53 protein-coding genes, 13 tRNA genes and 3 pseudogenes are annotated in these 54,562 nt (G+C 69.2%); 31 read left to right on the top strand and 38 right to left on the bottom strand.

Annotated features, from left to right (window positions below):
• Positions 1-254: 254 nt before the first annotated feature.
• Positions 255-2,246: an acyl-CoA dehydrogenase gene (locus tag ABZV00_RS29015; RefSeq protein ID WP_355611808.1), complete on the top strand. Its 1,992-nt coding sequence runs from the start codon at positions 255-257 to the stop codon at positions 2,244-2,246.
• Positions 2,247-2,407: 161 nt separating this feature from the next.
• Here the strand turns inward: ABZV00_RS29015 and ABZV00_RS29010 are convergent, their stop codons facing one another.
• Complete coding sequence (locus ABZV00_RS29010) at positions 2,408-2,830, bottom strand: MarR family transcriptional regulator (protein WP_328418258.1); 423 nt, start codon at positions 2,828-2,830, stop codon at positions 2,408-2,410.
• A 147-nt stretch (positions 2,831-2,977) separates the two neighbouring features.
• Between ABZV00_RS29010 and eno the strand changes: the two genes are divergently transcribed.
• On the top strand, positions 2,978-4,285 hold the full coding sequence (gene eno, locus ABZV00_RS29005; RefSeq protein ID WP_355611805.1) for a phosphopyruvate hydratase: 1,308 nt from the start codon (positions 2,978-2,980) through the stop codon (positions 4,283-4,285).
• A 258-nt stretch (positions 4,286-4,543) separates the two neighbouring features.
• On the opposite strand, the gene ABZV00_RS29000 is transcribed toward eno, so the two are convergent.
• Entirely contained in the window at positions 4,544-4,837 is a 294-nt protein-coding gene (locus tag ABZV00_RS29000; RefSeq protein WP_355611802.1) for a hypothetical protein, read from the bottom strand.
• A gap of 405 nt (positions 4,838-5,242) precedes the next feature.
• Between ABZV00_RS29000 and ABZV00_RS28995 the strand changes: the two genes are divergently transcribed.
• The 3 genes from ABZV00_RS28995 (at position 5,243) to ABZV00_RS28985 (ending at position 6,825) form a co-directional block, all read left to right on the top strand.
• Complete coding sequence (locus ABZV00_RS28995) at positions 5,243-5,614, top strand: hypothetical protein (RefSeq protein WP_355611799.1); 372 nt, start codon at positions 5,243-5,245, stop codon at positions 5,612-5,614.
• Positions 5,615-5,762: 148 nt separating this feature from the next.
• Positions 5,763-6,152 (top strand): hypothetical protein, encoded by a 390-nt coding sequence (locus ABZV00_RS28990; protein WP_355611796.1) that lies wholly within the window; start codon positions 5,763-5,765, stop codon positions 6,150-6,152.
• Between the two features lie 232 nt (positions 6,153-6,384).
• Positions 6,385-6,825, top strand: coding sequence for a hypothetical protein (locus ABZV00_RS28985; RefSeq protein WP_355611794.1), 441 nt, complete (start codon positions 6,385-6,387; stop codon positions 6,823-6,825).
• A gap of 195 nt (positions 6,826-7,020) precedes the next feature.
• Here the strand turns inward: ABZV00_RS28985 and ABZV00_RS28980 are convergent, their stop codons facing one another.
• Positions 7,021-7,683 carry a tetratricopeptide repeat protein gene (locus tag ABZV00_RS28980; protein WP_355611792.1) on the bottom strand — a complete coding sequence of 221 codons (663 nt, stop codon included), beginning with the start codon at positions 7,681-7,683 and terminating at the stop codon, positions 7,021-7,023.
• A 333-nt stretch (positions 7,684-8,016) separates the two neighbouring features.
• On the opposite strand from ABZV00_RS28980, the gene ABZV00_RS28975 reads away from it, so the two are divergent.
• The 5 genes and pseudogenes from ABZV00_RS28975 to ABZV00_RS28955 form a co-directional block, all read left to right on the top strand.
• Complete coding sequence (locus ABZV00_RS28975; protein WP_355611789.1) at positions 8,017-8,577, top strand: TetR family transcriptional regulator; 561 nt, start codon at positions 8,017-8,019, stop codon at positions 8,575-8,577.
• A 160-nt stretch (positions 8,578-8,737) separates the two neighbouring features.
• Complete coding sequence (locus ABZV00_RS28970; RefSeq protein WP_355611786.1) at positions 8,738-9,673, top strand: zinc-binding dehydrogenase; 936 nt, start codon at positions 8,738-8,740, stop codon at positions 9,671-9,673.
• A gap of 497 nt (positions 9,674-10,170) precedes the next feature.
• The gene (locus ABZV00_RS28965) at positions 10,171-10,551 is read left to right on the top strand and encodes a YciI family protein (protein ID WP_328418270.1); all 381 of its coding nucleotides are present in this window, start codon (positions 10,171-10,173) and stop codon (positions 10,549-10,551) included.
• Positions 10,552-10,631: 80 nt separating this feature from the next.
• Positions 10,632-10,853, top strand: a pseudogene (locus ABZV00_RS28960) (YciI family protein); the annotation flags it as partial.
• Between the two features lie 27 nt (positions 10,854-10,880).
• Positions 10,881-11,105, top strand: a pseudogene (locus ABZV00_RS28955) (RNA polymerase sigma factor); the annotation flags it as partial.
• Between the two features lie 176 nt (positions 11,106-11,281).
• Here ABZV00_RS28955 and ABZV00_RS28950 read toward each other — a convergent pair.
• From ABZV00_RS28950 to ABZV00_RS28930, 5 genes are all read right to left on the bottom strand, one after another.
• A complete protein-coding gene (locus ABZV00_RS28950) occupies positions 11,282-11,569 on the bottom strand; it encodes a hypothetical protein (protein ID WP_074310625.1) in 288 nt (95 codons plus the stop codon).
• Positions 11,570-11,720: 151 nt separating this feature from the next.
• Positions 11,721-12,368 (bottom strand): response regulator transcription factor, encoded by a 648-nt coding sequence (locus tag ABZV00_RS28945; protein WP_328418278.1) that lies wholly within the window; start codon positions 12,366-12,368, stop codon positions 11,721-11,723.
• Between the two features lie 14 nt (positions 12,369-12,382).
• Positions 12,383-13,729, bottom strand: coding sequence for a sensor domain-containing protein (locus ABZV00_RS28940; RefSeq protein WP_355611781.1), 1,347 nt, complete (start codon positions 13,727-13,729; stop codon positions 12,383-12,385).
• On the bottom strand, positions 13,726-14,496 hold the full coding sequence (locus ABZV00_RS28935; RefSeq protein ID WP_355611778.1) for an ABC transporter permease: 771 nt from the start codon (positions 14,494-14,496) through the stop codon (positions 13,726-13,728). The genes ABZV00_RS28940 and ABZV00_RS28935 overlap by 4 nt, the downstream gene beginning before the upstream one ends.
• The gene (locus ABZV00_RS28930) at positions 14,493-15,218 is read right to left on the bottom strand and encodes an ATP-binding cassette domain-containing protein (RefSeq protein ID WP_355611775.1); all 726 of its coding nucleotides are present in this window, start codon (positions 15,216-15,218) and stop codon (positions 14,493-14,495) included. Before ABZV00_RS28930 ends, ABZV00_RS28935 begins: the two co-directional genes overlap by 4 nt.
• Positions 15,219-15,470: 252 nt before the next feature.
• Between ABZV00_RS28930 and ABZV00_RS28925 the strand changes: the two genes are divergently transcribed.
• Complete coding sequence (locus tag ABZV00_RS28925; RefSeq protein WP_355611772.1) at positions 15,471-16,262, top strand: NAD-dependent deacylase; 792 nt, start codon at positions 15,471-15,473, stop codon at positions 16,260-16,262.
• Positions 16,263-16,451: 189 nt separating this feature from the next.
• Here ABZV00_RS28925 and ABZV00_RS28920 read toward each other — a convergent pair whose 3' ends face one another.
• Positions 16,452-16,964 carry a DUF1772 domain-containing protein gene (locus ABZV00_RS28920; protein WP_355611769.1) on the bottom strand — a complete coding sequence of 171 codons (513 nt, stop codon included), beginning with the start codon at positions 16,962-16,964 and terminating at the stop codon, positions 16,452-16,454.
• Between the two features lie 195 nt (positions 16,965-17,159).
• Between ABZV00_RS28920 and ABZV00_RS28915 the strand changes: the two genes are divergently transcribed.
• The 3 genes from ABZV00_RS28915 (at position 17,160) to ABZV00_RS28905 (ending at position 21,136) form a co-directional block, all read left to right on the top strand.
• Positions 17,160-18,311: a sensor histidine kinase gene (locus tag ABZV00_RS28915; protein ID WP_355611766.1), complete on the top strand. Its 1,152-nt coding sequence runs from the start codon at positions 17,160-17,162 to the stop codon at positions 18,309-18,311.
• Complete coding sequence (locus tag ABZV00_RS28910) at positions 18,308-18,970, top strand: response regulator transcription factor (protein ID WP_355611762.1); 663 nt, start codon at positions 18,308-18,310, stop codon at positions 18,968-18,970. Before ABZV00_RS28915 ends, ABZV00_RS28910 begins: the two co-directional genes overlap by 4 nt.
• Positions 18,971-19,246: 276 nt before the next feature.
• Entirely contained in the window at positions 19,247-21,136 is a 1,890-nt protein-coding gene (locus tag ABZV00_RS28905) for a hypothetical protein (protein WP_355611759.1), read from the top strand.
• Between the two features lie 48 nt (positions 21,137-21,184).
• On the opposite strand, the pseudogene ABZV00_RS28900 reads toward ABZV00_RS28905, so the two are convergent.
• Positions 21,185-21,496, bottom strand: a pseudogene (locus ABZV00_RS28900) (hypothetical protein); the annotation flags it as partial.
• Positions 21,497-21,706: 210 nt separating this feature from the next.
• On the opposite strand from ABZV00_RS28900, the gene ABZV00_RS28895 reads away from it, so the two are divergent.
• Entirely contained in the window at positions 21,707-22,855 is a 1,149-nt protein-coding gene (locus tag ABZV00_RS28895) for a hypothetical protein (RefSeq protein ID WP_355611756.1), read from the top strand.
• A gap of 95 nt (positions 22,856-22,950) precedes the next feature.
• On the opposite strand, the gene ABZV00_RS28890 is transcribed toward ABZV00_RS28895, so the two are convergent.
• The 5 genes from ABZV00_RS28890 to ABZV00_RS28870 form a co-directional block, all read right to left on the bottom strand.
• Positions 22,951-23,727 carry a sulfite exporter TauE/SafE family protein gene (locus ABZV00_RS28890; protein ID WP_355611753.1) on the bottom strand — a complete coding sequence of 259 codons (777 nt, stop codon included), beginning with the start codon at positions 23,725-23,727 and terminating at the stop codon, positions 22,951-22,953.
• Positions 23,724-24,305 (bottom strand): rhodanese-like domain-containing protein, encoded by a 582-nt coding sequence (locus tag ABZV00_RS28885; protein ID WP_355611750.1) that lies wholly within the window; start codon positions 24,303-24,305, stop codon positions 23,724-23,726. The genes ABZV00_RS28890 and ABZV00_RS28885 overlap by 4 nt, the downstream gene beginning before the upstream one ends.
• On the bottom strand, positions 24,302-25,705 hold the full coding sequence (locus tag ABZV00_RS28880; protein ID WP_355611747.1) for an MBL fold metallo-hydrolase: 1,404 nt from the start codon (positions 25,703-25,705) through the stop codon (positions 24,302-24,304). Before ABZV00_RS28880 ends, ABZV00_RS28885 begins: the two co-directional genes overlap by 4 nt.
• Before the next feature lie 43 nt (positions 25,706-25,748).
• On the bottom strand, positions 25,749-26,060 hold the full coding sequence (locus tag ABZV00_RS28875; RefSeq protein WP_355611744.1) for a rhodanese-like domain-containing protein: 312 nt from the start codon (positions 26,058-26,060) through the stop codon (positions 25,749-25,751).
• 104 nt (positions 26,061-26,164) lie between these two features.
• Positions 26,165-26,434 carry a metal-sensitive transcriptional regulator gene (locus tag ABZV00_RS28870; protein WP_328418303.1) on the bottom strand — a complete coding sequence of 90 codons (270 nt, stop codon included), beginning with the start codon at positions 26,432-26,434 and terminating at the stop codon, positions 26,165-26,167.
• Positions 26,435-26,883: 449 nt separating this feature from the next.
• Between ABZV00_RS28870 and ABZV00_RS28865 the strand changes: the two genes are divergently transcribed.
• Entirely contained in the window at positions 26,884-27,288 is a 405-nt protein-coding gene (locus ABZV00_RS28865) for a GNAT family N-acetyltransferase (RefSeq protein ID WP_355611741.1), read from the top strand.
• 76 nt (positions 27,289-27,364) lie between these two features.
• Here ABZV00_RS28865 and ABZV00_RS28860 read toward each other — a convergent pair whose 3' ends face one another.
• Positions 27,365-27,901: a TetR/AcrR family transcriptional regulator gene (locus ABZV00_RS28860; RefSeq protein WP_355611738.1), complete on the bottom strand. Its 537-nt coding sequence runs from the start codon at positions 27,899-27,901 to the stop codon at positions 27,365-27,367.
• Between the two features lie 145 nt (positions 27,902-28,046).
• Between ABZV00_RS28860 and ABZV00_RS28855 the strand changes: the two genes are divergently transcribed.
• The 4 genes from ABZV00_RS28855 (at position 28,047) to ABZV00_RS28840 (ending at position 36,616) form a co-directional block, all read left to right on the top strand.
• Positions 28,047-29,438, top strand: coding sequence for an MFS transporter (locus ABZV00_RS28855; protein WP_355611735.1), 1,392 nt, complete (start codon positions 28,047-28,049; stop codon positions 29,436-29,438).
• Positions 29,439-29,643: 205 nt separating this feature from the next.
• Entirely contained in the window at positions 29,644-32,865 is a 3,222-nt protein-coding gene (locus ABZV00_RS28850) for an efflux RND transporter permease subunit (RefSeq protein ID WP_355611732.1), read from the top strand.
• 43 nt (positions 32,866-32,908) lie between these two features.
• Positions 32,909-33,388 (top strand): hypothetical protein, encoded by a 480-nt coding sequence (locus tag ABZV00_RS28845; protein WP_355611729.1) that lies wholly within the window; start codon positions 32,909-32,911, stop codon positions 33,386-33,388.
• 36 nt (positions 33,389-33,424) lie between these two features.
• Positions 33,425-36,616, top strand: a complete 3,192-nt coding sequence (locus ABZV00_RS28840) for an efflux RND transporter permease subunit (RefSeq protein ID WP_355611726.1) — start codon at positions 33,425-33,427, stop codon at positions 36,614-36,616.
• A gap of 4 nt (positions 36,617-36,620) precedes the next feature.
• Here ABZV00_RS28840 and ABZV00_RS28835 read toward each other — a convergent pair whose 3' ends face one another.
• From ABZV00_RS28835 to ABZV00_RS28825, 3 genes are all read right to left on the bottom strand, one after another.
• On the bottom strand, positions 36,621-37,376 hold the full coding sequence (locus ABZV00_RS28835) for an AfsR/SARP family transcriptional regulator (protein ID WP_355611723.1): 756 nt from the start codon (positions 37,374-37,376) through the stop codon (positions 36,621-36,623).
• Between the two features lie 363 nt (positions 37,377-37,739).
• On the bottom strand, positions 37,740-39,068 hold the full coding sequence (locus ABZV00_RS28830; RefSeq protein WP_355611720.1) for a HAMP domain-containing sensor histidine kinase: 1,329 nt from the start codon (positions 39,066-39,068) through the stop codon (positions 37,740-37,742).
• Between the two features lie 31 nt (positions 39,069-39,099).
• Complete coding sequence (locus ABZV00_RS28825) at positions 39,100-39,777, bottom strand: response regulator transcription factor (protein ID WP_355611717.1); 678 nt, start codon at positions 39,775-39,777, stop codon at positions 39,100-39,102.
• A 176-nt stretch (positions 39,778-39,953) separates the two neighbouring features.
• Between ABZV00_RS28825 and ABZV00_RS28820 the strand changes: the two genes are divergently transcribed.
• The 4 genes from ABZV00_RS28820 (at position 39,954) to ABZV00_RS28805 (ending at position 43,478) form a co-directional block, all read left to right on the top strand.
• Positions 39,954-40,925: an ABC transporter ATP-binding protein gene (locus ABZV00_RS28820; RefSeq protein WP_355611714.1), complete on the top strand. Its 972-nt coding sequence runs from the start codon at positions 39,954-39,956 to the stop codon at positions 40,923-40,925.
• Positions 40,922-41,764, top strand: coding sequence for an ABC transporter permease subunit (locus ABZV00_RS28815; protein WP_355611711.1), 843 nt, complete (start codon positions 40,922-40,924; stop codon positions 41,762-41,764). Before ABZV00_RS28820 ends, ABZV00_RS28815 begins: the two co-directional genes overlap by 4 nt.
• A complete protein-coding gene (locus tag ABZV00_RS28810) occupies positions 41,761-42,318 on the top strand; it encodes a hypothetical protein (RefSeq protein ID WP_355611708.1) in 558 nt (185 codons plus the stop codon). The genes ABZV00_RS28815 and ABZV00_RS28810 overlap by 4 nt, the downstream gene beginning before the upstream one ends.
• Positions 42,319-42,422: 104 nt before the next feature.
• The gene (locus ABZV00_RS28805) at positions 42,423-43,478 is read left to right on the top strand and encodes a CapA family protein (protein ID WP_355611705.1); all 1,056 of its coding nucleotides are present in this window, start codon (positions 42,423-42,425) and stop codon (positions 43,476-43,478) included.
• Between the two features lie 200 nt (positions 43,479-43,678).
• Here ABZV00_RS28805 and ABZV00_RS28800 read toward each other — a convergent pair whose 3' ends face one another.
• The 5 genes from ABZV00_RS28800 to ABZV00_RS28780 all read right to left on the bottom strand — a co-directional run bounded on the left by ABZV00_RS28800 (position 43,679) and on the right by ABZV00_RS28780 (position 47,510).
• The gene (locus ABZV00_RS28800; RefSeq protein ID WP_355611702.1) at positions 43,679-45,097 is read right to left on the bottom strand and encodes an FAD-dependent oxidoreductase; all 1,419 of its coding nucleotides are present in this window, start codon (positions 45,095-45,097) and stop codon (positions 43,679-43,681) included.
• Between the two features lie 77 nt (positions 45,098-45,174).
• Positions 45,175-45,669 (bottom strand): N-acetyltransferase family protein, encoded by a 495-nt coding sequence (locus ABZV00_RS28795; protein WP_355611699.1) that lies wholly within the window; start codon positions 45,667-45,669, stop codon positions 45,175-45,177.
• Positions 45,669-45,986 (bottom strand): metalloregulator ArsR/SmtB family transcription factor, encoded by a 318-nt coding sequence (locus ABZV00_RS28790; RefSeq protein WP_355611850.1) that lies wholly within the window; start codon positions 45,984-45,986, stop codon positions 45,669-45,671. The genes ABZV00_RS28795 and ABZV00_RS28790 overlap by 1 nt, the downstream gene beginning before the upstream one ends.
• 22 nt (positions 45,987-46,008) lie before the next feature.
• Positions 46,009-47,262: a M28 family peptidase gene (locus ABZV00_RS28785; protein ID WP_355611696.1), complete on the bottom strand. Its 1,254-nt coding sequence runs from the start codon at positions 47,260-47,262 to the stop codon at positions 46,009-46,011.
• Positions 47,259-47,510: a hypothetical protein gene (locus ABZV00_RS28780; protein WP_355611693.1), complete on the bottom strand. Its 252-nt coding sequence runs from the start codon at positions 47,508-47,510 to the stop codon at positions 47,259-47,261. The genes ABZV00_RS28785 and ABZV00_RS28780 overlap by 4 nt, the downstream gene beginning before the upstream one ends.
• Before the next feature lie 82 nt (positions 47,511-47,592).
• Between ABZV00_RS28780 and ABZV00_RS28775 the strand changes: the two genes are divergently transcribed.
• The 6 genes from ABZV00_RS28775 (at position 47,593) to ABZV00_RS28750 (ending at position 51,551) form a co-directional block, all read left to right on the top strand.
• A complete protein-coding gene (locus tag ABZV00_RS28775) occupies positions 47,593-47,970 on the top strand; it encodes a metalloregulator ArsR/SmtB family transcription factor (protein ID WP_355611690.1) in 378 nt (125 codons plus the stop codon).
• Positions 47,971-48,096: 126 nt separating this feature from the next.
• A complete protein-coding gene (locus ABZV00_RS28770) occupies positions 48,097-48,798 on the top strand; it encodes a helix-turn-helix domain-containing protein (RefSeq protein WP_355611687.1) in 702 nt (233 codons plus the stop codon).
• A gap of 240 nt (positions 48,799-49,038) precedes the next feature.
• A complete protein-coding gene (locus tag ABZV00_RS28765; protein WP_355611684.1) occupies positions 49,039-49,446 on the top strand; it encodes an arsenate reductase ArsC in 408 nt (135 codons plus the stop codon).
• Between the two features lie 174 nt (positions 49,447-49,620).
• Positions 49,621-50,697: an ACR3 family arsenite efflux transporter gene (gene arsB / locus ABZV00_RS28760; RefSeq protein ID WP_355611681.1), complete on the top strand. Its 1,077-nt coding sequence runs from the start codon at positions 49,621-49,623 to the stop codon at positions 50,695-50,697.
• 84 nt (positions 50,698-50,781) lie between these two features.
• Entirely contained in the window at positions 50,782-51,090 is a 309-nt protein-coding gene (locus ABZV00_RS28755) for a hypothetical protein (protein WP_355611678.1), read from the top strand.
• Positions 51,015-51,551 (top strand): GNAT family N-acetyltransferase, encoded by a 537-nt coding sequence (locus tag ABZV00_RS28750; protein ID WP_355611675.1) that lies wholly within the window; start codon positions 51,015-51,017, stop codon positions 51,549-51,551. The genes ABZV00_RS28755 and ABZV00_RS28750 overlap by 76 nt, the downstream gene beginning before the upstream one ends.
• A gap of 624 nt (positions 51,552-52,175) precedes the next feature.
• Here the strand turns inward: ABZV00_RS28750 and ABZV00_RS28745 are convergent.
• The 12 genes from ABZV00_RS28745 to ABZV00_RS28690 all read right to left on the bottom strand — a co-directional run bounded on the left by ABZV00_RS28745 (position 52,176) and on the right by ABZV00_RS28690 (position 53,805).
• A tRNA-Cys gene (locus tag ABZV00_RS28745) sits at positions 52,176-52,246 on the bottom strand.
• 5 nt (positions 52,247-52,251) lie between these two features.
• Positions 52,252-52,324 (bottom strand) — tRNA-Arg (locus ABZV00_RS28740).
• Positions 52,325-52,411: 87 nt separating this feature from the next.
• Positions 52,412-52,487, bottom strand: a tRNA-His gene (locus ABZV00_RS28735).
• Between the two features lie 7 nt (positions 52,488-52,494).
• Positions 52,495-53,115 (bottom strand): group I intron-associated PD-(D/E)XK endonuclease, encoded by a 621-nt coding sequence (locus ABZV00_RS28730; protein WP_355611672.1) that lies wholly within the window; start codon positions 53,113-53,115, stop codon positions 52,495-52,497.
• Positions 53,116-53,183: 68 nt separating this feature from the next.
• Positions 53,184-53,256: transfer RNA gene (locus ABZV00_RS28725), tRNA-Val, on the bottom strand.
• Position 53,257: 1 nt separating this feature from the next.
• A tRNA-Asn gene (locus ABZV00_RS28720) sits at positions 53,258-53,331 on the bottom strand.
• 1 nt (position 53,332) lies between these two features.
• Positions 53,333-53,409 (bottom strand) — tRNA-Glu (locus tag ABZV00_RS28715).
• Between the two features lie 11 nt (positions 53,410-53,420).
• Positions 53,421-53,492 (bottom strand) — tRNA-Val (locus tag ABZV00_RS28710).
• Between the two features lie 2 nt (positions 53,493-53,494).
• A tRNA-Met gene (locus ABZV00_RS28705) sits at positions 53,495-53,570 on the bottom strand.
• 2 nt (positions 53,571-53,572) lie between these two features.
• Positions 53,573-53,644: transfer RNA gene (locus tag ABZV00_RS28700), tRNA-Lys, on the bottom strand.
• Positions 53,645-53,649: 5 nt separating this feature from the next.
• Positions 53,650-53,725 (bottom strand) — tRNA-Arg (locus tag ABZV00_RS28695).
• 4 nt (positions 53,726-53,729) lie between these two features.
• Positions 53,730-53,805, bottom strand: a tRNA-Lys gene (locus ABZV00_RS28690).
• A 41-nt stretch (positions 53,806-53,846) separates the two neighbouring features.
• Between ABZV00_RS28690 and ABZV00_RS28685 the strand changes: the two genes are divergently transcribed.
• Positions 53,847-54,338, top strand: a complete 492-nt coding sequence (locus ABZV00_RS28685; protein WP_355611669.1) for a hypothetical protein — start codon at positions 53,847-53,849, stop codon at positions 54,336-54,338.
• Here the strand turns inward: ABZV00_RS28685 and ABZV00_RS28680 are convergent.
• Positions 54,301-54,391 (bottom strand) — tRNA-Ser (locus tag ABZV00_RS28680). The genes ABZV00_RS28685 and ABZV00_RS28680 overlap by 38 nt on opposite strands.
• Positions 54,392-54,396: 5 nt before the next feature.
• Positions 54,397-54,470: transfer RNA gene (locus tag ABZV00_RS28675), tRNA-Pro, on the bottom strand.
• Positions 54,471-54,562 lie beyond the last annotated feature (92 nt).

Below are 54,562 nucleotides of genomic sequence, written 5' to 3'. Positions count from 1 at the left end.
GACGCCGCGCTCTCGAGTCCAACCCGGTCCGCCACCACGCTCAGGCCGTGTCGTGCCGGATTCCTCGATGGCGCGGACCGCCGCTTGCACGATCAGTTGACGCCGACGGGCGCGCTCATTCGGGGCGCCGTCGGCACGACGCACGGCGATGGTGTCGGGTCTCACCGCTGTCTCTCACCGGACCGATGTAGGGGGCCGGCACTCTTGATCAGGTACAGACTGTACCCATATGTCCACCATCCCGAGGGGTGACCATGCCCGATCACGCGTCTGGCCGCATCGACCTCGCCCGCCTGCAGGAAGTGCTCGACGGACCGTGGGCCGAGGTTCGCAACGCGCACCGGGATCACCTCGACGAGCGCTTCCTCCCGGTGTACGGCGAGACCGGTGACCAGGCACGTGAGCGGATCAGCCGGCTGCTCACCGAACTTCCTGTCGAGCTGGGCATCGCGTCGGGCTTCCCCACCGAGTACGGCGGCAGATCCGACGTCGGCGGCTCGATCGTCGCCACCGAGATGCTGGCGCAGGTCGACCTGTCGCTGATGGTCAAGGCGGGCGTGCAGTGGGGCCTGTTCGGCGGCGCGGTCGCGGCCCTCGGCACGCAGCGGCACCACGACGCGTACCTACGGGACATCATCTCGGGCAAGATCTTCGGCTGCTTCGCGATGACCGAGACCGGCCACGGCTCCGACGTCCAGCAGCTGCGCACCACCTGCACGTACGACCCGCAGACGCAGACCTTCGATCTGCACACCCCGCACGAGGCGGCCCGGAAGGACTACATCGGCAACGCGGCCCGGGACGGGCGGATGGCGGTGGTCTTCGCGCAGCTGATCACCAACGGGCGACGGCACGGCGTACACGCGTGGCTGGTCCCGATCCGCGACGCGCAGGGCAACCCGCTGCCCGGCGTGACCATCGGTGACGCCGGGCCCAAGGCCGGCCTGCTCGGCGTTGACAACGGGCGGCTCAGCTTCGACCACGTACGAGTGCCGCAGGACATGTTGCTGGACCGGCACGGTCAGGTGGCGGAGGACGGGACGTACTCCAGCCCGATTGAGAACGACTCCCGGCGCTTCTTCACCATGCTCGGCACCCTGGTCCGCGGCCGGGTGAGCGTGGGCGGCGCCGCGTCGGCGGCCACCAAATCGGCGCTGACCATCGCGGTGCGCTACGGCGACATCCGCCGCCAGTTCGGCACGCCCGACGCCGACCGGGAGGTGCTGCTCAACGACTACCTGGCCCACCAACGCAAGCTGCTGCCCGCCCTGGCCACCACGTACGCGCTGAACTTCGCCCAGGCCGAGCTGGTCGCCGCGCTCAGTGAGGTGCAGGGCGGCGACGGGCCGGTCGACGAGCACCGGCAAAGGGAGCTGGAGTCCCGGGCCGCCGGTCTCAAGGCCGCGCAGACCTGGCACGCGACGCGCACCATCCAAATGTGCCGCGAGGCATGCGGCGGCGCCGGCTACCTGGCCGAGAACCGGCTACCCAGTCTCAAGGCCGACACCGATGTCTTCACCACGTTCGAGGGCGACAACACGGTGCTGCTGCAGCTGGTTGCCAAGGGGCTGCTCACCGGCCACCGGGACGAGTTCGGCTCGTTGGACGGCTGGGGGCGCGCCTCCTTCGTCGCCGAACAGGTCCGCGAGATGGTGCTCGAGCGCACCGCCGCGCGGTCGCTCATCGAGCGGCTGATCAGCGCCGTGCCCGGCCGTGACGAGGAAGTCGCCGTCACCGACCGCGGCTGGCAGCTCAAGGTTTTCGAGGACCGCGAAAGGCACCTCCTCGACGGCGCGGTCCGCCGCCTCCGCAACGGCGCGGCCATGAAGAAGGACCATCCCTTCGACATCTTCAACGACGTTCAGGACCACGTCCTCGCCGTTGCCACCGCGCACATCGACCGAGTCACCCTGGAGGCGTTCGTCGCCGGCATCGAAGACACCGCAGACCCGGCGGTCCAGGCGCTGCTCTCCCGAATCTGTGACCTGTACGCGCTCAGCGTCATCGAGACCAACAAGGGATGGTTCCTGGAGCATGGCCGTCTCACGCCGGCCCGCGCCAAGGCGATCACCGCCGTGGTGAACGGTCTACTCAAAGAGCTGCGCCCGCACATGCGGACGCTCGTGGACGGTTTCGCCATCCCGGACACGTGGCTGCACTGCGCCGTCCTGCGCGAGGAACCCCGCCGGCAGGAGACCATGGTCGCCCATGACGCCGCCGGTGATCCGCAGGCAGTCCCGGCGTAGGCAGAAGGTTCGTCCGGCGTGCCGGCCGGAAGTCCTCGTACTGGATGTGCTTGGGCTTTCAGCCGGTGCGGCGAAGGGGGTACCTCCCTGCTCGAGCGAAGCCGAGAGCATGGGGGCGCGTGCCAGGCGTCGCGACGGGGCGAACGTTGCCTGTCGGGGCACTAGCGTGTGGCGAGCCGCTCCAGCAGGGCGGCGCTCCGTGCCAGCAACGCCCGCTCCTCATCCGTGAGTTCGGCCTCGATGGCCTGCGCGAGCCAACCGGCCCTGCGGCCGCGCTCCGCTTCGAGCGCGGCCCGGCCCGCGTCCGACAGCTCGACCAGCGACTTGCGGCCGTCCGTGGGGTGCGCCCGGCGCGTGATCAGGTTCTGTTCTATGAGCAGCCCCACCGTCCGGGCCATCGACTGGGGGCGTACGCGCTGATCGGCGGCGAGGTCGCTGGTAGTCATGGTGCCGTCGCGGTCGAGTGCACCGAGCACGGCGACCTGGCCCAGCGGGATGCGGTCCTCGTGTTTGACGCGTCGGGTGAGCTTGCCCATCGCGGTACGCAGTTCGGCGGCGATGGCGGCGGCTTCCGAGGTGGGCATAGGGCACCTTACACCATTGGTCAGCAAAGCTGTGCACCTAACCTGCACAGCAACACTGAGCAGCATTGCTGTAGGTTTGCCGATGTCGGGCCCAGCGCCAGCGTTGTCGCAGCCGGGGCCACGGCACGACAACGGGAAGGACCTCCCATGTCCGCAAAGACAGTCGGAACCGTCAACGCCGCCATCGAGACCGTCACCGCCCGCCGGATCATCGACAGTCGGGGCAACCCCACGGTCGAGGTCGACGTCGTCCTAACGGACGGGTCCCTGGGGCGCGCGGCTGTCCCCTCCGGCGCCTCCACCGGTGCCCGGGAGGCCGTGGAACTTCGCGACGGGGACTCCGCGCGCTGGCACGGCAAGGGCGTCGACCGCGCGGTGGCCCACGTCAACGGGGAGATCGCGGCGTCCGTGCGCGGGCGGGACGCGGCGGACCAGGCGGGTCTCGACGCCGTGCTGGTCGCCCTCGACGGCACCGCCACGAAGTCTCGGCTCGGCGCCAACGCGATCCTCGGCGTCTCCCTCGCCGCCGCCAAGGCCGCCGCGGCGGCCCACCGCCAGCCCCTCTACCGCTACCTCGGCGGCGCCGACGCCCACCTCCTGCCGCTGCCGATGATGAACATCGTCAACGGCGGCGCCCACGCCGACAATCCGCTGGATTTCCAGGAGTTCATGATCGCGCCCGTGGGCGCGGACACCTTCGCCGAAGCCGTCCGCATGGGCAGCGAGGTCTTCCACACCCTGCGCCGCGATCTGCTGGCCGCCGGGCACTCCACGGGCGTCGGCGACGAGGGTGGCTTCGCGCCCGCGCTGCGTACCGCTGAGGAAGCGCTCGACTTCGTGATGACCGCCATCGAGCGCACCGGCTACCGCCCCGGCACGGACATCGGCCTGGTCATGGACCCGGCGTCGTCGGAGTTCTTCCGCGACGGGGTGTACGACTATGCGGGCGAGGGGGTGCGCCGCACCCCCTCCGAGCACGCCGACTACCTCGCCAAGCTCATCGACGCCTACCCGGTCGTCTCCATCGAGGACCCGATGGCGGAGAACGACCTGGACGGCTGGCGCGAGCTGACCGCCCGCGTCGGCGACCGCTGTCAGCTCACCGGCGACGACGTGTTCTGCACCAACGAAACGCTGCTGCGCGAGGGCATCCGCACCGGCGTCGGCAACTCGGTCCTGGTCAAGGTCAATCAGATCGGGACCCTGACCGAGGCGCTAGCCGCGGTGACCACGGCCCACCAGGCGGGCTGGACGGCTGTCATGTCGCACCGCTCGGGCGAGACGGAGGACACCACCATCGCGGATCTGGCGGTGGCGACCGGCTGCGGTCAGATCAAGACCGGCTCGCTCTCCCGCTCCGATCGCACGGCGAAGTACAACCAACTGATCCGGATCGAAGAGGAGTTGGGCGACTTGGCGCGCTTCGCGGGCCGCTCCGCACTGCGTCGGGCGTGAACAGCAGGCAGAGGTAGAGACCACGCGGGCCCCCCGATCACGATCGGGGGCCCGCTCGCGTGTCGGGGAGACACATCTCCCTGGGCTGTTCAACCCCGTGTGACCTGCGCCTTCCCGGACCGGTCGGCACTGCCGGTCGAATGGAACCAGCCAGTGCCGGATCAGGCATGCTGGTTGAACGCGGAGTCGAGATCGATCATGTCATGGCCTACCGGTGGGTGCAGCGGTTCACTCCACTGCTGGCCGACGATGGGAGCGTCAGTCCACGTCGCGCCGAGCAGTAGCCATGTCCGAGATGGCGCTCGCCAGATCCTCTGGCAGCGAGGGTCGGATTTCGTCCGCTATCTCTTCGACCAGGCGCGGCATGTCGAGGATGGCAGAAAGTTCTCGGCCCTCGCTCAGGGCACTTCCAAGGCCGGCCAGCGGTGTGCCGAGTTCCCGGTCAACTCGGTCCGGCAGCGCATCGAAATAAACCATGTCCTCGGTGAGTACAAGATCGACCAAGGACTGAGCGGCCTCCCGAAACGCGTGGACAGCGTGTGTGCGTTCCATGAGCCTACGAACCTCCAACAACTCGACCGCGTGGTTGGTGCACGTCTTGAGCCTCGGTGTCGCCGGCAGTTGGCCGGCTCTGGGCGAGAATCGGCTGTTCAGGCAGCGTAGACGGCGGTGGCGTCGTCGCTGCGTTTGTTGCGGGCCTACTCCATGAGCAGCAGATGAGTACGCCTGAAAAGCTTCGGCTTTCCCGCGCTCCGCGGAGCGGCGCGACCCTGCATGGTGGTCTCGATGGCCGCCGTAGTGTGTCTGCCGTGGCAGGTCATTGGCATCCGGAAAACGGGCCCGAAGGGTTCCTTGCAACAACCTCGGACCCTGCACGTCTCGTGCTCGACGTGGAGGAAGGCTGAGCTGCCATGCGATCTTGGAATCCTGGGACCAGCGTCCGGCGGAAGGAAAACGATGGCCATACTCGCCGAGGGTCTGGATGCGCTCAAGGTTCGAACTCGCACTGTCATCGAGGTCGCTCAGATATTCGAAACCAACGGCTACCTCCAGGCGATCCAACTGGTCTTCATCGACGGTCTGTCACTTGCCCTGACGGTCTGGACCGATTGGCGACTGGTAGCCGAACTTCGGTCCCAAGTCGAAATGCCCGACCACCTTTGGCCTGCCGATGCGATGACGCGATCGGTGATCATTCAGATCACTGGCCCAGTCTCAGAGGTTGTATCCAACCAGAACCAGGTCGGTGAGCTCGTTGAGGTCCGCTTCACAGTCGGCAACCGGCAGATGCTCGTCGGCTCGTTCGCTGGCGACCTCACAACAGAATGATCGCTCATCGGCAGTCCGAGGTCCCGGGCGCCACGGGACGACGCCGAACACCGAACGTGAGGGCTCGTCGTCTCCCTGCGCGCACGGACGGCAGCAGAAGCGGATGGCGCGACGCGCCACTGCTAGCCTCCCGGCGGAGGAGGTCAATATGGAGTCGGACGAGCCGTCCCAGGCTGCGATGGAGGCGGCAACGGCGGACCTTCTCCATCTGGGCTTCCTGGAGATCCGGTTCCTCACTAAGCCGCTGCTCGAAGCCCACCCGGCGGACGCCCTGGCTCGACGTCGTGAGCGCGCAAACATGATCGCCGACATCTGCCACCAGCTTCCAGGGCTCCTCGCGCCGCAGCGGCGCCATCAACTCGCCGACGGTCTGCGATACCAATGGCGAACGGCGAGCGCGACCAAGCGCCAGTGGCTGCGGTCCCGCTGGGACCACCTGAACTACGACCACCGCTGGCTGACCGAGGCCGCAACTACTGAAAGGCCTACCACCGGGCAAGAACAACCGCAACGACCGACCGCCGGCCCTACCGGTTGAACCCAGCGCCCCCTGACTTCGGACGGCGCCGAGCTATCTGCGGTATGAGACGTAACTGCACTGGCTGAAACTGCCTACCGAGTTACGGCTGCCAACGGCGGCGCGATATCGCACCGGGAGCCAAGGTGTACGGCGCAGGAGAGCGATCCTTTGCAACCCTTCTTCGGACTGGCGGCGCTCGCCGCGGCCAGGGCTGTCGTTGGCCGAGGGGTCGACAGGCTAGTTTGCTCAGATGAGTCTCCTCGATGACGTCGCGAGGCGTGACAGTTGGCGATGCTGGGTGTGCGACGAGCCGGTCAACGCCGACATGTCGGTGAACGACCCGCGTGGTCCCAGCGTCGACAGCCGCACCGCCGACAAGAAGGCCAAGGTCGCCGAGCGACTCGCGCACCGTGCCTGCAACACTCGCAAGGGCGCGGTCAAGGTGGTCATCGCCTGGCCTGACCGTCTGCACGTGGTGGAGCCCGCGCCGCTGATCACCGTCGCCGAGCGACTCGAGCGCAAGGGTGGCCGCGAACTGGTCGCCCGCTGTCCGAGCAAGAAGGACGCCCAGGAGGCGGCGGACTGGCTGGTCGACCGGTTCTCCCGGCTGGTGCCCGGACTGCCGGTGACCGCAAGCGTCGACGCAGGCGGCGGACAGTACCTCGTCGCCCTGGCCACCGGCCGCCGCTGACCGGTGGCCCTGGTTGGCGGACCGCCGCCGACCCAGGCCAGCCCGGACCCGAGCCACCACCAGCGCTGCTGCACCACCCACGACACCCACCCGCCGCTCACAGTGCCTTGACGGCAGCGAGCGGTTCAAGCGTTCTCAGCGGCGGAAGTATCCGCCCGCTACCGGCTCGCGGAACGTCTGCCCGTGGCCGCACGCTTAGATCTGCGTTCTCGCCTGCTCGATGTGCCGCACGATGGCGTGAGCATCATGCGCACGTGCGATAACGTGCGCCTCGTCGAGTGTTGCGAGCGCGTCCGCGCGGCGGTGCTCGGCGGCGGCGATGTAGGCCAGCCCGATCATGTTGGACGCCACGCCCGGCAGGGCCCCGACCTCCCGGCGCAGCCGGGATGACTCCTCCAGCCGCTCACGCGCCTCGTCCAAGCGGCCAGCCGCGTGCGCCACGATGCCTAAATGCCGTAGCGCCTCGGACCGCGTCGGCTTGTCACCGGTCTGCGCCGCCAGCCGGCAGGACCGCTCAAGGTAGGGAACCGCTGTCTCGTTGTCACGCCGGATGAACTGGTGGAGACAACCGATCCAGAACAACGCCTCGGCCTCGCCGCGCGTGTCCCCCAGTTCCCGGTACAACGCGAGCGCACGCTCAAACAACGGCAGTTCAGCGGGATCCTCGGCGGGCAACGAGCCGGCGTCGGCGGACGCGCTCTGAAACCGCGCATGCAGAATCAGCCCACGCGCCAACGCCGCATCGGCCTCGACCGCGTCCAAGCCCTGTTCGGCATCGATCAACGCGCTGGTATCGCCGCCGAACACTGCCCGCTCATAGACCTCTCTGGCCCGTTCGATCCGATCGTCGGTGCTCATCGTCGCCCCCGCCGGCATCGCCACTACCTGCCAGACCCAGCAGTCCAGTCAGCCTAAGCCTGTACGCATGCAGCTTCGTCAGATCGAAGTTGACCGTCTTCTGACTCGCCGGGTTGCCTCCGTGGGATCCGTCCACGTCCCGTCGGTCTGCAGGGTCAGTTCGAGATCGTGAAAGATGGCAAGGACTGTGCGGATGCCGTCTTCCCGCGTGGCACGTACCGCACCGACGGTTACGAAGACAGGCACCGTCCGGACGCGGCCGGCCAAGCGCCCTGGGGCCCGCGACGGATTTCCCCTTCGGGCCCGGCCTTGGGCACTGGGTACTCTGCCGGCATGTCAGCGAACCCGCGAAGTGGCCTGCGACGTGATGCGGCGGTCAATCGACAGCGTTTGCTGGAGGCCGCCCGTCATCTGTTCGCCGAGCGCGGGCCTGACGTGGCGCTCGAGGAGGTCGCTGCTGCCGCGGGAGTGAGCCGTACAACGCTGTATCGCAACTTCGAGACACGAGAACAGCTGGTGGCCGCAGTGTACGAAAGCGCGGTCGAGCTGATGGAGCTACGGGCGAAGAAGCTCGCCGATCGGCCGACCGGCGTTGTCGAGCTCTTCGACTTCGTGCTCGACCTGCAGCGGGCCAACCGCAGTCTGGTGCGTGTACTCGCCGGAGCGGACATCTCCTGGTTCGAAGGCCTGGCGGAACGGACGGTGCACGCGTTCGAGGCGGTGCTCGTGCGGGGTCGCGCCGGCGGGGTGGTGCACGCGGGCGTCGGGATGGCCGAGATCTTTCTGGCGTTGCAGATGGCGGAGGGCGCGATGGCTCAGAACGAGCGCGCAGGCCGCGAGCGCTGGGACGAACGCATTCGCGAGATGCTCCATCGGGCGCTCTTCGTGGCCTGACGTGAGCCACAACGCGATTTTGTTGCGGCCGCACAGCTAAGCGTACAGTTGTGTACGGATACTTGAGTCGCGGTGCGGCGCGCCGGCTCGCAGACCAGCCGTGTCTCGGTGCCGTCGCCTGAGGGTCGCCATCGGGCCCATCACCGGAAGGAGTCAGCGCATGAAAGCTTGGCAGTTCGAGGGGACGGGCAAACCGATCGCTCTGAACGAGGTGCCGGATCCGCAGCCGAGTCCCGGCGAGGTGGTCATTGACGTGAAGGCCGCCGGGCTCTGCCACAGCGACCTCATGTACATGGAGATCGGCGAGGCCACGATGCCGTTCCTGCCCATGACCCAGGGGCACGAGAACGCGGGTGTGATCAGCGCCCTCGGTGAGGGAGTCGAGGGCTGGAAGATCGGCGATGTCGTCGGTGTCTGCTCCTCCGGGGTCCGGCCGCCGCTGGGCATGTTCACGCACGGTGGCTTCGCCGGCAAGCTGGTCGCCGACGCGCCGGACCTCGCCCGCGTCCCCGCCGGGCTGGACCTCTCCCTGGCCGCCCTGGCGACCGATGCCGGCATGACGTCCTACCACGCGATCATCAAGGCCGGCGGGGCGACGGCCGGCATGAAGGTCGGCGTCATCGGCTACGGCGGCCTCGGCCAGATCGGTACCCGGGCCGCTGTCCTGGCGGGTGCCGAAGTGCACGTCGCCGAGATGAAAGAGGAGGTCTGGGGCCTCGCCACGGCCGCGGGCGCCGCGACGGTCGTCCGTGACGCGGCCGAGTGGCCCGCTCAGGACTTCGATCTCGTCGTCGACTACGCCGGGTTCGACACGACACAGAAGGCGCTCGCCGCTGTGAAGCGTGGCGGCAAGGTGGTACAGGTCGGTCTGGGCCGGCCAACGTTCACGATCGCGACCCCCACGATCCTCGGCAAAAGCATCGTCGGGTCGCTCGGGGGCACGGTGCAGGACATCGAGGAGGTCTTCGACCTGCTGCTCAGGAGCGAGATCGAGCCCACCTACACGGAGATCGCGTTCGAGGAGATCGGGGCCGGCCTCGAACGGCTCCGCAACAACGAGGTCACCGGCCGGCTCGTCGCCCGTTTCGGCGATTGAGCCTCGTGATGCACCTTCTTCACCGTGGCTAGGGCTGCACCGCCTGGCCACGGTGAACGGCACCGGTCGCCTCGATGGTCAGGGCAGCGCCGCCGCCGGGTCGATCCAGCACGGCGTACGCGTCGCTGAGCAGCTCGTGGAGCACCCGGCGCGGAGTGTGGTCGCCGACGTGGCGATTCCGGTCGGCGAATGCCAGCCTCCAGGGAGTAGTGCATGGCCTGGGTCGCGGTCATCGACCGCAGGTCGAACCGTTCGAGGATATTGAGCGCCTCCCCGACGGTGGTGCCTCCGCTCGACGGGGTTGCCCAGCCGTACACCTCGAACGGAGATCGATCCTTTCCTCAGTCACTACGCCGGGGCTGCCTTGAAGAGGAGTTTCCGGGATGGTGTCGTATCAAGGCGCAGCCGTTCGTGGAACCAGTGTGCGGCGGCCAGCCCGGCCGCCGGACACGAGGAGTCAGGAACGGCCCTCGTCGCGGGACTGAGAGGAGACGACCATGACGGAGTACCTGATCACCTTCAACGATGAGTGGGTGGCCGAGCACACTGCGGAGGAGCTGCGCGAGAAGGGCACGGCCGCCCGGGCCGTGATCGAGGAGATGCAAGCCGACGGTGTCCTGATCTTCACTAACGGCGGGCTCGACCGCTCCACCGCGGTGTGCAGTGTCGAGCCGGTTGACGGCAAGCCCGTCTTCACTGACGGCCCGTACGTCGAGACCAAGGAGCACCTCGGCGGCTTCGCCGTCGTGGACGTGCCCGACGACGCGGCGGCGCGATACTGGGCCGGCAGGCTCGCGACCGTGCTCGACTGGCCGCAGGAGGTGCACCGGTTCCGAGGTCCCGGGCAGGCCCGGCGTAACGGCTCTGGGGAGAAGTGAGCGCGGTGCCCCGGTACCTGCTGTCCGTCTACGGACCGGCCGAGCGCACCGAGTGCGGCACCCACCCCTCCCAGGAGGCCATGCTGCAGGCGTTGGCCGACGCCGACGCCTTCACCGAGAGGCTCCAGAGGGACGGTCACTTCGTCTTCGCCGACGGCCTGGAGCCCGCGACGACCGCCACCACCGTCAACGGGCAGGGCGAGAAGCCGGCCTTCGCTGACGGACCCTACCCGGAAACGAAGGAGTACCTCGGCGGCTTCTGGGTCATCGAGGCGGCCGACCTCGACGTGGCCCTGGCGCTTGCCGCCGAGGGGTCGAAAGCGTGCCGGGCGGTTGCCGAGGTCGACGGCCCCGGGGTCGGGCTCGCCGAGATCGACCGCTTCGCCGAGGTCCTTGACGGCTACCACGCCTTCCACGCCGCGCGCGCCGACCTGCCGCGGCGACTCGGGCGCGGCGGCGAGTCGCGGGCGGCGTACGACCGGGCCATCGGTCTCGCCGGCAACCCCGCGGAGCGGGCCTACCTCACCCGCCGCCGCGACCAGCTGGCTGGCTGACACGTGGAGCCAGCCCGTTCCAGCACCGTTCGTGGGAGATCAGTACACCTGACCTTCGTCGACGCCCAGCCATGGGTGAGGCAATGCGCCCGGCAGCTATCCGAACGCATTGACATCGACAGGGTCGCATACCGGCTGTCTTCAGCCGGTGGCGTCGGCGGCGATCACTTTCCTGATCAGAAGGGAGGTGCGTCCTCGCCCATCAACGCCAGCACGACGCCTCCCTTCCCGCTCTTGAGGCTCTGGACCACGACCTTGCCGGTGCTGCCGTCGGGCAGCTCCAACGTGAAGGTCTTCCCGACCGCGTTCTTGGGGCCGTTGCCGGCGCTGTTGGCAGGTCGGAAGTCGCCTGCCCACGGCGGGGTCCCACCCTTGCGGGCGGGCTCGGCGAAGAGGGCGGCGGTGCCGGGGGTCCTGGTGCCGTCCGAGGAGAGAAGCACTGAGGCGCTGCGATAGGTAGCCATATACGCCAAGGCTATCCCGGACTGCGCTCGTTCGCGCCACGACATCGGCCCCGTAACGCGAACGGCCACGGGGAGCGACCCTGATCTGCTCTCACCCCTGGGTTGACCGTGCGTTGGCCAAGGCCCGAGCTAGACCCGGCAGCACGTGACATCAGCCGCCGCTGACGTGGCGGAGGACGGCCAGGACGCGGCGGTTGTCGCTATCCGAGGACGGCAAACCGAGTTTCGCGAAGATGTTCGCCACGTGCTTCTCCACGACTCCGGAGGTGATGACAAGAGCCGCCGCGATCCCGGCGTTGGATCGTCCCTCGGCCATCAGCGAAAGCACCTCACGCTCCCGGGGGGTCAGCGACGCCACCCCGGCCGTGTCCTGCCCGGCCCGCATCAGGTGGCCGACCACCTCCGGATCCAGCGCGGTGCCACCGGATGCCACCCGGGTCAGCGCGTCCACGAAATCGGCGACGTCGGCGACGCGGTCCTTGAGCAGGTATCCGACGCCGGCCGGCCGGTCGGCGAGCAGGCGGGTCGCGTAGCGGGTCTCCACGTACTGGGAGAACACCAACACACCGACGTCGGGATGGTCGCGTCGGATGTCGATCGCGGCGCGCAGTCCCTCGTCGGTGTGCGTCGGTGGCATCCGGATGTCGATGATGGCTACGTTCGGTGCGTTGGCGGCAATCGCGGACCGCAACGCATCCGCGTCGGCCACCGCCGCGCACACCTCGAAACCTCGGTCGCTGAGCAGCCGGATCAGCCCTTCGCGCATCATCGCGGCATCCTCCGCGATCACCACCCGCATGTCGTCGCCTCCGTTCACACCCGTGTGGGCAGCTCGACCTCGACCCGGGTCGGGCCACCCGTCGGACTGTGTACGCGCATCCGGCCGTCCACGACGGCGATGCGGCGGGCCAGGCCGGACAGGCCGGGACCGTCACGGTTCGCCCCGCCGATGCCGTCGTCCTCGACGGTCAACATCAGGCGCTCGCCGGATCGGACGACGCCGAGCCTGACACGGGTCGCCCGGCTGTGTTTGGCCGCGTTCGCGAGCAGCTCGGAGGCGCAGAAGTAAGCGATGGTCTCGATCGCGGGCGCCGGGCGGCCGGGCAGCTCGACGTTCACCGCGACCGGGATGGCGCTGCTCGTCGCGAGCGTCGCCAGCGCGTCGCCGAGACCGTTGTCGAGGACCGGCGGGTGGATCCCGCGCACCAGGTCGCGCAGGTCGGCGAGGGCATCCTTCGCTCCGCGGTGGGCGAGCGCGACCAGTTCGCGGGCCTGTGGGAGGTCGGGTGGCGGGCCGTCGACACCGAGCTTCTCGGTCGCCATGCCGAGGTTCATCGCCAGCGTCGCCAGCCGGATCTGCGCGCCGTCGTGCAGGTCCCGTTCCAGCCTGCGCATCATCGCGGCCGCGTCGTCGATCGCGCGGGCCCGGGTGACCTGCAGTTCGCGTACCCGCTCAGCGAGCCGACGCGGGCCGAGCAGCCGTCGCATCGCGGCAAGGTCCAGTGTCGTACCGGCCCGCATCAACCACGGTGCGACCAACAGCATGGCGAGGCCGGCCGCGGCGATGAGGAACGTTCCGGCGAACGTCCGCGTACCGATGGTGCCGAACGGTGTCAGCGCCCACACCGCTCCGAGGCGCGTGCCGGCCGGGTGGTTGCGAAACAGCGGCCACCACACCGGATAGCTGAGGTTGACCAAGCCGAACACGTAGCAGAACGCACCGTAGCCCTCGGGGATGGCCAGTGGCACCTTGAGCAGGCCGTACCCGACGGCGCGCCAGCCCGGTCCGTCGGAGACCACGGCGCTGATCCGCTTCGAGGGCCGGGGCGGTGGGGCGTCCACGTGCACGTCGAGCAGCCGGTCGGCGAGTGAGCGATGCAGGGCGCCCATCGTGCGCCCGGTCGGGGCGGCCAGCACGACCAGGAGCGCGATGGTGAGCGGAAACAGGACCAGGAACAACGGTGCGACGGTAGGTGCGGGCTGGTTGGACATGGCTCCGGTCGCCCAGAGGATGAGGACGCCCAGGGCCGGCACGATCGCCGGTACGCTCAGGATCGCGGCCGCACTGACCACGCCGACGACGCAGAACACCGCCCGGCGCAGGGCCAGTGTGGTGAACGGAGCGCGCAGCGCGATCATCAGCTCATTGTCGCTGGTCACGCGTCGCGATGGCGGAGCAGCATGCCGCCGCACAGAATCGCGACCGCCGCGTACCCGCACATCAGCAGCGCGCTGATCCAGCCGGAGAACAGCCCGGGTAGCGGCGAGGTCACCGCGATCGAGTTGAGCAGCATCAACAGCGGGACGAAGCGGCCGACCTGGATTCCGCTCTCGCCGAACAGGCCGGCCACGATCATCGGGACGAACATCAGTCCGAACAGCGTGCCGATCGCGGCGCCCGAGTGCCGCACGATCGTCCCGATGCCGACCCCGATCAGCGCGGTGACGCCCAGATAAACGCCGGTCAGCACGACCGCGCGCAGGATCGTCGGGTCTCCGAGGGATGCCGCCGGGATGGCGGTGCCGCGGATCGCGAGCTGCCCGCCCAGATATCCGGCGAAGCTCGCGACCAGGCCGACGGTGAGAGCCGCGCCGCCGCACACGGCGACCTTCGCGGACAGGACGATCCGACGCCGCGGGACGGCGGCGAACGTCGAGCGGATCATCCCGGTGCCGTAATCGCCGGTCACCACCAGGACGCCGAGCGCTCCGAGAAGCAACTGGGCCACAATGGCGCCGCCGAGGCTGTTGTTCAGGATCTGGGCGGCGGTGGCGATCGGGGTGTGCGATCGGTACCCGAGTCCCACCCCGGCCCCGGCCGCGGCCATCGAGACCACCGCAGCGATCGCCAGCCACCACGTCGACCGGACGCTGCTCAGCTTGATCCGCTCCATCCGGGCCACGTGCCGGAATCCGTACCCGTTCATGACGCTCCCACTCCGCGATAGTCGGTGGCCTCTGAGGTGAGCCGGAAGAACGCTTCCTCCAGGCTGTCGTCGCCGGCGGCGAGTTCGGCGACGGTCGTCTCGGCCAGCAGCCGGCCGCGGCCGATGACCACCAGCCGGTCGGCGGTCAGCGCCATCTCGGCGATCAAGTGGCTGGACACGAACACCGTCCGGCCTTCGGCGGCGAGTCCGCGCAGCAGGTCCCGGATCCAGCGGATGCCCTCCGGATCCAGTCCGTTGACCGGCTCGTCGAGCAGGAGGACGCTCGGGTCGCCGAGCAGGGCCACAGCGACGCCGAGCCGCTGGCGCATGCCGAGCGAGTACGTACCGGCGCGCCGCGTTGCCGCGTCGGACAGGCCGACGATGCGCAGCACCTGCTTGACCCGGGAACCGGGGATGTCGTTGCTCGCGGCCAGCGCGGTCAGGTGCGCACGGGCGCTGCGGCCGGGATGGAACGCCCCGGCATCGAGGAGCGCGCCGACCGTCTTCAACGGCCAGTTCAGGTCCGGGTACCGGACGCCGCCGATCAGTGCCTCGCCATGGTCCGGGGCATCCAGGCCGAGGATCATCCGCATCGTCGTCGACTTGCCGGATCCGTTCGGGCCGAGGAAGCCGGTCACCACGCCCGGCTGCACCCGGACGCTCAAGCCGTCGACGGCGACCCGGCCGCCGTAGCGTTTCGTCAGCTCGCGTAGTTCGATCATACGAACGACGCTAGGCAACGCCGTCGGCGGTCGGAAGCCGGAAACCATCCGCCTCCGCCTGGAGGTTTTCCCCCATCGCGGTCCCGACCCAGTTGGTGTCCCAGACCGTGATCGGTTTACTTTCCACTTGTTCGCGACGTAGACCGATGAGGTTCACGGGACACCACGTCGACGAGCCGGGAGGCTTCGCCATGGCGCGGTCGTCTGCCCTGAAGCAGTTGCGCGCCGCCACGTGGTGGCAGGATCTCCCGTATGGACGGTGTGCTGCCGCATCGAGCGGCCCAACTCCTCCGCGACGCCCGCCGTGTCGTCGTCCTCACCGGCGCCGGGATCTCCGCCGAGAGCGGTGTGCCCACCTTCCGTGACGATCTCACCGGCTTGTGGGCGCGTTTCGACGCCCAGCAGCTCGCCACTGCCGAGGCGTTCCACGCCGATCCAGACCTGGTCTGGGGCTGGTACGAATGGCGGCGCAGCAGGGTACGCCGAGCCGAGCCCAATCCTGGGCACCTGGCCATCACCACCATCGGGGCCCGGGTACCCGGCACCACCATCATCACGCAAAACGTCGACGACCTGCACGAGAGGGCCGGAACCCAGGCTGCGATCCACCTGCACGGCAGCCTCTTCATGCCCCGATGCGTGGCGACGGCCGCTCACCCGGCAACCTTTGAGGACCCACAGGACAGCGACGTCGCGCAGCCGCACGAAGGCCGCCGGATTCCGCCGCCGCGGTGCGCGTCCTGCGGAGCACTCGTCCGCCCGGGCGTGGTGTGGTTCGGTGAGGCACTGCCCGAGGCGGCGTTGACTGCGGCGGTCGAAGCAGCCGCCGCGTGCGACGTGCTCCTGACGGTCGGCACCTCCGGCGTCGTGTACCCGGCCGCCGAGATCCCCCGGATCGCGGCACGCTCCGGCGCTACCGTGATCCAGGTCAACCCGGAGCCAACCCCACTCGACCGGATCTCCGCCATCAACCTGCGCGATGCCGCAGCACGGGTCCTCCCGACCCTCGTCGCGGCCGCATGGAAGGAAACCGACAAGTCATAACGGCGGCGGGCGGGGTCGCGTGTCACCGCCGCAGTCACAAGCAACCGGCACCCACCGCGGTGTCAGCTCACGGCCGCCGTCCCCCTCGTACGCTTCCCCTGCCATGCAGGCCGGCAACCCGCGGTGCGGCCTACGCGGCGAGCGCGACCAGGGCCGGCCACGAGAAGCCGAGGGTACGACGTCCGAGGTTCATCGCTCGGCCCGCACCGGTGCGGTTTCCCGGGCGAAGCGCAGCAGCGCGGTGAACGCCAGCGCGGACGTCACCGCTCCTCCGGCGAGGCGTACCCAGTGCCCGGCGACGAACTCCTCGGCGACCTGGCGCAGGTACTCCGGGGAGTGCGTGCCGACCGGGTCGACGAACATGATCTCGTTGCGCGGCCAGAAGAACACCACGGAGAACAGGAACTCGCAGGCGATGAAGACCGCGGCGGCGCCGGCGACGTACCAGCGCAGCCGGCGGTTGCGCAAGGTGAGCGCGATCGCGGCGAGGCTGCTCAGCACGACCGTCGCGCCCAGCGGCGGGAAGTAGTCGCTCGGGCCGCCCGCGACCAGGAACTCACGGGCCCGGTCCAGCGATGCGGGCGCGTCGCCGAAGATATTCGGGTAGAGCATCACGGTCTCGGCGGCGACCCCACCGAAGGACATCATCGCCGTCCAGACGAGCACGATGAGGACGATCCACGTCAGCTTGGTACGGGACACGGCCGCACTTCTCCTTGGCTCTGTCCCTCTCGGGGGCACGGTGTGTGATGTCGCCGTCGACGCTAGGTCGGCGATTCGGGACCGTCTGCCGCGCAGCCGCGCGAGCTGGCATCGCTTCTCGACGTACGTGCCGGGGCGGAGGTGATGCCTGTGGACGGCAGCGGCCCGGGCCCGCGCCGACTTAGGCTCACAGACGTGCAGGCCACGCCACCCACCCGGACCGAGGCGCTGCTCGCCGTGGCCATCCTGGGCCTGATCACGGCGGCGGTGGTGACGGATGACGGGTCTGCCGCCCGCGCGGCGTTCGCCTGCGGATTCGGGGTCGGGTTAGCCGTACTGCTGCTGGTGGCTCGGCGTTGGCCGGTTCCCGCGCTGCTGGCGACGGCCGGTGGCATCCTCGGCTACTACGCGCTGGAGCTGCCGCCGGTCGGCGTGGCCGCCCCGGCCGCCGCCATCCTCTACGTGGCCGCGGCGCGGGGCCGGGCGGTCCCGGCCGCCGCCGTCGGCGGGAGTCTGCTGGCGGTTTCAGTGGCCGCCCGGCTGATCGAGGGGGACGACATCTCCGTCGTGATCGGAGCTGGTCTCGGCTCCGAGGCGGCGTTGATGCTCGCCGTCATCGCGCTCGGTGACGCCGTGCGCAACCGGCGTTCGCTGCGGGCCGCGCTGGTCCGGCAGGCCGCCGCGGCGGCCGAGGAGCGCCGCCGGGAGGCCGCCCGGCAGGTCGAGGCGGAGCGGATGCGGATCGCCCGGGAGGTGCACGACACGCTCGGACACACGATGTCGGTGATCACCCTGCAGTCGGCCGTGGCGCGGGAGGCACTCTCCGATGCCGAGCACGGGCAGGCCGAGACCGCCCTGGCCGCGATCCACTCGGTGAGCGGCAGCGCCATGGCCGAGCTACGCGCGACGCTGGGCACGCTGCGCCGCGAACCCGGGCCGCGCGAGCCGGCCCCCGGCTTCGCCCAGCTGCGTACGCTCGTTGACGGCGTCCGCCGCGGTGGGCTGCCGGTCGAGCTGCGCGTCGACGGCCTGGTGGACGCGCTGCCCACGGTGGTAGGCAGCACCGTCTACCGAATCGTGCAGGAGGCGCTGACCAACGTGGTGCGCCACGCGCGGGCCACCCGCGTCTCGGTGACGATCCGGGCGACGCCGGCCCGGTTGTCGCTGGAGGTCGTCGACGATGGTCGCGGCTCGTCCGCCGGTGGCGCAACGGGTGAGCGCGGTCAGGGGCTGCGCGGTATGTCTGAGCGGGTCGCCCTGCTCGGCGGCACCGTCGATGCCGCCGACGCCGATGGCGGCGGCTTCCGGGTCTTCGTCCGCCTGCCGCTGCCCGGGGTCGTCGCGTGAGCGGGGTACGAGTCGTCCTCGTCGACGACCAGCACCTGGTGCGCACCGGACTCCGCGCGCTGCTGGAGCGCGCCTCGGACATCACCGTGGTCGGCGAGGCCGGCGACGGTCGGGCCGGCGTGGCCGTCGTCCGCGAGCTGCGGCCCGACCTCGTCCTGATGGACGTCCGGATGCCGGGCGGCGACGGACTCGAGGCGACCCGCCAAATCCTCACCGACTCGCTGCTGGCCGACGTCCGGGTGGTCATGCTGACCACCTTCGATGACGACGAGTACCTCTTCGAAGCCATCCGCGCCGGCGCCGCCGGCTTCCTGCTCAAGGACACCCCGCCCGACGCCCTGCGGGACGCCGTCCGCGTGGTGGCCGGCGGGGACGCGCTGCTGTCACCGGCGGTGACCCGGCGGGTGATCGCCGCAGCGGCCCGCTCCCCGGTGGAGGACCCGGCGCGGCTGGCCGTGCTCACCGGACGGGAACGCGACGTCCTCGCGCAGGTCGGCACCGGACGGTCGAATGTGGAGATTGGGGGGGCCCTGCACCTCAGCCCGGACACCGCCCGCACCTACGTGAGTCGCCTGCTGCACAAGCTGAACGCCCGCGACCGCGCCCAGCTCGTGGTCATCGCGTACGAGAGCGGGCTGGTCCGCCCCGGCGACCGCTGAGCCTGGATCGGCGAGCACCGGTGATCGGTCACCCACCGGATCCTTTTGCCGCGTCGTCAGGGGTGAAGGCCCCGCCGCCGGGACGGCGACATCGCGTTCCTACCCCGGTGCCGCGCCTGTCCGTACCTGCCCTCGACGTCCACATGCTCACCAATGTGGGCGGCACCACGTACCTCGCGCGCCTGGTCGAATTGAGGTAGCCGCTGGCACGGCGGTCCGACGTGGAATCCGTCATTTCGGTGAAAGTCGGTGCATTAGGTGCGTAACGTGCCCGACATGGTCTCTCGCACTTGGCGTAACCTGTTGCTCACAGCGGTCGGGATGGGCGTGCTCGCCGGTGCCGGTCAGCTCGGCATCGCGTTCAGCTTCGGCATCGTCCAGCTCACCGGCGCCTCCGCCGGCGCCACCGTCAACCAATGGCCTTCCCAGCTCGTCTGGGTGGGCTGGTTCGCGGCGCACGCCGCCGTAGCCGGCACCGTCGTCACCGCACGCCTGGCCCGCCGGTACGGGATGCTGGGGAGCACGGGCAGATTGGTGGCCGTCGCCGCCGCCGCCGCGCTGGGCGCCACCGTTGTGGCGCCGCTCTGCGTCCGGCCGGCCCAGGCCGCCGAGCGCTTCTCTGTGGACCCGATCTGGGCCGTCGCCATCTGTGCGACCATCGGCGCGCTGGTCGGCGCGGGTGCCGCGATCGCCGTACTGGTGAAGCCGCCGCTGGGCTGGAACATGGCGGCGGTGGGCGGCGTGGTCTGGCTGCTGGCGCTCGTCTCGGTCGTCCCGTCGCTCGCAACCGGCGGGCCGTTGCCCGCCGTACGGCTCGGTGTGCTGGAGCCGGCCGGGCTCGACGCCGACACGGCACGCCGGCAGGCGATCCTGATTCTGCCGGCGGTCGCCCTGCTCATCGGCGCGGCGACCGGCGGGCTGGCCCGCAGGCGCGGGCATCCGCCGCTGGTCAACGGCGCGACCGGCACGGCCGGCGCAGCGCTGGTCGCGTTCGCCTACCTGACCGCCGGTCCCGGCGACGCCGTCGACCGGTACCAGATCACGCCGTACTACGTCGCGTTGCTCGCCGTCGCCGCCGGTGTGCTCGGTTCGGCCGCCGCCGCGTTGCTCCGCTGGCCGTTCCAGGCGCGCACCGCCGAAGCGCGGGTCGTCGAGCCGACCGACAGCCACCGTCCGCTGTCCGCCGACCCCGCCGTGCCGCAGGCCATGACGCTGGCCGCTGGTGGTTCGACCGACGAGCCGGAGCCGGTCGACCTGGCCGGCACGGGGCCGGTCGCCGACGCGACCGCAGCGAAGCTCCCGACCGCAGCCGAACCGCTGGGCTTCGGTACGCCGGCTGGCGACCGGGACGCCAGCGCCGTACCGGCCGACTCCGCGACGTGGACCGCCGCACCGGCCGTTACCGCCGCATCGGCCGCACCCGCCGACCTCGCCACACCGGCCGACCACGACGACACCCCGGAGACATCGGAACCGGTCCCCGCGACGGCGGCCTACCTTCCCGCGGGACCCGGCGGGGACGGCTCCGGGACGGCGGAGGCCGAGGCCGACAACACCGAACCCGATGGGATGCCTTCCGACGGGGCACTCGTCGCCCCGGGGACCCGCCGGATATACCAGCCGCCGAAGACCGACCGGACGCGGGTTCAGGCGACCCGGCCGGTCGTTCCGGCGCGGCGGGTGCCGCCCTCGACCGAGCCCGCTCCGGGCGCCGAGGCGACCCACTCGGCCGGCACGCGAGAGAGGCTTGAACCGGCGCTTCCACCTCGGATCCGGCCGCCGCTGCCCAACCTGAACCAGGCCGCGAACTGGGACGCCCTCGCGACCGCCCGGCGCGCCGGGCCCCCGCCCACGACCGCGCCGGCCGGCCCCGCCGGGACCGGTCCGGTCGCCAAGGTTCCCGCGCCGGCCGCCTCGGCATCCGTCGTCGAGGCGGGACGGGCCAGCGGGCGGGCCAGCGGGCGGCTGGGCCTGTTCCGGCGCAACAAGTCCCGGGCCGACGGGGACGGCGCGGGCACCCCGGGGAACGGCGAGCTGCTGCCGAGACAGGACGCGGAGTTCGTCGACTGGGTGACCCGGCTGGGCAAGCCGGTGGCCGACAACGAGCGGGATCAGGAGAGCGGTCGCCAGTCAATCCGCTCCACCGGCCACGACCACGGCGACTGACCTCCGCTGTCAGGCCCGCCGCTGCCCAACGACCTGATCGCGCTCGGTGTCGGCCTCCACGGCGGTTCCCCCGACGCCGAGCGCCCGCGCCAGCAGGGCCCGCTGCGGATGGGTGGCCACCTCCTGCGCGCCGAGCCGGCCCTGGTCGACCCGCGACTGCACGTACGTGTGGTCGCGGGTCAGCTGGGACAGATCGCCGTCCCGCAGCGCGTACGCCCGGGGTTTCGCCGACGTGCACCAGCGCGAGCCGGCCGCCGGAGCGCAGCATCGCCGTGAGCGTGTTGACCGGCTGGTGGCCGCCGACCGCCGCACGGCGCGGTCGGCGTCAGTGACCGCGTCGGCCAGCATGCCAAGCAGGTCCGGGCCCGCCGCGACCATTGGCTCCAGCCGGGCGAGGGCATCAACGGGCGCGGCGCCGCCGGCGCCGTCTCCCCCTTCCTGGCGATCTTCGAATGTCCAGGTCACGGCCCGGGGCGGCCCGTTTCAGCACATCGTGGACATGGACTGCTCCACGGGCGTGGGACGTGCATATGCTCCGGGCAACGGTCGCCCACCTTCAGGGGGCACACCATGCTCAAGACCCACACAACGAGCCAGAATCTTCGTCACTTTCCCGTCGAAGCCCAGCGGATGGCCGACGCGGCGATCCAGGAGCGCGAGGAGCGTCTCCGGACGATCAGTAACGCGCGCAACCGCAAAGCCGCGGAGGTGGCGGCTGGCGCCAGTGACCGGCTGCGTCGCCTGCTGGGGGACGACAACTGGGCGGACCTGACGACGCTGATGCACCAGGAGCGGCTGGCGCTTCGTGACCTGCTCCAGCCGCCGCACGGCTTGGAGTCGACCTTCGCTGACCTGAACGAGGCCCGCAAACAGAAGGCCGATGCGTTTCTCCGCGCCCGGAAGGTCCGGCGTGACGAGCTTGCCGAGATCAGGGAGGACTACCACGAGGCGATGGCCGACGTCCTCGCCCCGGTGGATGCGCACGTCACCCCGGGCTTCCACCTGTCCAGCCACCTCGACAGGTGGCTGAGGCTGTCGCCGTTCCACGCGCACGCGCTTCCGTGGGGGGTCATCATCGCGGACGGCGACCCGGGCCCGCACCGGTGGGAGGTCCACCGTCCGCCGTTCTTCGGGTTCAACTTCGGCTTCGTCCCGGTACGCAATGACAACTTCATCGTCGATCGGATGCACACGTTGAATCCGTCGCTCGGTGACGTCGGCATCACCGTCACGATGGACGACGGCGACGCCGGCGACTTCGACTACGCCTCGGGCGACGGCTTCAGCGCGATAGCCTTCTCCTTCACACCGCCGACGGCAGGTCTGGTCGAGGTGCTCATCGACGCCCAGTCCGTTGAGGCGACGCACCGGTTGAGGACGGAGAACGAGTGGGGGTGGTCGAACTCCACCACCGGCCAGGGCAACTTCCTGATGCTCGACGTCCTGCATCCCAGCGTGGCCGAGCCGTCGTACGCCCAGATGTCAGCCTTCCACCTGCAGACCGACGACGATTCCAGCCATGTCCGCGAGAACCTGACCCGAGGCGCCCATTACTTCGCGCACCTGTTCAGCGCCGGTCCGGTGCCCGCGAATGAGCCCGTGATCGTGTGCGCGGGGACGCGGTCGTTCGACTTGAGCGGCACCAACGACGTCTCCATCCACAGCAGGTCCGACTTCCGGTGGTTCATCAGCTCGGTGGAGGTGCGGATCTCGCCATAGTCGACGTCCTTGGCGGTGGCGTGCGACGTCGGCATCATCAGGGGTGGACCTCGTTGGGAGGCTCATCCTGCTGCTGGCGTGGTTTCCCGTCGCGCTTAGTTGGCGGGTGGGTTGATGGCGGCCTGGATGGCGACGAAGGCCGCGATGACCATGACGAGGTAGGCGAAAGCGCGGCTCAGGTGCCGAGCGGGTACCCGAGAGGCGAAGCGTGCCGCGGCGAGGGACCCGATGATCGCCGCGACGGTGAAGGCGCCAGCGATGCGGTAGTCGAGTGTGGCGTCCCCGGAGTGGGCGGCGAATCCGGCCGCAGAGTTGATGACGATGATGACCAGCGACGTGCCGACGGCGGCGGGCATGGGCAGGCCCAGCAGCAGTACCAGGGCGGGGATGATGAGGAAGCCGCCGCCGACGCCGAACAAGCCGGTGAGGAAGCCGACCGCGATGCCCGCGCCGACGGACTTGGGCAGGCAGCCGCGCCAGTTGACGCCACCGCCGGGCAGGGCGCAGTCGCCGCCCGCCTCGCCTTGATCCCGCAGCATCCTCAGCGCCGCAGCAACCATGAGTCCGGCGAAGCCGATCAGGACGACGCGGGGGTCGAGCAGTCGGTTGACCGCAGCGCCGGCGAACGCCGCTGCGGCACCGGCGGCACCGACAATCCCGGCGATCCGCCAGCGGATCTGCCCAGCACGGAGCCGGGGCAGCAGGGCGGTGGCCGAGGAGATGCCGACGACCAGCAGCGACGTCGGTACGGCGGCGCTCAGCGGCAGCCCTGCGCCGTAGACCAGAGCGGGGACGGCGAGGATGGAACCGCCGCCCCCGAGCAGGCCGAGCAGAATGCCGATGACCGTGCCGAGCCCGAGGGCAGCGGTCACGACCGCGGGCCGGCCAGGGCCGCGACGACGCCTTCGAGGTCGGTGCGCGGGCCGCGGTTGTAGGGCAGCTTGGACAACAGCATCCCCATCGCGCAGGTGTTGGTCACCGCGGCGACGGTCAGGCCGGCGCCGATGAACGCGGCGACCCATTTTGCCGGGGGGAACACCATGCTGACCAGTACGGCGACGAGCACGATGGACCCGGCGGTCAGGCGTACCTGGCGTTCGAGATCCCAGCGGGCTCTGCCCGTGCGGATCGGCGCGCCGGCGGCCTGCCAAGCGGTGATGCCGCCGTGCAGCACGCGCACGTTCGGCAGGCCTGCGGCGGCGAGCGCTGCTTCGGCGGTGGCGGCGCGTTGCCCGGAGCGGCAGACGAGCACGACCTGTTCGTCGAGGTGCGCGCGCAATTCGTCGCGGTGTTCGCGCAGCAGGTCGAGTGGCACGTTGTAGGAGCCGGGGATGTGCGCGGTCTCGAACTCGCCCGGGGTGCGCACGTCGATCAGGCGTGGGGCGTTGCCGGTGCTGATCTGATGGTGCAGGTCGGTGGCTTGGACGGTGGCGGGGGTGCCGGTGGTCACGCGGTCTCCTTGCTGGTGATGATGGTCAGGCCGGTGTTGGCGGCCTTGGCGTAGGCGTCGTCGATGTGCACCGCAGTGCGGCCGGCGCGTTGCAGCAGGCTGGTCGCGGCGGCGGCGCGGTAGCCGGAGCCGCAGTGCACCCACACTGTGCCGGCGGGCACGTCAGCGAGGCGGTGCGGCAGGTCGGGCAGCGGGATGTGCACGGCGCCGTCGATATGCCCGGTGCGCCACTCGTTGGTCATTCGCACGTCCAGCACCACCTCGGGTGCGGGCAGGCTGTGCGGGACGGCTCCGTCGCGGGCAGCGGCCAGGTCGTCGAACGTGGCGGTGGTGAGTTCGGCCAGGCGAGTGTCGTCGCCGTCCGCCCAGTCGTCTGGGTGGCCGGTGGCTGCGGCGGCCGGCCGGTCGATGCCAATGCGGGCGAGTTCGCGCTGGGCGTCGGCGACTTGCTGCTCGCTCTCGCCGAGCAGGGTGATGGGCGCGCCCCAGGGTGCCATCCAGCCGAGCCAGGTCGACATCGGCCCGTCCAGGCCGAAGCTGAGGGTGCCGGTCAGGTGCCGGTGCGCGAACGCCTTGCGTGAGCGTAGGTCGACCACCCACTCGCCGGCGGCGATGCGATTGGCGAGTTCGGCCGGGTCGGCGCGGCGGGCCGGCGTCAGGTCGATCAGGTCGGCGCCGTCGGTGTTACGGGCGCCCATATGCGCGTAGTACGAAGGGTAGGCGTCCAGCCCGGCGAGGGTCTCGGCGACGAACGCCTCGTTTTCCAGTCGCAGCGCCGGGTTCACCTGCCGCTCCCGGCCGATCGTCGAGTCCGGGGCGTCGGACTGGGTGGCGGAGCAGAAGCTGCCGAAGCCGTGCGTCGGCCAGACGTGAGCGCCGTCGGGCAGCAGATCGGCGAGCCGACGCACCGAATCGTGCTGATGCCCGGCCAGCGTGTGTGCGTGCTGCTCACCGAGCAGGTCGGTGCGCCCAGTCGTGCCGAACAGCAGCGAGCCACCGGTGAACACCCCCTGCGGCCCGTTAGGGCCGTGCAGGACGTAGGACACGTGGTGGAACGTGTGCCCGGGGGTGGCGACCACGCCGATCCGCATCTCGTCGGACACGGTGATCTCGTCGCCGTCGGCGACCGGCAACCGCTCGAAACCCACCGTGTCGGCGCCGGCCACCAGGTAGGTGGCGCCAGTCAGCCGGGCCAGTGCCAGGCCGCCGGAGACGTAGTCGTTGTGCAGGTGCGTCTCGGCCACGTGTGTGATCTGGACCCCGAGCCGGCCCGCGAGGGCCAGCACCCGACCGATGTCGCGCTGCGGGTCCACCACGACCGCGACCCGCCCGTCGTGCGCCAGGTAACTGCGGTCACCCAGTGACGAGGTGTCCACGACCTCCACCTCAATGCCAGTCATCATCGTCTCCGATCTTGGATTTCTGTGGTCTTGCTGCGGCCGCTCATCGGGTCGCGCCTTGCTCGATCGGGTGACCGGCGCGCACCCAGGCCTGCGTGCCGCCGGTCAGCGACCACGCGCGGGCACCGGCGGCGTCGAGGACCTGCGCGGCCATCGCGCTGCGCCCACCGGACGCGCACACCGCCACCACGTCCTGCCCGGCGAACCGCCGAGCAGCCTCGGGCAGCTCGTCCAAGGGCAGATTCACCGCGCCCGGCAGGTGGCCTGCCGCGAACTCGGCCGGGCTGCGTACATCCAGCACCACAGCGCCCTCACGTCGGCGCAACCCGTCCAGGTCGATCTCCCGAACCGTCACAGATTCACTCCTCGCGGTGAATACCCCGGAGGGTATGTGTTGAAGAGAATTGTGGGAAGTGGGCAGGCGACATGTCCCCGCCGAAGCGGGGCAGCCCACTCGGGTCAGGACAACGCCATGAACAGCTTCTCCAGCTGCTCCTCGGTCATCGGCGGCTGCTCGCCACGCTCGCGTGCCTGCTGACATTGCCGCATCCCCGTCGAAATGATCTTGAAGCCGGCCTTGTCCAGGGCACGCGACACAGCGGCAAGCTGAGTCAATACCCGCTCACAGTCGTCACCGTTCTCGATCATGGCGATCACCGCGCCCAGCTGTCCGTTAGCGCGCTTCAACCGCGTCACCGCGTCCGACAGCACCTTGGCGTCCATCTCCACGTCGCCCCACCTCCGCGATCCAACATACCCCCTGGGGTATCCATCGGGCTGTGGAACACCTCACGCACCGTTGCCCTCAGCCCACAGATGGGATCGTCACGGCGGAGTCTGGGCGGGTCCAGCCGCAGGAATGGACACGGGTGTGCTCCCCGACGTGTGCCGTAGGGGCGGAAGCGGTCGCCGAGCGGCACCGGCGCAGCTGGATTTTGCGCTCGAACTCGAACCATTCGTCGGGCGAGACGGCGCGGTACTCGCTGGAATCGCGGGCTGATCCGCCGACCCGACACAGGTTCAACACGTCCGCCGGCCCCCCAACGCAACACGCGCCGCATCGAGTCCCAAGCCGGCTGTCGCCCGACCTCCCGCATGAACCAGGGCGCCGACTGATACCCGCCGGGGGTATGCTGTCGGCGCTCATGTAGTACGGCTCTGTCAAATGCGAGGAACCCGTGACCTACCTCCTACGAGTAGAAACACCTTCCGTTGAGGTCTATCGGCATCTGCGGGTCGCCGCCGGGCTAAGTCCTAAATCCGTTGACGCCGCGACGAATGGCCTGGCGGGAACCTGGCACGCTGTCGTCGTCTATGACGATGACCATCCAGTGGGCATGGGCCGGATCATCGGCGACGGTGGCACCGCGTTCCAGATCGTTGACATGTGCGTTCTGCCCGAGCATCAGGGGCTCGGAGTCGGCAAGAGGATCATGGCTGCACTGATGGAGCGGCTCGTGGATCGGGCACCTCGCACCGCCTACGTCTCACTCATCGCAGACGGCAAGGCGCGCTACCTCTATGCGCAGTACGGCTTCGCGGAGACCGCGCCGGAGTCGGTGGGCATGGCTCGCCAACTCTGACGATGTGGCGCTGCGGGACGGTCGTCCGCGTGGACGCTCGGGTAGTCAGCAGCACCACGCCACTGGCGCAGCCCCGCTACGCGTTGGCCCGTGTGTAGGCGGCCAGGACGGTCTCGGAGATGAGGCGTGGTGCGTCCGCCTGCTCTACGAGTCCGTTGGCCACGTCCACCGCCGCACCCTTCAGCAGGTGGTGCAGGACGCTGGTCAGCCAGGTCGCCGGAAGGTCGTCTCGAAAGGCTCCTTCGGCTTGACCGCGCCGGATCAGCTCGTCGACGCGCTGGGCAGGTTCCGCGTGCAGTTGCTGCACCCGTCCGGGAGGGAGCGCCGCCTGCGCCGCTGCAAGGACGGCGCTCGCCCGGGCGATCAGTAGCCAGCTCGACTCGATCAGGACGCGCAATGCCCGTCGAGGGTCGCCTGAGAGATCCAGACTCGCCAGGACCGTCTCCCCCTCGGATATGACTCGTACCAACGCGGCCTCGATGAGGGCATCCCGAGTCGGGAAGTGCCCGTAGAGGGTGACTCGACCCACTCCCGCGGCCTGGGCGATCTCGCTCACGCTCGCGTCAGCGTTTCGACTGAGGCTGGCGACCGCTGCATCCAGGATCTTCTCCACGTTCTGCCGAGCGTCGGCTCTGCGGGCCTGGCTGGTTCCCGAGCGGGACATGCAACTCCCTCAAGTCGAACAGTGCTGTATGAGTTATGGTAGCCGCTACAACTCGAACATCACTGTTCAACTTACCTGAAGGAGGCGGATAGTCATGGCCGAAACCATGGCCCCGACGAGTCCGACCCGCGGTCCCAACCCGCACCGCTGGAAGATCCTGGGACTCGTCGGCGTCGCCCAATTGATGTTGATCCTGGATGTCACAGTCGTCGCGATCGCCCTTCCGCACGTGGGTGCGGACCTCGGCCTCGAGCGGGAGACCCTCACCTGGGTGGTGAGCGGCTACACCCTCGCCTTCGGTGGCCTGCTGCTACTCGGGGGCCGCGCCGCCGACCTGTTCGGAGCCCGACGCCTTGTCATCATGGGGCTCCTGTTGTTCACCGCCGCGTCCCTGCTCGCAGGACTGGCAACCAACGGCCCCATGCTGCTGGGCGGTCGCATCGCCCAGGGCGTTGCTGCGGCGATCCTGTCCCCCGCCGCGCTCTCTCTGGTCGTCACGATCTTCGAGGGCGACGAACGCAACAAGGCCCTCGGGATCTGGTCTGCGTTGGGCGGTAGCGGGGCCGCCCTGGGGGTCCTCCTCGGTGGCCTGCTGACCGCTGGACCGGGCTGGCCGTGGGTGTTCTTCATCAACGTCCCGGTGGGACTCGTCCTGCTGCTCATCCTGCGGGTGCAACTCCCGCCGCAGCAGAGCACCGGCGCGCCGGGTCGGCTGGACGTACCGGGAGCAGCGCTGGTGACCGCTGCCACCGGCACCCTGATCTACGCCCTGATTAGGGCTGGAGACCAGGGCTGGGGCACTCCGACGACTGCGGCACTCCTCGCGACGGCTGTGGTTCTCTACGGTGGTTTCATCGTCCGTCAGCGCCTCGCGGCGAGCCCGCTCATGGATTTGCGACTGCTGTTGCGCCGACCGGTGGCGACCGGGACTCTGCTGATCCTGGTGGCCACCGCCCTGATGATCACTGTTTTCTTCCTCGGGTCGTTCTATCTTCAGGACCACCGCGGGTACGGCGCCCTCCAGACCGGGTTGCTCTTTCTCCCGGTAGCGCTCGCGACCATGCTCGGGGCCAACGCAGCGGGCCGCGTCATTGGTCGTACGGGCCCGCGCACCCTTGCCGTGCTGGGACTTCTCCTCGCCGCGGCGGGCTTCGTGATCCCCGCGCTATGGGGCGGGACCGCGGCGATGGTTTCCGGCGTCAGCCTTGCCGCCGCCGGCACCGGGGCCGTCTTCGTCGTCGCATCCGCGACCGCTCTAGCGCAGATCGATCCACGAGAGGCCGGGCTGGCGTCTGGAATCGTCAGCACGTTCCACGAGTTCGGCGCATCGCTCGGCGCCGCTGTGGTGTCGAGCGTGGCCGCGGCGAGTATCGCCGGGAACAGCACTGACGGGTTCTCCCGTGGTTTCACCACCGGCGCCATCATCGCGGCCGTCGCCGCCGGCTTGGCCTTCATCATCACGCCCAGGCCACGCTCCAGTAACTGATCCCCGAACATGTCGCCGGTGGAGTGGGACTCCACCGGCGACACGTTCGGCCAAGGGCAGGCGTGGATCGCGCTGACCGACAGCAGCTTCCGGCACGCCTGCTGTGAGCCCACTGTGAGCCCACTGTGAGCAAAGCGTGAGCGGGCGGCCTCAATCTTGGCCCTGGTCGGCAGACCGATGAACTCCAACTGAGAGGTCTCGGGCCATGATGCGGTGGATCGTCGGGTCAAGCGTCAAATATCAACGGCTGGTGCTCGCCATCGCCGTGGCCCTGATGGCCGTCGGCTTCGTTCAGCTTCGCAACACGTCGGTCGAGGCCCTGCCGGAGTTCGGGCCGGTGCGGGTGGACGTGCAGGTCGAGGCCCTCGGGCTCTCCGCCGAGGAGGTGGAGAATCTGATCACCAACCCGATGGAGAACGAATTCTTCAACGGAATCCCATGGCTGGCCAAGCTCGAGTCCCGCACGCTACCGGGATTGTCGTCGATGGAGATGACGTTCGAGCCCGGCACGGACCCTATCCGGGCCAGGCAGGTCGTGCAGGAGCGCCTGACCATGGTCGCCATGCTGCCGGCCGCCTCGTCGAGGCCGCCGCTGGTGGTGCAGCCCCTCTCGTCGACCGGCCGGCTCATGATGATCGGTCTGTCGTCCCAGGATCGCTCACTGATCGACATGTCGTTGCTGTCGCGCTGGACGATCGTGCCCCGCCTGCTGAGCATCCACGGCGTGGCCAACGTGGCCATCTGGGGGTTCCGCGACCGGCAACTGCAGGTGCAGGTCGATCCCTCCAAGCTGATGCAGAGCGGCATCACGCTGGACCAGGTCCTGCGCACGTCGGCGAACGCGCTGTGGGTCTCGCCGCTCACCTTTGTGGAGGCGTCGACACCCGGGCTGGGCGGGTTCATCGACACCCCCAACCAGCGGATCGAAATCCAGCACAACCAGCCGATCAAGACTGCTACGGATCTCGGCAAGGTCACCGTTCAGGGCGCCGAGGACCGCGGAGTGCTGCTGGGTGATGTCACCCAGATCGTCGAGGACCACCAACTCCTCATCGGCGACGCGGTCGTCAAGGACAGTCCGAGCCTCATGCTCGTGGTGGAGAGGTTCCCGGGCGCCAACGTGGCGGCCGTGACCCGGGACGTGGAGGCTGCACTCGACGAGCTGCGACCCGCCGTGCCGAGCGTCGAGATCGACACGACGGTGTACCGGCCGGCCACCTTCATCGAAAAGATGGTCGACCACCTCACCACGACGCTGATCCTCGGCGCCATCCTCCTGCTGCTGGTGCTCTGCGCCTTCCTGTTCAACTGGCGCACCGCGCTGGTCAGCCTGCTGACCATCGCGTCCTCCGTGGCGGTGACGGTGCTCGTCCTGTCCTGGTTCGGCGTGACCCTCAACATGATGTCCCTGGCAGGGCTGGTGATGGCCCTCGCCATCGTCGTGGACGACGCCGTGGTCTGCGTCGACAACATCCGGCGACGGCTGCGGCAGCACCGCGAGGAGGCGTCCGACGAGCCGGTCTCCGACACCATCCGTACGGCCATCCTCGAGATGCGCGGCCCACTCTTCGTCGCAGCCCTGATCGCCGCGGTTTCGGTGGTGCCCCTCTTCATCCTCGACGGGGTGCGCGGGGCGTTCCTCACCCCGGTCGCCCAGGGCTTCCTGGCCGCCACGGTGGTCTCCCTGGTGGTCGCGGTGACGCTGGCCCCCGTGCTGGCCACGCTCCTGCTCTCCCGGTCGTCGCTGCAGCACGGCCAGTCGCCGCTCGCCCGAGCTTTGGAGCGGGCGTACGGCGCGCTGCTGCCCCGGCTGCTCCGCCGGCCCGTCTGGTCCTATGCCCTGGTCGGACTCCTCGTGGTGGCGGGCCTGGCCGCTCTACCGTTCCTCGGCTCGCGGCCGCTGTCCCCGACGCTTCAGGAGCGCGACCTGCTGATCACCTGGGAGGCGCCGCCCGGCACCTCCCGACCGGAGATGAACCGGATCACGGGTGCGCTCAGTGCCGAACTGCGGGCCATCCAGGGAGTACGCAACGTCGGCGCCCACACCGGGCGGGCACTGGCATCGGACCAGGTCGTCAACATGAACTCGGGCGAGGTGTGGCTCAGTGTCGACCCGGAGGCCGACTACGGCCGGGCCCTGACCGCCGTGCAGCAGGTGGTGGATGGCTATCCCGGGGTGCAGAGCGACGTGATCACCTACTCGGACAAGCGGATCCGGGAGGTGGTGACCCGCGGTGCCACGGAGGACCTCATCGTGCGCATCTACGGCAACGACTACACGGTGCTCAACGAGAAGGCCCAGGAGGTCCTCGGCGTCATCGCCGCCATCGACGGCGTCACCGAGCCACGGGTACGGTCCGCAGAGGTCGCGCCGACGGTGGAGATCGAGGTCTCCGTCGCCAAGGCCGCGAAGTACGGGCTCAAGCCGGGCGACGTGCGCCGGTCGGCCGCCACCCTCGTCTCGTCCACCGTCGCGGGCAACCTCTTCGACGACCAGAAGGTGTTCGAGGTCGTCGTGTGGGGCGTCCCCACGGTGCGCCAGAACCTGTCCACCATCCAGAACCTTCTGATCGACGCGCCGGTCGGAGGCCCGCGTGGCGGCCCGACCCAGGTGCGGCTGGCGGACGTTGCCGACGTCAGAGTCGTGGCGAAGCCGGAGGTCATCACACACGACCAGGTCTCCCGCAGCATGGACGTCGTCGCGACCGTGCGCGGGCGTGGTCTGGGTGCCGTGACCAGCGAGGTCAAGGACCGGCTCGCGCAGGTGACCTTCCCCCGTGAGCACCACCTGGAGGTGCTCGGTGAGGCCCAGGCAAAGGCGAGTTCCGACGTCCGCGTCTGGACCTTCGTGATCGGCGCCGTGATCCTGATCTTCTTCCTGCTGCAGGCCGGCTTCGGTAGCTGGCGGGTGGCGTCGCTGTACTTCCTGCTCCTGCCGACGGCATTGGCGGGCGGGCTGCTGCTGGCGGCCGTCGACCGGTCGGCCGTCTCGGTGGTCGCGCTGCTGGGGCTGCTCACCGTGCTGGCCATGGCCGTTCGGGGCGGCACGCTGCAGATCATGCGGTACCAGCGGCTGGCAGAGGAAGGCCACACGCCAGGTGCCGAGCTGGTCGAGCTCGGGTCACGGCAGCAGTTCATCCCGGCCGTGACGGGCATCCTGGCGGCGGGGATGGCTCTGCTTCCCATGGTGATCTACGGCGGCGTCTCCGGCCTCGAGATCGTGAGCCCGCTCGCCCTGATCATCCTTGGTGGCCTGGTCACGACCGCGCTGCTGAACCTGCTCGTCCTGCCCGTGCTGTATCTGCGGTTCGCCGTCCGGTCTCCATCGGTGGCCGGGTCGGAGCCTCGGACCGGATCGATACCCGCGCCCAGGCCAGAACCCGGTGCGGCGGGCAAGGAAACCCCTTCAAGTCCGGCTCCGGCCTGATCGGAACCAGGAGAGTCCCATGCACAGACAAGGAGGCGACCACATGCGACACAGTGGTCGGTGGATGGCAGCGATCCTGATCACGCTGGGCTTGGCGGCCTGCACGGCACCCGCCTCGAACACCTCGGGTGGCCACAAGGACAGCCCGGCCAGTGTCGAGGCGATACCGGGCAAGGACGTCAAGAAGGTGACGCTGACCGAGCAGGCGGCGCGCCGGGTGGGCATCGCGACGGTCACGATCGGCGCGGCGCAGACCGCGCCGCCGGTCGGGCCGACCCCGTCGCCGGGCACGCCGGCGACCGTGGTGCCGTACTCGGCAGTGCTCTACGACCCGACCGGCCTGGCCTGGGTCTATGCGGTTCCCCAGCCGTTGACCTACGTCCGGGAGAAGGTCGTGGTGGCGACCGTGGGCGGGGCGCGCGGGACCGACGCGTTCCTTGCGCAGGCACCACCGGCGGGGACCTCGATCGTGACGACAGGCGTGATCGAACTCTGGGGAGCCGAGCTCGGGGTCGGCAAGTAGTCCATCCAGTCGCTACGAGGGTAGGGACCCCACACCATGATGCGTTGGATCATTGGAACGAGTCTGAAGCTCCGGTTCCTCGTGGTTGTCGGGGCCTCCATGTTGATGTTCTTCGGCGTCCTGCAGATTCGCGACATGCCCGTCGACGCGTTCCCCGAGTTCGCGCCGCCCCGGGTGGAGATACAGACGATCTGCATCGGACTGTCCGCACAGGACGTCGAGGAGCTTGTCTCCGTCCCGCTGGAGCAGGGGCTCACCGGGATCGAGGGCCTGGACGTGATGCGCTCCAAGTCGGTCTCCCAGCTCTCCTCGATTGTCCTGATCTTCAAGCCCGGGACTGACCTGATGGCGGCCCGCCTGCTGATCCAGGAGCGCCTCACCTCCATCACTCCCAGACTGCCGCGCTGGGCCAACGCACCCTTCATGATCCAACCGCTGTCGTCGACCAGCCGGGTGATGAAGATCGGAATATCCCAGGCGGACAAGTCGGATGCGGCTCACGTCGAGATGGCACTGCAGGCCTATTGGACGGTCCGGCCCCGCCTGATGCGGGTACCCGGAGTGGCGAACGTGGCCATCTGGGGCGATCGGTGGCACGTCAAGCAGGCCCTCGTCGATCCCGAGCTCATGAAGCAGCACAACGTCACCCTGGCCCAGGTCATGGAGGCCGCCGGAGACGCGGTGGACGTGGGTCAGCTGAAGTTCAACGGCGGGTTCGAGATCGGCACCGGCGGGTGGGTCGACACCGCCAACCAACGGCTCCAGGTGCAGCACCAACTGCCCGCCCTGACCGGGCAGCAACTGGCCGAGATCCCCATCGAGGTGCCGAAGGGCGCCAAGCCCGTCTACCTGAAGGACGTCGCCTACATCACCGACGACATCATGCCGCCGTCCCTGCTCACGGGGGACGCGGTCATCAACGGCGGCCCCGGCCTCATGCTCATCGTCGAGAAGCTGCCCTGGGGCAACACCCTTGAGGTGACCCGCGGGGTCGAGGCCGCACTGACGGAGATGGCGCCCGGCATGCAGGGCCTCGACGTCGATACCGAGATCTTCCGGCCGGCGACCTTCATCGAGACCTCGGTCGAGAATCTCGGCCGGGCGATGGCCATCGGATTCATTCTGGTGGTCCTGATCCTGGTGCTCTTCCTCTTCGAGTGGCGGGTCGCGCTGATCAGCGCCATTTCGATCCCGCTCTCCCTCGTCGCGGCGGGACTCGTCCTGCATTGGACCGGGGCCACGATAAATACCATGATCCTGGCCGGGCTCGTGATCGCCCTCGGCGTGCTCGTCGACGACGCCATCATCGACGTTGAGAACATCGTCCGCCGCATCCGCCAACATCGACGAGCGGGCAGCACGAAGTCGACCGCCGCCATCGTCCTCGACGCGTCGGTGGAGGTCCGTGGTCCCATCGTCCAGGCCACGATGATCATCCTGGTCAGCACGGTCCCGATCTTCCTGCTCACCGGGCTCACCGGCTCGTTCTTCCGGCCCATGGCGTTCGCCTACGGGCTGGCCATCCTGGCCTCGCTGCTGGTGGCCCTGACGGTGATCCCGGCGCTCGCCCTGATGCTGCTGGCCCGGTCACCGATCGAGCGGCGGGAATCGCCGCTGGTGCGCTGGCTCCAACGCGGCTACACCGCGTTGCTGGCACGCATCATCCCGCGTCCCGCCGTCGCCTACGCGACCGTCGTACTCGTCCTGGCGGGAGGCGTCATGGTGGTACCGATGCTGGGACAGAACCTGCTCCCCGCGTTCAAGGAGCGGGACTTCCTGATGCACTGGGTGACCCAGCCCGGCACCTCGCGTGAGGAGAGTGTCCGCATCACGGAACAGGTCAGCAGGGAACTGCGGGCGATCCCCGGAGTCCGGAACTTCGGCGCCCACATCGGGCAGGGCACGTTGGCCGACGAGGTCGTCGGCATGAACTTCACCGAGAACTGGATCAGCATTGACCCGAAGGTCGACTACGACAAGACTCATGACGCCGTGCAGAAGGTGGTCGACGGCTATCCCGGCCTGCAGCGCGATGTGCAGACCTATCTGAAGGAGCGCACGAAGGAGGTGCTCACCGGCTCCAGCGACGCCATCATCGTCCGCATCGTCGGCGACGACCTCGATGTGCTCCGCGACAAGGCCAACGAGGTCAAGGACCTCGTCGCCGGGATCGACGGCATCATCGACGAACACGTGACGCTGCAGACCACAGTTCCCCAGGTCGACGTCCAGGTCGACCTGGCCAAGGCTGCCCAATACGGGATCAAGCCCGGCGACGTACGCCGAACGGCGGCCACGTTCATCGCCAGCGAGGAGGCGGGCGACATCTGGCGAAACGGCAAGAACACCGAGGTGCACGTGTGGAGCGTGCCGAGTGCCCGGTACAGCATCGAGAGCGTCCGTAACCTCCTGATGGACGCGGCGGACGGGAGCAAGGTCCCGGTGGGTGAGCTGGCCGAGGTCAAGATGGTGCCCACGCCCAACCAGATCCTGCGAGAGAATGGATCGCGGTATATCAATGTGGGTGCCAATGTGGCTTCGGGGAAGGCCCTGAGTGACGTGGCGGCCGAGGTTGAGCGCCGCCTGGCGACGGTGGACTTCCCGCCCGGCTACCACCCACAACTGCTCGGTGAGTACAAGGAGGCGACGAGCGCCCAGGACCGGCTGCGGCTCTTCGCCGGCGTCGCGGTGATCGGGATCCTCTTCCTGCTGACCACCGCCTTCAACAGCTGGCGGCTGTCGTTCCTCGTCCTCCTCACGCTGCCCATGGCTCTGGTGGGCGGAATCCTCGCGGCATACGTCGGTGGCGGCATCCTTTCGCTCGGCTCGCTGGTGGGATTCTTCACCGTGCTGGGCATCGCCGCGCGCAACGGCATTCTCATGATCAACCATTTCCAGCATCTCGAGCGGGAGGAAGGGGAAAGCTTCGGCCGAAACCTCGTCCTCCGTGGCGCGAAGGAGCGACTCTCGCCGATCCTCATGACCTCGTTGGCGACCGGGCTCGCCCTGGTTCCCCTGGCCATCGAGGGCAGCCTGCCCGGTCACGAGATAGAACACCCGATGGCTGTGGTGATTCTGGGTGGCCTGTTCACCTCGACTCTGCTGAACCTGCTTGTCCTCCCGTCGCTCTATCTGCGTTTCGGCCGACCCAAGGATTCGTCCACGCGCCGGCCGCTTGCACGGCGGGTGTGGCCCACAGCCCTGCGGCCCGGAAGGTCCCAAGCCTGAGCGGTCACGGCAGGTCAAGTGCAGGATCGCCGCGAAGGATCGCCCTCTCCAGCTTCTGTAGCTGCGGCGATGTGTCGAGTCCGAGCTCGTCGACCAGCCGACTCCGCGCGAGCCGGTACGCGACCAGCGCGTCGGCGGCGCGGCCAGCGCGGTACAGGGCGAGCATGAGCTGCGCGAGCAGTCGTTGCCGGTACGGATACTGCCCGACGTACTCGGCGAGTTCGTCGAGGACGGCCTCGTGCCCGCCGAGCCGCAACCGCGCGTCCAACCATTCCTCCACAGCCGTCAACCGCGCTTCCTCCAGTCCCCGGCACAGCTCTTCGACTCGCGGGGTCGCCACGTCGGCCAGCGGGGGTCCGTGCCACAGATCGAGCGCGCGCCGCAACATCGCCGCCTTCTCCAGGTCGTCCGTCTCAAGACGAGCCCCGGAGAGGAGGGCGCGGAAGCGGTGGGCGTCCACGCTCATCGGGTCGGCCCGCAGGACATAGGTCCGGCCGCGCGTGGTGATCCTTACGCCTTCACGGTCCGCACCGGCCATGGCCAGTACGTTGCGCAGTTGCGAGACGCGGACGTGGATGGCATGACGTGCGGTCGGGGGCGGCCATTCAGGCCATGTCAGGTCAACGAGGCGGTCAAGCGGCACGAGCCGGTTCACGTTCAGCGCGAGGATCGCCAATATAAGCCGCTGTTGGCGTGGCCCGAGATCGACTTGTTGATCCCCCGTCCATGCCTCCACTGCACCCAAGAGCCGGAACTCCACAATCCCCTCCCCCGTGATGCGTCTACACCTCCTCCGCCTCGCTGCGCAGGGCCTCGGATCCAGGCCGTCGATGCTCGTGATGAATGGTGGGCCACGTTCTCTGTATTCCGCCGACACCAACTCACAAGTGGTATGCACCCGCCGAGGTCTAAATATAATTTGTGACACTAGAGGCCGATTCAGTCCGTGTTCAGGGGCAAAAGCGAGTAATCATCAGAAATCCGGGTCACCAGCACCTTTCATTGCCTACCAAGACGCGCATTTCCGCAACAGGCAAGTGCACGTGCCCCGCCTTGCCCTCCTCACAACATACGTTTGCCCATAAAGGTGGATTCGCCGGGCCTTTCCCAGCAAGGCGGTCAATTAGCGCGCAGGTAGGCGGATGACGAACCGTGCACCGCGAGGCGCGTCCTCGACGTCTATCGAGCCTTCGTGTGCATCGATGATCTCTCTCGCGATGGCCAGACCAAGACCGATGCCGCCCGTGCGACGGCTCCGATCGTCGTCGAGGCGCGTGAATCGCTCGAAGACGCGCTTCCGGTCCGCCGGCGGAATCCCCGGCCCGTCGTCGTGGACGATCAACGTGACCCGGCGGTCGTCGCTGCCGAGCTCGACGCAGACCGATGACGAGGCATAGTGCTCGGCGTTGTCGAACAGGTTGCGTACGGCCCGGGTCAGGTCGTCGCGACGGCCGTCGACGGCAGCCGCCGAGACCGCGCCGGTGTCGACCCGCAGGTGGCCGCTGCCACGGATCCGGGCCGCCTCGGCCAGGACGATGTCGTCGAGGTCGACGGGACGGGCTGGGGGTCGGGGAACGCCGGCGTCCGCCCGTGCGAGGAACAGTAGATCCCGGACCAGCCGCTCCATGCGACGGTTCGCCGCGAGCAGGTCGGCGGCGGTTTCGTTCCATTTGGTGCGGTCAGGGTGGGCGAGCGCGACCTCCAGATCGGTGCGCGCCGCGGCGAGCGGGGTCTGCAACTCGTGCGAGGCGTCCGCGACGAAGCGACGTTGACGCTCGGCGGCGGCATCCAACCGGTCGAGCATCATGTTCATCGTGCCCGCGAGCCGACTGATCTCGTCGTCCGTGGTCGGCACGGACACGCGCCGGTCGAGGGAGCGTTCGGAGATGTCGGCGACCTCGGCCCGGATAGCGTCCACCGGCCGCAGGGTGCGACCCGCGACCGTCCAGGTCGTGACGGCCACGAGTGCCAGCAGCAGTGGAGCACCGGTGGCAAGGGCGCCCTGGAGAACGTCGACGACGTCATCGACCGGGGAGAGGCTCGCCGCAACGTAGACCGTCACCGGTCCTTCGGGCGTATCCGTGGGCAGTGCGATGACCCGGTAGCCGCCGGCCTCGCCGAACGGAAGGCCGTCCACTGTGCGCACCTCGGACCCCGCCCCCGGAAGGAACCGGGCCAGAGACTGATCGCGCCGAAGTCCGGCAGTGGCGGCCACCACCCGGCCGGCGCCGTCCACGACCTGGGCGATGCTTCCGTCGTCACCCTCGACGGCCAGCTCCGTGGGGAGCGTGCCCTGGCGGGCCAGGGCCGCGACGTCGTGCGCACGTACCCTCGCGATGTCGTCGACGCGTTCGACCAGCGAATGACGCAGAAACATCACCAGGCTCACGGCGGTGACCACGAGGGCGACACCGACGACGATCGTGGCGGCCACGGTGGTGCGGGCGCGCACCGTCGTGAGGCGTGCCCGAGGCCGGGGGTTTTCAGCCGCCATCGGGGTCCAGTCGGTAGCCGACGAGACGGACGGTCTGGATCGCGGATCGACCGAACGGCTCGTCGATCTTCCTGCGGAGGTGCCGGACGTAGACCTCGACGATGTTGGGGTCGCCGTCGAACGCGAAGTCCCAGACGTGGTCGAGGATGGTGCCCTTGGAAAGCACTTCGCCCGGACGCCGCATGAGGAACTCGAGGAGGGCGAACTGGCGCGGAGTGAGTGAGACCTCCGTTTCCCCACGCCAGACCCTGTGGCCGGCGGGGTCGAGCCGCAGGTCGCCGACACTCAGCGTGGCCGGGCGCTCCCGCGAACCCCGGCGCAGCAGCGCCCGAATTCTGGCGACCAGGACGACATAGGAGAACGGCTTGGACAGGTAGTCATCGGCTCCGGTATCGAGAGCTTCCGCCTCGTCGAGCTCGCCGTCCTTGGCCGTGAGCATGAGAATCGGGGTCCAGTTGCCGGCCTCACGCAACTCGGCGCACACCTGGAAGCCGTTCTTGCCGGGAAGCATGATGTCGAGAACGATGACATCGAAGTCGCCGTCCGTGGCCCGCCAGAGGCCATCGATGCCGTCGAGTGCGACCTCAGCAGCGAACCCCTCGGCCTCCAGTCCACGCTTGATTGACCGGGCGAGGTGCTTGTCGTCCTCGACCACGAGGATGCGCACTTCCCAAGTGTGCCACTCGCCGGCTTACTGCCCGCTGAAGCCGCCGACGCGGACCTCCGGCTTCGTCCGGTTCAGCCGGCCTTCAGCGAACCCTCCGTACTGTCGCCATGACGTCCTGGTCGAACGGACCGCGGGTGGCGCGCCGCCACCTCGCACACGGCGAGAGGGGGACGCTCATGGCCAGCGCGCAGCTCGATGCGGTGCGGCTCACCAAGCGGTTCGGGGACCGTACGGCGGTTGACGGGTTGAGCTTCACCGCACGACAAGGCGAGGTCGTGGGACTGCTCGGGCCCAACGGGTCGGGCAAGACGACCACCATCCGATTGCTCACCACGGTGCTCGCGCCGACGAGCGGGGAGTTCTCGGTGGCTGGTGTTCCCTGCACCCGGCCGGGCGAGATTCGACGGCGGATCGGCGTGTTGCCGGAAAGCAGCGGCTATCCCGGACACCAGACGGGCGAGGAGTACCTGCGCTACCACGCGCGGCTGTTCGGCAACGCCCGTCCGGACGCCGCGCGGGTCGCCGAGCGGCTACTGGCGGAGGTAGGCCTGGCCGAGCGTGGCTCGTCGCGGATCTCCACGTACAGCCGCGGCATGCGGCAGCGGCTGGGTATCGCACGGGCGCTGGTCAACGATCCCGCTGTCGTGTTCCTCGACGAGCCGACGCTCGGGCTCGACCCGGCCGGGCAACGTCAGATGCTGGCGATCGTCCGCGAGATCGCGGTGGTCAGGGGAGCGACGGTCATTCTCAGCACCCATACCCTTCCGGACGTCGAGGAGATCTGCACGAGCGTGCTGATCCTTCACAAGGGAAAGGTCCTCGTCTCCGGCACCTCCGGCGAGGTCACCCGCGCTGTCCCCACCCAGCAGTACGCGCAGATGCGCGTACCGATCGAGTTGGTCACTCGGGCCCGGGACGCCCTCGCGGGGGTTGCCGGCCTGACGTTGGAGCCGGCCGATGAACGTCCCGACATCCTCAAGTTCTCCGTGAACGACCGGTCGGTCGTCACGCAGGCCGGCGCGGATCCGGGGATGAATGGACCGCTGCGGGCGGTGCTGAGCGCCGACGTGCCGGTTCTGTCCTTCGAGGTCGAAGGCGCGCGGCTCAGCGACGCGTTTCTGGCTATGACCGGGGAGGGTGTCCGATGACGACGGGTCTGCGGGGGCGGGTCCGGAACGCCGAACCCAGCGCGGGCGCGGTTCGCGGCGATGGACCGGGTTGGCGGGTCATCGCCGAACAGGAGTGCCGCGATCTGTGGGTGAGCGGGCGCGGCCCGGTGTTGGTCTTCGCGTTCAGCGTCGTCCTGAGCGTCATGACCTACCTTGCCGGTACCAGTCAGGTGCTCAACTTCCTCGAGCAGCGGGAGGCGGTGAACCTCACCCTGCAGGTTGCGGTGGCGGTCGGCGTCCTCGTCACGCTGGTGGTCAGCGCCGACGCGATCAGCGGGGAGCGGGAACGGGGCACGTTGGAGAGCCTGCTGCTCGCACCCGTCTCCCGCCGGGCGATCGTGCTGGGGAAGTTCGCCGCCGCCTTGTCGCTTTGGCTCGCGGCCTTCGTCGTGAGCGTGCCGTATCTGTGGGCGCTCGGACGCGGAGTGTCCATCGTCGGGCAGGCGCTGCTGCTGGGCCTGCTCGTCGGCACGCTGCTGGCCGTCGCGCTCGCCGCGCTCGGTCTGCTGATCAGCGCCGTGTCGAGCTCCAACAAAGTCAGCCTCGCGGTGAGCCTGTTCCTGCTGTTGGCGCTCTTCGCACCGACCCAGTTGCCCGGCGGCGCGCCGAAGGGCTGGTTCGGTGATCTTCTCGTCCGGCTCAATCCGGTCGGCGCGTCGCTGCACTACCTGACGGCTGTGCTCGTCAACGGGCACAGCTGGACGCGGGACCTGTCGTACCTGATCTCTCCGCTACTCATCGCGGTACTGACCGGGGGCGTCCTGATTGCCGCCGGCACCCGGATCGTCAGGCTCTATGGAGGGGTGAGCGGAGCATGAAGACAGAGCTGGCCCTCGCCGGGCTGTTGCTGGCGCTGACGGCTCCCGTCGGCTCGACCGCTTCGGCGGCAGCCGCTCCGCCGCCACTACCCGGCGTCGTTGAGGTCGTATTGGAGCAGAGCCGACTCAACACGGTCGTTGGTGAGCGGCTGACGCTTGAATCCCGCGTGGTCAACTCGGGTGAGGCGCCGACCGACCGGCTGGTGGCCCACCTCAACGTCGCGAGCCTGAACGGCGTCTACGTCGACCTCGAGGACTGGTCGGCGGACGTGACCCGGGAGGTTTCGCCGGTGGCGCCGGGCAGCAGCACGTCACTGTCCTGGCAGTACCAGGCCGTCAACACCGGCAGTTTCGACGTCTACGTCGTGCTCATGCCCGGCGGCGACTCCACGGCGGGTACGGGCCCGCTGGTGGTGAGCCAGCCGCTACACGTGAGCGTGGCCGGAAAGCGGACCCTGACCGCAGCGGGCTCGCTGCCGGTTGCCATCGTCGTTCCGGTCGTGCTCGCTCTGGTGGCCGCAGCTGCCAGATATCGCATTCGGCGTATGAGTTGACGGGAGGAACTCACCCTCGCGCAACGGCGTCGTCGCTGGGTCAGGCCGAGGGCAATCTGGCCAAGTAGGCCCAGGGTCGGGCGGGTTTCCGTACGCTGCGCTGAGTGAAATGGGCACGTTCCTTCGTCGCACTGGCGGCGACCCTGACTGTCACGGCGTGCGATGCCGTCCGGACCCCGCCGGCCGCTGCGCCCACCCGCTCCGCCCCTGCGGGCTCCCCGTCGCACCCCGCCGAGATCACTTTGGCCTTCGCGGGCGACGTGCACTTCGCCGACCGAACGGCCGATCTGCTGGGCGACCCGGCGACCGCGTTCGGGTCGATCTCGTCGACGCTGTCGGCCGCGGACCTGGCGATGGTCAACCTGGAAACGGCGGTCACCACACGCGGCACTCCCGAGCCGAAGGAGTTCCATTTCCGGGCGCCGGCAAGCGCGTATGACGCGGTGAAGGCCGCCGGCATCGACGTCGTGTCGATCGCCAACAACCACGCATTGGACTATGGGCGGACAGGGCTGGCCGACACCGTGGACGCAGCCAGGGCCGTCGGGTTGCCGGCCGTCGGGGCGGGCGCCGACGCGGCGGCGGCGTACGCGCCGTGGATCACCGAGATACGCGGTACAAAAATCGCTGTCCTCGGCTTCAGCCAGGTCTCCGAGCTGTGGTCGGAGTGGAGTGCCACAGACACCCGGGCCGGTATCGCGATGACCCGCGACTTACCGCGCGCCGTCGCGGCGGTGCGCGCCGCCCGGCGCCAGGCCAGCGTGGTCGTCGTCTACGTCCACTGGGGCACGGAGGGCGACGCGTGTCCACCCGCCGAGGCTCGCGCGTTCGCTGGCGAGATGGCCGAGGCCGGTGCCACGATCGTCGTCGGCACCCACGCCCACCTACTGCTCGGCGACGGGTGGCTCGGCAAGACCTTCGTCCAGTACGGACTCGGCAACTTCCTGTGGTGGCGTGACGACGCGTACAGCAACGACACGGGGGTGCTGCGGGTGACCCTCGACGCTTCGGCGATCTCGAAAACGGAACTGGTGCCCGCGACGATCTCCCGACGCACCGGTCGACCCGAACTCGCCGGCCGCGAGGACACGGCCCGGATCGGCCAGGAGTACGCGGGCCTGCGCGCCTGCACCGGACTCGCCGCGAGCCCCGCCCCATAGTCGGGCGAAGCACGGCCCCGCAGCGTGGAAACACAGGGCGGTGAAATTCAGCCGACTTCGACACGCGCAGCTAAAACGGCCGGAACCACAACTCCGTGAGTGCAGCTACTGCGGCCCCCGGCCTCATGCCCACCTGCCCCAGCCGTGGGCGTGGTGCCCGCCGATTGTGGGGTCGGCGGGCACCGTCGTGGTGGTGGGCATCAGCTGCCGCAGCAGCCGCCGGCCTGACCGCCAGCGGGGGCGGCGTCGAGGGTGACCAGGTTCAACGGTGCGGACAGCAGGCCCCCGGAGATGCCGGTGGCCAGCCCGCGCACTGCCGGCTCGGCGGTGGGCGCCGGCCCGCAGCAGCTGTCGCCGGTGGCGGAGTCCGTGGGGTTGCTGTTGCACACGCCGGTTTCGGGCAGGTCGAGTTGGACGTCTCGGGCGGCGTCCCAGTCGCCGGCGAGGGCGGCGACGACAGAGCGGACCTGCTCGTAGCCGGTGGCCATGAGGAACGTCGGCGCCCGGCCGTAGGACTTCATGCCGACGGCGTAGTAGCCGGCCTCCGGGTGGGCGAGTTCGTCGACGCCGTGTGGGGGCACGGTGCCGCAGGAGTGCTCGTTCGGGTCGATGAGCGGCGCGAGCGCGCGGGTGGCACCCATGATCGGGTCCAGGTCCAGGCGCAGCTCGGCGGCGATCGAGTGGTCCGGTCGGAAGCCGGTGGCCGCGACGATCCGGTCCACGGTGACCGACTCCTCGCCGCCGTCGCCGTGCCGCACCACCACACTCACCCGACCGTCTGTCGGGGTGAGCGCGTGCACGGAGAAGCCGGTGAGCAGCCGGATCCGGCCGGCGTCGACGTGCTCGCGCAGCCGTGAGCCCAGGGCGCCGCGGGCGGGCAGCGCGTCGGCGTCTCCGCCGCCGTAGGTACGCGCCGGTGAGGCGGTCCGGATCGCCCAGGTCACCTCGGTGCCCGGCGTGGATCCGGCCAGTTCGGCCAGGGACAGCAGCGTGTTCGCGGCGGAGTGGCCGGCCCCGACGACGAGGGTGTGCCGGCCGGCGAAGCGGTCCCGGGCCGCGCCGAGAACGTCGGGCAGCGCGTGCTCCAGGAACGGAACGACAGTGGACTCGCCGCGGGCGGCCAGGCCGGAGGCGCCCAGGACGTTCGGCGTGCCCCAGGTGCCGGACGCGTCGATCACCGCGCGGGCGAGTAGCTCTTCGCCGTCGGCGAGGCGGATCAGGAACGGCGTGGACTCACGGCCGGCGGTGCGCAGTCGGTCCAGGCCCAGACGGCTGATCGCTTCGACCCGGGCGCGGTAGCGCAGGTACGGCTTGAGCTGCGGCAGCTCCGCGAGGGGCTGGAGGTAGTCGCCGGCCAGCTCCGCTCCGGTGGGCAGGGCCTCCAGGTCAGGGGCGACCCAGCCCGCCTCGTCGAGAATCCGGCGGGCGGCCGGGTCGATGTTGTAGCGCCACGGGGAGAACACCCGCACGTGGCCCCACTGCCGCACGGCGGCACCCGGGGTGTCGCCGGCTTCGAGGACGGTGAAGGCGATGCCCCGCTCGTGCAGGTGCGCGGCGGCGGCCAGGCCTACTGGTCCGGCGCCGATGACCACGACAGGCAGCTCGTTCAGGGTGCTCACCGGTCAAACTCCTCTGTGTTGAGAACTATCGAATCAAGTAGGTAGACGAGGCCCTGCTTGTGAGGGGCCAGGGTTGGTCAGGTGACGACGGGACTGCGCCGCTCGAGCAGGACGACGTCGCGCCAGCGGCCGTGGTGGCGACCAACCCGCTCGCGCACGCCGATGACCCGGAAGCCGGCCCGCTCGTGCAGGGCGAGGCTGGCGGCGTTTTCGGGGAAGACTCCGGACTGGATGGTCCAGATGCCGGCGGCTTCGGTGGAGGTGATCAGCGTGTCCAGCAGCAGCCGGGCGACGCCGCGGCCCTGCGCGACGGGGTCGACGTAGACGGAGTGCTCGACCACGCCGGCGTAGACCGTGCGCCCCGAGGTGGGCACGACAGCGATCCAACCGACCACCGTGTTCCCGTCGATCGCCACGAAGCGGTGTTCGGGCAGCTTTGCCGCGTCGAACGCCGCCCAGGTGGGTGCGATCGTCTCGAAGCTGGCGTTGCCGGCGTCGAGTCCGGCCTGATAGATCGCCAGAACCCGCTCGGCGTCGTCGTCCCGCAGGGGGCGCACCGTGATGTCGGCCATCAGCAGGCTCCATTCGGGTGGGGGGCGGGTCGGCCCATGACCACGTCCGCGGCGGACGGGAAGCAGTCGACGCAGGCGTCGTTGATCCGGTAGTGGCGGGCGGTGCCGACCGGCTCGACGAAGACGAACCGCACCTCGGTGAGGATCTTCAGGTGCTGCGAGACGGTGGACTGCGCCAGGCCGACGGCGCCGACGATTTCTCCCACGCTCATTGGTCGGGCGTGCCGGGCGAGGTATTCGACGATCTGCACTCGGGTCGGGTCGGCCAGGGCCCGGAACCAGGATGCGTACGCCTGCGCGGTGGTCCGGTCGAGCATCTCGGCCGCCACATCTCCCCCTTCATCGTCTATCGCCGATTGGCGATGAAAGTGTAGCGGGTGTGGGCGCGGCGAGGGACACGGTCGCGACAACCAGGCGGGCGATGGCCGTCAGGGTGTGCGGGTCGACGCGATCCGGGGTGTCCGCGGGACTGTGGTAGCCGGCCATTCCCGCACCGATGCCCACAGCCGCAAGCCCTGCGACGCCGTAGCGGCGGTTGTCCGACGCCACGGGCCCGGCAGCTAGGGGAAGGCCGGTGTGTCGGCCGGCTTGGTCGAGCAGGGCGAGCAGCCGGTGGGCGGGGCCCCCGGCCTCTACCGCGGCGGCCTGGTCGAGGCGGCCGGCGCCGTCGACGTTGATGACCAGCGGGTTGCCGCCGCTGGCACGCAGTCGAGAACTGTGGTGGGCGGAGCCCAACGCCCCGATTTCCTCGGCGTCGAGCAGCGCGACGGACAGTCCGAGTTCGTCGGGGAGCACGGCGGACAGGACCCGGGCGGCCTCCAGGACCACGGCGACGCCGCTGGCGTTGTCGGACGCGCCGGGCTGGCGCAGGCCGGGGTGGTCGCCGACCCCGTCGTAGTGGGCGGTCAACAGCAGCTCTACCGCACGGGGCGAGGGTCGGTCGAAGGTGGCGTAGATGTTGGTCCCGGTGGCGTCGGCGCGACGTAGTGGCGTGTTCGCGCTCATCCAGCCCTCACCGGCGGCGCTCAAGACGACAGAGTGCGTGCGCGGGTCCAGCGTCAGGACCGGCAGGGGTCCCGGGTCCGGGCCCGCGAGGGTTGTGTACTGCCATCCGTCGGCGTCGACCGCGCGGCTCAGGAGCAGACCGGCAGCGCCTCGGGTGTCACGGTAGGCGTCGAACAGGCTCATCCCCGCTGGCACCACCAGCCAGCGGCCGGTTGGGTCATCGCTACCGGCCACACCCAGCAGGCCACGCCTGACCTCGATGGTGTCGGTGGAAGCCGGGTGGATCGACACCTCACGACCGAAGGTCAGATCCGCCGCCACGTCGCCGACACCCCATGTGACGGTCGGTGCGGCGTAGATGTCCGGCACGGCCCGGACCGGGAAGTCGTCGGTTTCGACCCTCGCGCCGAGCGCGGTGAGGTGGTCGGCGAGCCAGGCGCGGGCGGCAGCCCCGCCCGGCGTGCCGACCCGCCGACCGGCGAAGTCGTCCGCGGCCAGGGCGGCGACGGTCGTGGTCATCCGCTCGGCGGACACGGCCCCCGCGAGCCGCGCCGCCATGCTGGCGGGCGAGCCGGCTGCCGACGTCATCCGCAGCACCCCTGTCCGGTGCGCATCGCGTCGGCCTTCTCCGTGGTGCCGCAGCAGGAGTCGGCCGCCTCGGCGGTCTGTTGGGTGCCGCAGCACGGGCCGCCGGTCGTCGCTGTCTCGCCAGCGGGCGGGAGGATCGAGCCGACCCCCTGCGCGGGGCTTCCGCAACAGGAACCCGACCCGGTCACGGCCAGGGCGGCGCCCGGGTCCCCGGTGAATCCGCCGGCCCTCTGGGTGTCCTCGCTCATCGTGACGTCTTCCTTCCGTCTGTCTTGACGTTTGTCTAAGCAGAGAGTTGCACGTTGATTAGAAGGATGTCAACCTAGAGACATGTCGAAGCAAGGCGCGCCTCTCGCCCTCGTGGATCTGACCGCTGATACGCCGTGCTGCCCTCCACTGGCTCAGCGCCGGGTGCCGGCCGAAACCGCCGCAGTGCTTGCTCCGGCGTTCAAGGCCCTGGGCGATCCGGTGCGGCTGCAGCTGATGTCGATGATCGCCTCGGCGGAGGGCGGGGAGGCGTGCGTCTGCGACCTCACTCCCGCCTTCGACCTCACCGGGCCGACCATCTCGCATCACCTCAAGACGCTGCGCGAGGCCGGCCTCGTCGATGCCGAGCGACGCGGGACGTGGGTCTACTACCGCGCTCGCCCGGCCATCCTGCGCCAGCTCGCCGCGCTGCTCACGGTCGAACCGACCCCCACGGCGTAGGCCACGGCCGGCGCCGCAGCCCCCGGGTGAACATCCACCCAGCCGGGTGCACTCAGCGCGCCCCACATCGATCACCGACTCGTCGCCATTTGACAGCGTCACAGTTGCTCAGCAATAGTTGACTCAATGACTATTGAGCTTGCTTCCCTGCAGGGGCGCGCCCGCATCCACGCCGCGCTCGGGGATCCGGCGCGCCTGGCGGTCGTCGACGCGCTCACCCTGGGCGACGCCTCCCCTGGTGAGATCGCCCAGGACCTGGGGATGCCGACGAACCTGGTCGCCCACCACGTCAAGGTCCTCACCGAAGCCGGGCTCATCGTCCGCAGCCGGTCCGAGGGAGACCGCCGTCGCACCTACCTGCGGCTGCGGCCCGAGGCCCTGGCCATGCTGATGCCGGCGCCGTTGACCGAGGCGGGTCGGGTGGTGTTCGTCTGCACCCACAACTCCGCCCGCTCGCAACTCGCCGCCGCCCTCTGGTCCGACCGCACCCACACCTCGGCGGCGTCCGCAGGAACGCAGCCCGCAGAGCGGGTTCATCCGCGGGCTGTCGCCGTGGCCCACCGGCACGGACTGCGGCTGAACCCGACCGGCACCGCGCACGTCGCGGACATCGTGCGCGACGGCGACCTCGTCATCGCCGTCTGCGACAACGCCCACGAGGAACTCACCGGCCCAGCCGCGCCCCGACTTCACTGGTCGGTGCCCGACCCGGTCCGCGTCGACACCGACGCCGCGTTCGAGGCCGCGTTCGCCGACCTCGCCGCCCGCGTCGACCGCGTCGCCCCCAACGTCGCCCCCGCCACGAGTTCGGCCGGCCCCCATGACTGACACCAACCCCTACCTACGCGATGAACGAGGGCAACCCGGCGCCCAACTGCACCCCGTAAGCAGCAAGCCGCAGCAGAGCAGGGCGGACGAGACGTACCGAGGCCTGGTGAATCCGTCGCGTCCCGCCGGCCGTTACCAGCGTCTCGACCGCAACAGCGACCCCGCCCGCGCCCTGCCTGCGATTCCCGACCAGGCACCGGTCAACCGACCCCGCGATCCACACTGCAAGGAAGGCTTCTGATGTCCGACAAGCCGAGCATCCTGTTCGTCTGCGTCCACAACGCCGGCCGCTCCCAGATGGCCGCCGGCTGGCTGCGCCACCTCGCCGGCGACGCCGTCGAGGTCCGCTCCGCCGGCTCCGCCCCGGCCGAGACGGTCAATCCCGCCGCAGTGCAGGCCATGCGGGAGGTCGGCATCGACATCACCGACCAGACGCCGAAGCTCCTCGAGTACGCCACAGCGCAGTCCTCGGACGTCATCGTGACCATGGGCTGCGGCGACGCCTGCCCGGTCTTTCCCGGTAAGCGCTACGAGGACTGGAAGCTCGACGACCCCGCCGGCAAGGGCGTCGAGGCCGTCCGCCCCATCCGCGACGAGATCCGCACTCGCGTGGAGAAACTCCTCACCGAGTTGCGCCCTGTCGCCTGACCCCGAGACCGCCCCGCGCGCCCGCTACTGAACCCACTACCGACTCCGGCCCGAATCGCTCCGCGCGCTCGGTCAGTGCATCACCTTCGCCGACCAGACGCCCACCGGCGCCGAGGGCAGACGGCCCTGCATGCCCGACGCACCCGCCCAGGAACCAACAGAGGAACGAACCCCATGACGGCACTGGCCACACCGGCGCGCACCACACCACGGCTCTCGACGCTGGACCGGCTCCTGCCGGTATGGATCGGCGCCGCCATGACCGCCGGGCTGCTCCTCGGCCGACTGATCCCCGGACTCGACGACGCCCTCGACCGGGTCAAGATCGGCGGGATCTCCGTACCCATCGCCCTCGGCCTGCTGATCATGATGTACCCGGTCCTGGCCAAGGTCCGCTACGACCGCCTCGACACCGTCACCTCCGACCGGCGCCTGCTGATCTCCTCCCTGGTCATCAACTGGCTCATCGGCCCCGCCGTCATGTTCGCCCTGGCCTGGCTGCTCCTACCCGACCAGCCCGCGTACCGCACCGGCCTCATCATCGTCGGCCTCGCCCGCTGCATCGCCATGGTCATCATCTGGAACGACCTCGCCTGCGGCGACCGGGAAGCCGCCGCCGTCCTGGTCGCGCTCAACTCCGTATTCCAGGTCCTCGCCTTCGGCCTGCTCGGCTGGTTCTACCTCACGGTCCTGCCCGGCTGGCTCGGCCTGGAGCAGGCCGGACTGGCAGTCTCCGGATGGGACATCGCCGGCAGCGTCCTGGTCTTCCTCGGCATCCCCCTGACCGCGGGCTACCTCACCCGCAAACTCGGCGAACGCGCCAAGGGCCGCGACTGGTACGAGGCGAAGTTCCTGCCCCGGATCGGGCCGGTCGCCCTGTACGGGCTGCTGTTCACCATCGTGCTGCTCTTCGCTCTGCAGGGCGACGCGATCACCGCCCAGCCCTGGGACGTCGCCCGCATCGCGCTCCCCCTCCTCGCCTACTTCGCGATCATGTGGTTCGGCTCGTTCGCCATCGGTCGGGCGATCGGCCTGAACTACGAACGCACCACCACCCTCGCCTTCACCGCGGCCGGCAACAACTTCGAACTTGCCATCGCCGTGGCGATCGGCGTGTTCGGCGTCACCAGCGGCCAGGCCCTCGCCGGAGTCGTCGGACCACTGATCGAGGTACCGGTCCTGGTCGCCCTCGTCTACGTCAGCCTTGCCGCCCGCCGCCGGTTCTTCCCCACCGGACTCACCAATGCCTAGCCGGGCACAGGCAACGGCTCCGGCCGCCAGCGGCACGAGGTCGACCGTCGGGAGCCGTTCGGGCCACGTACTCCGTTCACCGGCGTGTTCGGCTCGGAAACCGTCGAACGGCACGCCTTCGAGTCCTACATGTATCTGCACCGCACCGTCCGCTGCCGATCATCGGAGATCGGGTGCCCGCACTCAGACTCGCTCATGGGAGTGAATCTTGCATCAGGCAGGCCACGACGTCCGCACATCAAGCGTCCACGAAGCGGCAGGATCGACCGCGCGTCCCGCGGCATGACAGTGCGTTCGCCCGTGAGAAAGTTGCTGTCATGGCAGCTGAAGCGACTCCGGGCCGCGAGGTTGTACTCGAGACGGATCGCCTGCTGCTCAGACCTTGGCGGGTAGCCGAGGCTGTCGTCCAGCGCGAGCTGTGGACCGAACGTGATCCACGAGTGCCGCCGCACCGCCGAATCGACGCGGATGGACACCCCACGATCGCGGAGCTCGAGGATTCGATCCGCACCAACCAGCCATCGTCGATCGGGTTGCTGGCGGTCGAGCGGAAGGCCGCTCGTGACGTCATCGGCTACTGCGGGCTGATCGACAGCGCACGAGGATCGGAAGGGGAACCGGAACTGGCGTTCGAGCTGCTACGCCGATTCTGGGGCCAGGGATACGCGACCGAGGCCTCTTTCGCGGTTCTGGACTGGGCGAGATCGTCCGGGTACGAACGTCTGTGGGCCACAGTCTGGGAGTGGAACACCGCTTCTCGCCGTGTGCTGGCCAAGGTCGGGTTCACCGAGACCGAGCGGAAGGAAGTGGACGCGGTCTACGGGACCACCCTGTTCACCACGAGACGGCTCTGACACACCCGGTGTTTCGCCTTGAGGGCGGCTCCGAGCAGCGACGGCAGGCGTCAGCTGCCCCATTCCGAGTTCGTGCTGCGGTGTGCCACAAGCGGATCGATCACCGGACATGGTTGCACGCTGCCGAAGTGCCCGGTGATAACGCCATAAGGTCCCCTGCTCGGGCAGATCAACAGTACGGACGATTCGTGCGGGCTGACGGGAGCTTCCAGGCCGGCACCTGCCCTACAACGCCTGCCCCCTTCTGACCTCACCTAGTAAGTCCTCCTCCCAATCGACGGGTGGTCGGTGTGCGGCGCTGCCCCGCGACGGGTTTGCTGCGACCCCGTGGAAGGGGCGAGTTCGCCACCGCAGTTGTGTACGAGGACCGGTGTGTTGCCGGCGAGCACATAGGACGTGTGGAGGCCAGCGACAGCGGGGTCACGCATCGTCTTGTGACCGGTAACGGCCGGCAATGGGCGCCGGAGCGCGGCCGGGGATCGGACCGGATCAAAAATGATCTTGCCTTCGATGCATGCGCCGGACTGGTCGCAAGCCTCGGAGTCGAACCGAGCAGGCCGCCGTTATGAGCAGCAGCTGGACCCACGTCCGCCCGCGCCTCACTCCGCAGTGGATGGCATCTAGAGGCCGTAGCCGGACTCGAACCGGCGTGCGCGGGTTTGCAGACCGCTCCCTCACCCCTCGGGCATACGACCGTGCGCGCCCCCGGACCGATTCGAACGGCCGGCCTGCGGTCCCGGAAACCGCTGCTCTATCCGCTGAGCTACGGGGGCATGGTGCGCGTCCCTGGTGCCGACCCAGGTCTGCTCGAAAGCGCCGGCTTTACAGGCCGGGGGGCGTGCCGCCGCCCACGACGCGCTTGGGGTGACTGGCGGGACTCGAACCCGCGACAACCCGGGACCACAACCCGGTGCTCTACCACTGAGCTACAACCACCAGGCTTCTAAATCTCCGTCGACCCAGGAATCAAAAAGTCATCGGCCATCCGAACGAGCGACCGTTGGCCGTTGACCGGTGGGGCGACCCGCAGGTACGCCGACGATTTCCCGACTTCGCTGACCGGCACCAGGTAGACGCCGGGCCGTCCCGGGACTGCGACACCGAAGTAGTCGACCAGCCCGACGTAGGTCGTTCGTTGTTGAGCGTAGTTCTTGGAGGTAGTGGCGAACTCGATGACCGAGCCGTTCCGGACCAGCCGGGCGGTCTTGCACTGGACCGACTTCATCCCGTCGCCGGTCTCGATCACCAGGTCTGCTTTGCCCACCCCGAATGGAACGTAGCAGGGGTAGCCAGCATTAGTGAGGGCGGCCAGTACGCGACTCTCCACGATGGCTGCGACGGCGTTGGAGTCGTTCGCCGTGAGCGCAGTCGGGCGAGACGGGAACGCGATTGGCGGTCTAACAGACGTGGCCGTCTTCGGCGCAGCAGCGACGCGACGACGGGATTGCAGCCCATGCTTCTTGAGCCAGTAACGAACGTTGACCTGAGAGCAGCCGTGGCGGTCGGCGATTTGGCGCTGGCTCAGCCCTTTGGCCAGCGCGGATTCCAATAGCTCTTTGTCCACACGGGCAGTGTAGCTCAACCCGGTGCGCTGCTGTTGCGCTACGGCCACACTCGCGGCCCGAAGGCCAGTACCCGCAGAGGGATTTGAACCCCCGACCTGCGCCGTGTGAAGGCGCTGCTCTGCGCGCTGAGCTATGCGGGCTTGGCTCCCCTGCCTGGACTCGAACCAATATCAGCCGGTTAACAGCCGGCCGCTCTACCTTTGAGCTACAGGGGAATGGCAGCGCGGACGGGACTCGAACCCGCACATGTCCCGGGTGAAAGCCGGGCGACTCTTCCATTCGTCCACCGCGCCAGGTGGGTACGTGCCGCGAGCTGGGATCGAACCAGCGACCTACGCCTTGTCGAGACGTTGCTCTCCCGCTGAGCTACCGCGACGGGAGCGGGACCGGGATTCGAACCCGGGTACCTCTGGGTTATGAGCCCAGCGCGCTTCCATAACTGCGCCATCCCGCAAGTGGGCCGCCAGAGGATCGAACTCTGGAAACTCCGATTAAAAGTCGGCAGCTCTACCACTGAGCTAGCGGCCCGCGTTTGGTGCCCCGCGCTGGAATCGAACCAGCGACACGCAGTTTAGGAAACTGCTGCTCTATCCCCTGAGCTAGCGGGGCGAATTGGTACGCCGAGTGGGATTCGAACCCACGACCTACGGATTAAGAGTCCGCAGCTCTGTCCACTGAGCTACCGGCGCATGAATTACTTTTCTTCAATCCTGGAAGGTAGCATGACGGCATGCCTTCCAACGTAGAGCGAGCATGGGTCGCCGGCATTGTTGACGGCGAGGGTTGTGTAACTCTGATTGGCTCAATCAATCAGTCAGCCTTCCGCAAACCGCTGATATCTGTCGACAACACCGACGTAGAGATCCTGAATGAGCTGGGTCGGCTTTACGGGGGAAGGGTCGTCGCCAAGAAGAAGGCTGCGGACCATCACCGACAGGCGTGGACTTGGCGTGTCTACGGAGCAGACAACATCATCGCCTTGTTGCGTGAGATCGTTCCGTACATGCGCTGCGCGGCGAAGCTTGAGCGCGCCTGGCTGCTCCTAGACGAGTACAAGCGGCTCACTCCGCGCAACGGGTGGTACACCGATGAAGCGAGACGCGCGAAGCTGGACTTCGAGCGTCGCTTTATGGCGGTGGGGGCAGGTCGAGGCAGCCAGTGTCGACCCATCCTGGCACCCCGGCTGGCGGAGGAGAGCGGGGTCGAACCGCTACAGGTATGAACCTCAACCGTTTTCGAGACGGTGGCCGGCGCCGGCTATCGGCTGGCTCCTCCATGAGTCGGGTACGAGGGAGTTGAACCCCCCGCCTCCGCGTCCCGAACGCGGCGCTCTCCCAAGCTGAGCTAGTACCAACGCCGTTCAGTTAGGCGGCTGGTGTGGGTGTCAAGGGTCGGGGATGACGATGTCGATGCTGGTGGTGGCTTGATAGCTGCGGCGGTCGATGG

This window comes from Micromonospora sp. NPDC005173, assembly GCF_040608515.1.
Classification (GTDB): Bacteria; Actinomycetota; Actinomycetes; order Mycobacteriales; family Micromonosporaceae; genus Micromonospora.
Note: the sequence above shows the minus strand (reverse complement) of the source record. Positions and strands in the feature narration are given on the sequence as shown.

Excerpts from the sequence above, each read along its gene's own strand:
- ABZV00_RS29015 (WP_355611808.1), top strand. The coding sequence starts at position 255 with ATGCCCGATCACGCGTCTGGCCGCATCGACCTCGCCCGCCTGCAGGAA.
- ABZV00_RS29010 (WP_328418258.1), bottom strand. The coding sequence starts at position 2,830 with ATGCCCACCTCGGAAGCCGCCGCCATCGCCGCCGAACTGCGTACCGCG.
- eno (WP_355611805.1), top strand. The coding sequence starts at position 2,978 with ATGTCCGCAAAGACAGTCGGAACCGTCAACGCCGCCATCGAGACCGTC.
- ABZV00_RS29000 (WP_355611802.1), bottom strand. The coding sequence starts at position 4,837 with ATGGAACGCACACACGCTGTCCACGCGTTTCGGGAGGCCGCTCAGTCC.
- ABZV00_RS28995 (WP_355611799.1), top strand. The coding sequence starts at position 5,243 with ATGGCCATACTCGCCGAGGGTCTGGATGCGCTCAAGGTTCGAACTCGC.
- ABZV00_RS28990 (WP_355611796.1), top strand. The coding sequence starts at position 5,763 with ATGGAGTCGGACGAGCCGTCCCAGGCTGCGATGGAGGCGGCAACGGCG.
- ABZV00_RS28985 (WP_355611794.1), top strand. The coding sequence starts at position 6,385 with ATGAGTCTCCTCGATGACGTCGCGAGGCGTGACAGTTGGCGATGCTGG.
- ABZV00_RS28980 (WP_355611792.1), bottom strand. The coding sequence starts at position 7,683 with ATGAGCACCGACGATCGGATCGAACGGGCCAGAGAGGTCTATGAGCGG.
- ABZV00_RS28975 (WP_355611789.1), top strand. The coding sequence starts at position 8,017 with ATGTCAGCGAACCCGCGAAGTGGCCTGCGACGTGATGCGGCGGTCAAT.
- ABZV00_RS28970 (WP_355611786.1), top strand. The coding sequence starts at position 8,738 with ATGAAAGCTTGGCAGTTCGAGGGGACGGGCAAACCGATCGCTCTGAAC.
- ABZV00_RS28965 (WP_328418270.1), top strand. The coding sequence starts at position 10,171 with ATGACGGAGTACCTGATCACCTTCAACGATGAGTGGGTGGCCGAGCAC.
- ABZV00_RS28950 (WP_074310625.1), bottom strand. The coding sequence starts at position 11,569 with ATGGCTACCTATCGCAGCGCCTCAGTGCTTCTCTCCTCGGACGGCACC.
- ABZV00_RS28945 (WP_328418278.1), bottom strand. The coding sequence starts at position 12,368 with ATGCGGGTGGTGATCGCGGAGGATGCCGCGATGATGCGCGAAGGGCTG.
- ABZV00_RS28935 (WP_355611778.1), bottom strand. The coding sequence starts at position 14,496 with ATGAACGGGTACGGATTCCGGCACGTGGCCCGGATGGAGCGGATCAAG.
- ABZV00_RS28930 (WP_355611775.1), bottom strand. The coding sequence starts at position 15,218 with ATGATCGAACTACGCGAGCTGACGAAACGCTACGGCGGCCGGGTCGCC.
- ABZV00_RS28925 (WP_355611772.1), top strand. The coding sequence starts at position 15,471 with ATGGACGGTGTGCTGCCGCATCGAGCGGCCCAACTCCTCCGCGACGCC.
- ABZV00_RS28905 (WP_355611759.1), top strand. The coding sequence starts at position 19,247 with ATGGTCTCTCGCACTTGGCGTAACCTGTTGCTCACAGCGGTCGGGATG.
- ABZV00_RS28895 (WP_355611756.1), top strand. The coding sequence starts at position 21,707 with ATGCTCAAGACCCACACAACGAGCCAGAATCTTCGTCACTTTCCCGTC.
- ABZV00_RS28880 (WP_355611747.1), bottom strand. The coding sequence starts at position 25,705 with ATGACTGGCATTGAGGTGGAGGTCGTGGACACCTCGTCACTGGGTGAC.
- ABZV00_RS28855 (WP_355611735.1), top strand. The coding sequence starts at position 28,047 with ATGGCCGAAACCATGGCCCCGACGAGTCCGACCCGCGGTCCCAACCCG.
- ABZV00_RS28850 (WP_355611732.1), top strand. The coding sequence starts at position 29,644 with ATGATGCGGTGGATCGTCGGGTCAAGCGTCAAATATCAACGGCTGGTG.
- ABZV00_RS28845 (WP_355611729.1), top strand. The coding sequence starts at position 32,909 with ATGCGACACAGTGGTCGGTGGATGGCAGCGATCCTGATCACGCTGGGC.
- ABZV00_RS28840 (WP_355611726.1), top strand. The coding sequence starts at position 33,425 with ATGATGCGTTGGATCATTGGAACGAGTCTGAAGCTCCGGTTCCTCGTG.
- ABZV00_RS28820 (WP_355611714.1), top strand. The coding sequence starts at position 39,954 with ATGGCCAGCGCGCAGCTCGATGCGGTGCGGCTCACCAAGCGGTTCGGG.
- ABZV00_RS28815 (WP_355611711.1), top strand. The coding sequence starts at position 40,922 with ATGACGACGGGTCTGCGGGGGCGGGTCCGGAACGCCGAACCCAGCGCG.
- ABZV00_RS28810 (WP_355611708.1), top strand. The coding sequence starts at position 41,761 with ATGAAGACAGAGCTGGCCCTCGCCGGGCTGTTGCTGGCGCTGACGGCT.
- ABZV00_RS28795 (WP_355611699.1), bottom strand. The coding sequence starts at position 45,669 with ATGGCCGACATCACGGTGCGCCCCCTGCGGGACGACGACGCCGAGCGG.
- ABZV00_RS28790 (WP_355611850.1), bottom strand. The coding sequence starts at position 45,986 with ATGCTCGACCGGACCACCGCGCAGGCGTACGCATCCTGGTTCCGGGCC.
- ABZV00_RS28785 (WP_355611696.1), bottom strand. The coding sequence starts at position 47,262 with ATGACGTCGGCAGCCGGCTCGCCCGCCAGCATGGCGGCGCGGCTCGCG.
- ABZV00_RS28780 (WP_355611693.1), bottom strand. The coding sequence starts at position 47,510 with ATGAGCGAGGACACCCAGAGGGCCGGCGGATTCACCGGGGACCCGGGC.
- ABZV00_RS28775 (WP_355611690.1), top strand. The coding sequence starts at position 47,593 with ATGTCGAAGCAAGGCGCGCCTCTCGCCCTCGTGGATCTGACCGCTGAT.
- ABZV00_RS28770 (WP_355611687.1), top strand. The coding sequence starts at position 48,097 with ATGACTATTGAGCTTGCTTCCCTGCAGGGGCGCGCCCGCATCCACGCC.
- ABZV00_RS28765 (WP_355611684.1), top strand. The coding sequence starts at position 49,039 with ATGTCCGACAAGCCGAGCATCCTGTTCGTCTGCGTCCACAACGCCGGC.
- arsB (WP_355611681.1), top strand. The coding sequence starts at position 49,621 with ATGACGGCACTGGCCACACCGGCGCGCACCACACCACGGCTCTCGACG.
- ABZV00_RS28750 (WP_355611675.1), top strand. The coding sequence starts at position 51,015 with ATGGCAGCTGAAGCGACTCCGGGCCGCGAGGTTGTACTCGAGACGGAT.
- ABZV00_RS28685 (WP_355611669.1), top strand. The coding sequence starts at position 53,847 with ATGCCTTCCAACGTAGAGCGAGCATGGGTCGCCGGCATTGTTGACGGC.